The organism is Luteibacter rhizovicinus DSM 16549 (assembly GCF_001887595.1).
Classification (GTDB): domain Bacteria; phylum Pseudomonadota; class Gammaproteobacteria; order Xanthomonadales; family Rhodanobacteraceae; genus Luteibacter; species Luteibacter rhizovicinus.
Genome location: NZ_CP017480.1, coordinates 4,083,650 through 4,140,348, shown reverse-complemented (window position 1 = coordinate 4,140,348; position 56,699 = coordinate 4,083,650). Strand labels below are relative to the sequence as shown.

Here is a 56,699-nt window from a genome sequence, read left to right as displayed (position 1 = left end):
AGGCAAGCACCGACGAAGCCGGTCGCGTGCTCATCAATCATGTGTCGGCGGACCCGGGTTTCGGGGCGCGCCTCCGTGCGGCCCGCGAAGCGCGGGGCTATACCGTCGAGGCCTGCGGTCAGGCGCTTCGCCTGCCGACGCGCCTGATTCGCCAGCTCGAAGCCGGTGAGTACGGCGGCATCGACTATCAGGTGTACCTGGCAGGCTACCTGACCAAGTACGGCCGTTATGTCGGTGTCGACGAGGACGCGATCCAGGTCGAGCTCGCCCGCATGACGCCGCGCCAGCCCGATCTGGTCGTTACTGGCGGCGTGTCGCATTCGCGCTACCTGCTCGAGCGTTACGTGACTGCGGCGACCTATGTCGTGCTGACCGCCGTCATCGTGGTTCCGATGGTATGGCTGGGCGTGCGCGGCACGCTCGACCGCGACATGGCGCGTCTCGCCCCGCTGGATGCCGCCCCGGTGGCCCAGCAGGATGCGCCGGCACCGGCCTCGTCGAGTGCCCTCGTCGCCACGACGGAGAGCAAGCCGGCACCAGCACCCGAGACGCATACCGAGGACCAGCAGCCGCTGCTGGCCTCGATGGCGATGTTCCCGCCCTTGGATCACAGCGCGTCCAAGGCACCCCTGGCGTCGGCGGCAGCGCCTTCGCCGGCGGCAGAAGCGGCCAATGGCGTCGGCGCCCACGGCCTCACGCTCAGCCTGCCGTCGGCCAGCTGGGTCGAGGTCACGGCATCGGACGGCTCGCGCCTGGAATACGGCATCCTGCCGGCCGGCACGCAGAAGTCCTATCGCAGCGACAAGACGCTCGACGTCCGCATCGGCAACGCCGCGGGTGCCCAGGCCACGATCGACGGCCAGCCGGTGGAGATCGACACCTTCCGCCGTGCCAATGTGGCGCGCTTCCGCGTCGATATCCACGACGGCAAGGCGGCACCGGTCTCCTACTGACCGGTTCCCCTGGCTCTAACGTGTTCGCGCGGGCCCGCCGGCCCGCGCTTTCGGTTATCCTTACCTATTGATCCATGCCGCTCCATCGCCGATGGCCGGTGTGGGCTCGTTCCCTCCAAAGTTTGGCTGCGCGGAGCGCAGTGGGTGATTGCATGTCTTTCGACGTATACGACGATTACGAGCAGGGCGAACGAGTCCAGCAGTGGCTTCGCAAGAATGGTGTGTCCATCCTCGTGGGCATCGTGCTTGGCCTGGTGCTGATCTTCGGCTGGCAGCAGTGGAAATCGCACCGCGCCGGTCACGAGCAGGCGGCCGCTGGCGAGTATTCGGCGCTGCAGGCTGCCGTTGCCCAGAACAAGACCAACGAAATCGACGTGCGTACCGAGGGCCTGTTGAAGGATTACTCGGATACCGCATGGGCGGTCTTCGCCGCCGGTGAACGTGCCCAGCGCAACCTGCTCGCAGGCCAGCTGGACAAGGTCGGTGGTGATCTGGAATGGGCCAAGGCCCATGCCAAGGACGAAACGCTTCAATCCCTGGTCGAGCTGCGCATTGCGCAGCTGAAGTTCGCCCAGGGCAAGGCAGAAGAAGCCATCGCGACGGTCGACGCCATGAAGGGCAAGTCGTTCGCTGCGATCGCACAGGAACTCCGTGGCGATGCGCTGGTCAAGCTTGGACGCCACGACGACGCACGCAAAGCCTATCAGGCGGCGATCGCCGCGATGGGCGACAGCGCACCGCAGCGCGGTGTGGTTCAAACGAAGCTCGATGATCTGGCAGTGGCCGGGAAGCAGGGTGCATGAAACGTTTTTGGGCAATCGCGTTGACTTCGTCGCTGGTCGTACTGGCCGGCTGCCATTCGTTCAAGAAGGAAAACGTCGAACCGCCGACCCCGCTCGACAAGAAGTTCGTGCCGACCGTCAAGGTCGAGCGCCTGTGGAAGTCCAGCATCGGTGATGGTGCGGCCGAATCCGGCGTGCGCATGCGCCCGGTGGTGTCGGACGGCGTGCTGTACGCCGCCAGCACCGACGGCAAGATCGCGGCCTTCGAGGCCACGACCGGCAAGAAGCTGTGGTCCAAGAGCATCCGTCAGCACGGCTGGTTCGGCTGGGGCGACGACAAGCGCGAAGACGCCCGTTTCTCGGGTGGTCCCGGCGCGTCGGGTGACCTGGTCGCCATCGGTACGCTGGATGGCCATCTCTACGGTATCAACGCGAAGGACGGTGAGCGCCGTTGGGCGGCCGAGGTTTCCTCGGAAGTCATCACGGCACCGGTCATCGTCGGCGATGTCGTCGTGGTCCGCTGCAACGACGGTCGTGTCTACGGTATCGATGCCGCCTCCGGCGAGCGTCGCTGGGCCTACGATCAGGCCGTGGTGCCGCTCCTGAGCCTGCGTGGTAACGGTCGCCTGCTCGTCGCCAACGGTGTCGTGTTCATGGGTACCGATGCCGGCAAGCTCACCGCCATCCGCCTCGACAACGGCGAAAAGCTCTGGGAACAGACCCTCGCCACCGGCGAAGGCCGTACCGAGATCGATCGCCTGAGCGACGCCGACGGCGCGCTCGTCCTCGACGGTGCCACCTTGTACGGTGCCGCCTATCACGGTCAGCTGACCGCGATCGACGGCCCCAGCGGTCGCCCGCTGTGGAACCACGGCTTCTCGACGTTCACCTCGCTGGAGGTGCACGAGAACTCGATCTACGGCGTGGACGACGAGTCCCAGGTGTTCGCCTTCGACAAGTCGAGCGGTGCCAACATCTGGAAGCTCGCCGACCTCAAGTACCGTTGGCTCACCGGTCCTGCGGCGCAGGGCAAGTACGCGGTCGTCGGCGATCTCGACGGTCACATTCACTGGATCGACGGCAGCAACGGCAAGATCGTTGCCCGCGAGCGTCTGTCCAGCAAAGCCATTCGTTCCCAGCCCGTCGTGGTGGGTGACATCGTTTATGTCGAAGATGTCGAGGGCCATATCGGCGCCTACCGCATCCCGACGAACTGATCCACAGGAATACTGCCCCTCCCATGTTGCCCGTCGTCGCCCTGGTCGGCCGCCCCAATGTCGGTAAGTCGACCCTCTATAACGCGCTGACGCGTAGCAGGGACGCCCTCGTCGCCGATATGCCCGGCGTCACTCGTGACAGACACTACGGTGTCTGTCGTCTTGGTCCGCGGCCCTTTGTGGTCGTGGACACGGGTGGTCTGTCGGGCAGCGATGAAGGTATCGAAGGTCTCACAGCGACCCAGGTGCGCCTCGCCATCGAGGAAGCCCACCTGCTGGTCTTCGTCGTCGATGCGCGTGACGGCGTGCTGCCGCAGGACGCGACCATCCTCACCGAGCTGCGTCGCAGCGGTAAGCCGGTCATCGTCGTGGTCAACAAGACCGACGGTGTCGACGAGCCGACGGCGCTCGGCGAGTTCGCCTCCTTTGGTATCGCTGAAACGCTGCCGATGTCGGCCGCGCACAACCGCGGCGTCGACGTGCTGGTCGAGCGCGCACTCACGCATCTGCCCGACGAGCGCGACGACGATCCCGGTCTCGCCGACCAGGGTATCCGTGTCGCCATCGTGGGCCGCCCGAACGCGGGCAAGTCCACCCTGATCAATCGCCTGCTCGGTGAGGAACGCCTCATCGTGTCCGACGTGGCCGGCACGACGCGCGATCCGATTCGGGTCCCGCTCGAGCGTGACGGCAAGCGCTTCACCCTGATCGACACGGCGGGCGTCCGTCGCCGTGCCCGTGTCGAAGAGGCTGTAGAAAAGTTCAGCGTTATCAAGACGTTGCAGTCCATTGCTGCGTCACAGGTGACGGTCGTGATGATCGATGCGCGCGAGAATCTCGCCGATCAGGATCTCACCCTCATCGGTGGCGCCATGGAAGAAGGGCGCGCGCTGGTCATTGCCGTCAACAAGTGGGACGGCATGGACAAGTACGCCCGCGACCAGTGCATGGCCGCGCTCGGTCGCCGCCTGGCCTTCGTCGAGTGGGCGAAGACCGTGTTCATTTCCGCGCTGCACGGCTCCGGCCTCAGCGAGCTGATGAAGGCCGTGGTTCGCGCACACGCGGCCGCGACCAAGGTCATCACCTCCAGTGACCTGACGCGCACGCTCGAGAAAGCCTACGAGGCCTATCAGCCGCCGCTGGTTCGTGGTCACGCGCCGAAGCTGCGCTACGCGCATCCCGGTGGCAACAATCCGCCGACGATCATCATCCACGGCAGCCGTACCAAGCACATCGCGCCGGCGTATCGTCGTTACCTGGAAGGGTTCTTCCGCAAGCGGTACAAGCTGGAAGGCACGCCGATCCGCATCGATTTCCGCGACGGTGAAAATCCGTACGCTGGCAAGAAGAACGTCCTTTCGGACAGCCAGCAGCAGAAACGCCAGCGCATGATTCGTAACGCGAAACGACGCGAAAAGTAAGCGTCGCCCTCGTTGTGGAGCCTCGCATGTCTGAAGGTCTGGATCGGGAACGCTGGCTGGCTGACTTGCGCCTGCGCGTTCCTGAAGTCGCCGCCGCCGAGGCGTTCGTCCGGCAGGCAGGCGGCGCCTTGCTCATCGATGTGCGCGAGGACAACGAACGAGCCAGCGGCATGCCGGTTGGCGCGCTCGGCCTCTCCCGCGGCTTCCTCGAGCTACGTATCGAGCAGTCCGAGCCCGATCGCGACCGCCGCATCCTCCTTCTCTGCGGCAGTGGCCAGCGTTCCTTGCTGGCTGCCGAAAGCCTTCAGCGCATGGGCTACCGGGACGTTGCATCCGTCACTGGTGGCATGGCTGCCTGGAAGGTCGCCGGTCTGCCTGTTGTCGCCGGCTCGCTGGATGCCGATGCCGCCGAGCGCTATGCCCGCCAGGTCCTGCTGCCCCAGGTGGGCGAAGCCGGGCAGGGCAAACTGACCCAGGCGCGCGTGGTGGTGATCGGGGCCGGTGGGCTGGGCGCGCCGGCCTTGCTCTACCTTGCGGCCGCCGGCGTCGGTCAGCTCACCGTGATCGACGACGATCGTGTCGAGCGCTCCAATCTCCATCGCCAGGTGGTGCATGCCGATGCGCGCGTCGGCATGAGCAAGGCCGAATCCGCGCGGATGACGCTCTCCGCCCTGAATCCGCGGATCCGCGTGCACACGGTGGTCGACCGTCTCCGCGCTGACAATGTCGAGGCCTTGATCCGCGATCACGACGTGGTGATCGACGGGGCCGACAACTTCGCGACCCGCTATCTCCTGGCCGCAGCGACGCGACAGCTCGGCATCCCGATGGTCTATGCGGCGATCGAGCGATTCACCGGCCAGGCGAGCGTCTTCGATCCGCGTCGCGAGGACTCGCCGTGTTATCGCTGCCTGTTCCCCGAACCGCCGGCAGCTGCGGACGCCCCCAACTGTAGCGAAGCCGGTGTGCTCGGTGTCTTGCCTGGTCTGGTCGGGCTCGTCCAGGCGACCGAGGCGATGAAGCTCATCCTGGGTATCGGCCACCCGTTGGTGGGGCGTCTCCTGACTTACGACGCCCTCGGCATGCGCTTCCGGGAGTTGACCCTGAAGCGCGATCCGGCGTGCCCGGGCTGCGGGAGCGAGGCCCGGTTTACGGGTTACGTCGATCTCGAGCGGATGTGTGCCGCCGCGGGCTAATGGCTGGCGCCACCGCGTCGGCGGCGGACGTCCAGGTCGCTAGAGTAGGTCGTCCGGAACGAGTGAATACATCGCGGCGTCAACCGATGATCCGTTGACCACCAATCGGTTACGCAATATTCCTTCGAACTTGCCTCCGATTCGTTCAGCCGTTTTTCGGCTTGGAAGGTTGTCGTGGGCCGCGACGATCTCCAAACGCGACAGGCCGACGGTTTCGAAGGCAAATCGCGCTGCCATTAGGCCACAATGTCCTGCAATACCAGTACCTTGGGCTGACTCTCTCACCCAGTACCCGAGGTTGGCGAAGCGGTGCTCGCGGTTGAGATGGTTGATCCCCATGCCGCCGAGAATAGCGTCGGTGTTTGCGTCGACGATGAGCATCTCGAAGCCGTCGCCGAGGAGCCAGGTCTGTCGACAGAGTCCGATCCAGCTTTCGGCCGCGGCGTCGTCGTAGGTCGCCGTGCACCAGTCCTGCCAGCGGCCCACCGTCGCCACCGATTCGCGTACGGCGTCGGCCAGCGAGGGGGCGTCCCCCATGCGATGGGCACGCAGGCTGAGGACGCCGTCGGTGAGGTCGTGCGGGTAGGGAACGGTATCGAGAGTCATGCAGGGAGTATGCGCGCCCCGACTATCTACGCATGGTGCTTTGCAGCGATAATGTGTCGTTTCCGTAGGGCGAATCCTCCATGACGGCACGTATCCTCGACGGTAAGCGCATCGCCCACGAACTGCTCGAGCATATCGGGCGTTGCGTCGCCAAACGCGTTGCCGAGGGTCGTCGAAAGCCCGGTCTCGCCGTCGTGCTCGTGGGGGAAGACCCGGCATCGGCCGTCTACGTAAAGAACAAGCGCAAGGCCTGCCAGCAGGTCGGCTTCGAGTCGTTTGCCTACGACCTGCCGGCAACGACCACGCAGGAAGAGCTGATCGCGCTCATCGACCAGCTCAATGCCGACCCCGCCGTCCACGGCATCCTGGTGCAGTCGCCGTTGCCCGGCCATATCGATGAAGACGCGCTGGTCGACCGGATCGATCCGGGTAAGGACGTCGATGGCTTCCAGGCGGTGAATGTGGGTCGCCTTGCGCTGCGCCGTTTCGGCCTGCGTCCGTGCACACCCAAGGGCGTCATGACCTTGCTTGGCCACACCGATCACCCGGTGCGGGGCCGGCACGCGGTCATCGTCGGCGTGTCCAATCATGTTGGCCGGCCGCTCGCACTTGAGCTACTTATTGCCGGTTGTACAGTCACTTGCTGTCATAAGTTCACGCAGAATCTCGAAGGCTTCGTCGGCCAGGCAGACATCCTCGTGGTGGCCGCCGGCAAGCCGGGCCTGGTCAAGGGCGAGTGGGTCAAGCCGGGCGCCGTGGTGATCGACGTCGGCATCAACCGGCTCGAGGATGGCCGGCTGGTAGGCGATGTCGAGTTCGCACCCGCGGCGGAGCGGGCGTCGTGGATCACGCCGGTGCCGGGTGGCGTGGGGCCGATGACCGTCGCTACGTTGATGGAAAACACGCTCGAGGCCGCCGAGGCGATCGACGCCTGACCTCCCACATTTCCCTTATGTCACTTTGTTGCAACGCACGGTATAATGCCGCGATTTACTCGCGGGACTAATGCTCATGCGCATCCTTGCTGAGGCACTCACTTACGACGACGTGTTTCTGGTACCCGGCCACTCCACGGTCATGCCTCGCGACGTGGACACCTCGACGCGCTTCACGCGCGGTCTTCGCCTGAATATCCCCATCGTGTCCGCTGCCATGGACACCGTGACCGAGGCTCGCCTCGCCATCACCATGGCGCAGAACGGCGGCATCGGCATCATCCACAAGAACATGACCCCGCTGCTCCAGGCCGCCGAAGTGCGTCTGGTGAAGAAGTTCGAAGCCGGCGTCATCCGCAGCCCGATCACGGTCCGCCCGGATACGTCGATCGGCGATGTCATGGCGCTGACCCGCGCACACAACATCTCCGGCGTGCCGGTGGTCGACGGCGAAAAGCTCGTCGGCATCGTCACCAGCCGCGACCTGCGCTTCGAGCGCAAGCACGACGACCCGGTCCGCAACATCATGACCCGGGAAGACCGCCTCATCACGGTGAAGGAAGGCGCGTCGCACGACGAAGTGCTGGAACTGCTGCACCGCAACCGCATCGAGAAGGTCCTCGTCGTCAACGACGGTTTCCAGCTCCGCGGCCTCATCACGGTCAAGGACATCCAGAAAGCCCGCGACAACCCCAACGCCGCCAAGGACTCGCACGAGCGCCTGGTGGTCGGTGCGGCGGTCGGCGTCGGCGGCGACACCGAGCAGCGTATCGAAGCGCTGGTCGATGCCGGCGTGGACGTGATCGTGGTCGACACCGCCCATGGCCACTCGCAGGCCGTCATCGACCGTGCGGGCTGGGTCAAAAAGCATTATCCGCAGGTCCAGGTCATCGCCGGCAACATCGTTACGGGCGAGGCGGCGCGTGCGCTGCTCGACGCCGGTGTCGACGCGGTCAAGGTCGGTGTCGGTCCCGGTTCCATCTGCACCACCCGTATCGTCACCGGTATCGGCGTGCCGCAGATCACCTCGATCGACCTGGTCGCTACGGCCTTGAAGGGCGAGATCCCGCTGATCGCCGATGGCGGCATCCGCTACTCGGGCGACATCCCCAAGGCCCTCGCCGCCGGTGCGTCCTCGGTCATGCTCGGCTCGATGTTCGCTGGTACCGAAGAGGCGCCGGGTGAGGTCGAGCTGTTCCAGGGTCGCTCGTACAAGAGCTACCGTGGCATGGGTTCCATCGGTGCCATGCAGCTCGGCTCCAAGGATCGCTACTTCCAGGACGAGGCCGACGCCGACAAGCTCGTGCCGGAAGGCATCGAAGGTCGCGTGCCGTATCGCGGCCCGATTCGCAACATCATCCACCAGATGATGGGCGGCCTGCGCGCTTCCATGGGATACATGGGCGCGGCCAATATCGACGAGATCCACGAGAAGGCCCAGTTCGTGAAGGTGACCGGTGCCGGCGTGCGCGAAGCGCATCCGCACGACATCCAGATCACGAAGGAAGCACCGAACTACCGCCTGACCGACGCCTAAGGCGCTCGCTTCAGGTGACCCAGGACGCCCGCCACAAGTGGGCGTTCTGCTTTTTCAGACTTTCGAACTGCAGGCTGCCCCGATGACCGACATCCACAGCGACAAGATCCTCATCCTCGACTTCGGTTCGCAGTACACGCAGCTGATCGCCCGCCGTATCCGCGAGATCGGTGTCTACTGCGAGGTCTGGGCCTGGGACCATGCGCCCGACGAGATCCGTGGCTTCAACCCGCGTGGCGTGATCCTCTCCGGCGGCCCCGAGTCGGTCACCGAGGACGAATCCCCGCGCGCACCGCAGCTGGTCTTCGAGCTTGGCGTGCCGGTGCTGGGCATCTGCTACGGCATGCAGACCATGGCCGAGCAGCTCGGCGGCAAGGTTGAAGCCGGTCACCACCGCGAATTCGGTCCGGCCACGATTACGTTTGGCAGCTGCGCGCTGTTCGACAGCGTCGTCGAGGACGGCGAGGCGCTGGGCGTGTGGATGTCCCACGGCGACCGCGTGACCGCGATGCCCGACGGCTTCACGGCGACCGCTTCGACGTCGAGCCTGCCGCTGGCCGCCATGGCGGACGACGAGCGCCGCTTCTACGGCGTGCAGTTCCATCCGGAAGTGACTCACACCAAGCGTGGCATGGAGCTGCTGCGCCGCTTCGTCGTCGACATCGCCGGCTCCGCCACGCTGTGGGATGCCGCCCACATCATTGAAGACGCCGTCGCCCGCGTGCGCGAGCAGGTCGGCAGTGACCGTGTGCTCCTCGGCCTCAGCGGCGGCGTGGATTCGTCCGTCGTCGCCGCGCTGCTCGAGAAGGCCATCGGCGACCAGCTCACCTGCGTCTTCGTCGACACCGGCCTGCTGCGTTACCAGGAAGGCGACCAGGTCATGGCCACCATGGCCGAGCACATGGGCGTCCATGTCATCCGCGTCGACGCGCGCCAACGCTATTTCGACGAGCTCGCTGGCGTCGAGGACCCGGAAGCCAAGCGCAAGGTCATCGGCCGCCTGTTCATCGAGATCTTCGACGAAGAATCCGCCAAGCTCGAAGGCGTGAAGTGGCTGGCCCAGGGCACGATCTACCCGGACGTCATCGAGTCAGCGGGTAGCAAGACGGGCAAGGCCCACGTCATCAAGAGTCACCACAACGTCGGCGGCCTGCCGGAGCACATGAAGCTCAAGCTGGTCGAGCCGCTGCGCGAGCTGTTCAAGGACGAAGTCCGCCGCATCGGCGTCGAGCTCGGCCTGCCGCGCGACATGGTCTACCGCCACCCGTTCCCGGGTCCGGGTTTGGGCGTGCGCGTGCTCGGCGAAGTGAAGGAAGAATACGTCGACCTGCTGCAGCGCGCCGATGCGATCTTTATCGAAGAGCTGCGCAAGCATGGTCTGTACGACCGCGTCAGCCAGGCATTCGCCGTGTTCCTGCCGGTGAAGTCGGTGGGCGTGGTCGGCGACGGTCGGGCCTACGAGTGGGTGATCGCGCTGCGTGCGGTCGAGACGATCGACTTCATGACGGCGCATTGGGCGCACCTGCCGTATGACTTCCTCGATACGTGTTCAACTCGTATTATCAATGAGTTGCGTGGTATTTCTCGTGTGGTTTATGACATCTCGGGAAAGCCGCCGGCGACGATTGAGTGGGAGTGATTGAGCCCACCCGCGTGTCGATTCCGACATGACGGGACATGCAAGCCACGCCCGTCACGTCGTTCTCCAGGCCCAGCCTCGTCGGCGCCAGCGCAGCTGGATATTGTTTTTCCAATGAGCCGGCTCGCCAGGGACGGATGAGAATGATCGCAGTGACATTATTCTTTCATTTTCCCGTGGAAAGTGATTGAATAATGTCATTATGGCTAACAAGACCTCTCATCTCCTCCCTTCGAGCGAACTGCGCCTGCAGCAATTCGGTGAGCGCTTGCGTCTTGCGCGGCAGCGGCGTCATCTCACGGCAAAGCAAGTGGCCGAGCGGGCGGGGATGACCGTCGTCACACTCAGGAGCCTTGAGCGGGGAAGCCCGGGCGTTACGGTCGGTGCCTATCTGTCCGTCATGCAGGTGCTGGGTCTGGAGCAGGATCTGGATCTTGTGGCGACGACCGATGTCACAGGGAGAGCCATTCAGGATGCCTCCCTGACGCGCCGGTCATCGGGGGCGACCTTGCCCAGTCCCGGCCACGACCGATATCGCCGGGTAGAGCCGCCGGCGCCTGCGTCGGTAAACGAACCGCGTGCCTCGTACGCCGCCAAGATCGAGTCCCCCCAAGGCGAGGAATTCGTCACTTCGAAGGACCTGATCTCGCTGATCGTCCCGTTCGCCGCGCGCGAAGAGGGCTGAGCCATGGCCGATGATGTCATTGCCGTGTACACGGACTGGGACAGATCACGTGGTCCCCGACACCTCGGTCGTCTTCATTCGCATCGGACGAATGGGCGTGAGGTGTTCGAGTTCGAATTCGACGCCGCGGCGCTCGACGAGCCCCAACTGGTGAATCCGCGATTGGATCCACGGCTCGGCTTATACGCGGGCCGACAGTATCCGGCGCAGAACCAGGGATCGTTCGGACTATTCGCTGACGCCAGCCCCGACCGATGGGGAAGAATGCTCATGCGTCGTCGACTGGAACGTGAGCAGAGGGCGGGGCGTCAGGACCCGAGACGGCGTCTATATGAGTCGGACTACCTGTTGGGCGTTCACGATAGCTACCGCGTGGGTGCGCTTCGGTTCCGACTAAATGACGAAGGTCCCTTTCTTGACGATCAACACGGCATGGCTGCGCCACCGTTCGTGCAGTTGCGTGCCTTGGAAGCGGCGAGTCTTGCGCTCGAAGACGACGATCAGAACACATCCCCACGCGCGGACGAGTGGCTGCGCCTGCTGATTGCACCTGGCGGATCCCTCGGAGGTGCGCGCCCGAAGGCTAGCGTCGTCGATCCTGAGGGTGCCCTCTGGATAGCCAAGTTCCCCAGCGTCCGAGACGAACATGATGTCGGGGCGTGGGAAATGGTCGTTCATACGCTCGCTGGCGCCTGCGGCCTGACCGTGTCCGAAGCGCTGGTACGCCGGTTCAACGGGCAGCACCACACGTTCCTGGTAAAGCGTTTCGATCGAACCGTGGCAGGCTCGCGGTTGCATTTCGCTTCGGCCATGACACTCACGGGCCATGTCGATGGGGATGATGCATCGAGTGGCGTCAGCTACCTTGAACTCGCAAGAGTCTTGATGAACGAAGGATCGTCGACCGATGCCGATCTGCGCGAGCTCTGGTCGCGGATCGTGTTCAACCTGATGGTTTCGAATACCGACGATCATCTGCGGAATCATGGATTCCTTTTACATCCGGGGCGCGGGTGGGGGTTGTCGCCGGCGTATGACATGAATCCCGTCACCGGCGCCCACGGCCTGAAGTTGAACATCAGTGAGTTCGATAACGCGATGGACCTGGATCTCGTGCGATCGGTCGCTCCTTATTTCCGCGTTTCACAAGACGACGCCGATCAGATCATTCGGCGCCAGCGATCCGTTGTGGCGCAGTGGCGGGCTTTGGCGAATCGACTTGGGATTCCGAGTAGGGAGCAAGCAAGCATGGAAGAAGCGTTTCGCGCATCGACCTGACGCCGATGGTCGGGAGCACTATCGCGCCCCCGTCCCCAACCACCGCGCCAGATTCGCCACATAAAGCTCCGTCGACCGCTTCGCCTCAGGCGTCACGCGCAACGTCCCACCCGGCGCCTCACTGACAAAACTCGGCTTCCCATGATCCGGATCCCAGTTGTAATCGGCAAAGTGATGAAACGTCGATTGCGCCACGGCGGGGCCCATGCCATCAGGTTGCGGCTCGAAGGCAACCGCAATCGCAAACGGCGCACCGGTCACCTCACTCTTCCCCGTCGCGATCACGCGAGCACTGGCATCGCCAGCCGGCGCCGTCACATCGCCTTCGTGCGGATGGGAGGGCAGGTAGCGCAAGGCGCGGCCCGGGGAGTCGGGATCGGCCAGGATCGGATGCACGTCGCCTACCGGCTCGATTTTCTGGAAGTCGCCGTTGGCACCCGAGTGGAAATTCGGCCAGAGGATCGCGGTGGTGTACGGGTCATCGACAACGCGACGCGACACATCCGGATCGGGATTATGCGTATGGAAGTGATGCGCCTTGCCGATGCCCTGCAGGTCACACACCGAGCAGCCGAGATCCATGTGGTCGCGCGCGACGAGCAGGCCACCGCCGCGCTGGCGGAAGCGGTCGATCGCCGTGCGTTCCTCATCGTTGAGGCCGTCGCCAACATCCACGGCGAATAGCCAAAGCTGGTCGAAATCACTGCTGTCGAGCGTCGCCAGGACGGGATCGGACACGCCTGGCGGAGCCCCGCGATCCCGCGCCACAATGTCGTAAAGCGGCTCGCCATCGGCGGCCCGTGCCCGCCCGAGAACCTCGCGCAGCAATGAGAAGCGCGCGATGCTCCAGTCGTCGGCCGTGGGTTCGATGGTGGTCTGTAGAAGAATGCGTTGCGAAGTCATGGCAGGAAGTTTACGTGACGATGGGAGAATGATCGGCAAGGGAGAGATCAGCCGAGGCGAGCCTGCGCAAGCGTATTACCGATCCACTGCACGATGGCCTGCGTCGGCATGGCGCCCGAGGTGCGGGCGATCTCGCGACCCTTGTGGACCATGATCATGGTCGGAATACTACGGATGCCGTAACGGGCGGACATCTCCGGCATGGCCTCGGTATCGAGCTTGGCCATGCGAACGCGTGGCTCGAGTACTTTCGCCGCCGCTTCGAAGTTCGGGCTCATCGTACGGCAGGGGCCACACCATGCCGCCCAGAAGTCGATGACGACAGGTAGCTCGCTCTTCGCCGTGTGGCGTTCGAAATTCGCCGCAGTCATCTCGACGGCCTTGCCCGGAAAGAGTGCGTTATGACACGTGCCGCATTTCGGGTCTTGTCCCAACCTGTCCCGCGGCACGCGGTTGAGCGCGGCGTCGACGGGGCAGGCGACGATGACCGAGTCGGTATGGCTATCCGTCGGGGAGGGTGCAGGTTGTTCGGACACGCGGTGTTCCTCGTTCGAGTGTTGCGATCCAGAAGGCAAAGGCAGCGAGGCTGACGGCGGCGCCCAGCAGGCAGACGCCCGTCCATCTGGCGGTCGCGTAGACCGTGGTTGTCGCCATCGCGCCCAGGCCGCTGCCGGTTGCATAAAACAGCATGTATACACCGACCATACGACTGTGGGCGTCGGGCCGTCTTGTGAAGATCATGCTCTGGTTAGTGACATGAATGGCCTGCGCGCCGAGATCGAGCAGCACGATGCCGAGCAGGAGGGCCGCGATCGAGGTGCCCATCAGGGCCAGCGGCCCCCATGCGGCGAGTAGCAGGACAAGTGCGACCGCCGTCGTGCGTTGACCGAGCCCCTGGTCCGCCCACCGGCCCGCGCGGGCGGCGGCGAGTGCGCCGAGGGCGCCCACCAACCCGAACGCGCCGATCGCGGTATGGGAGTAACCGAAGGGCGGACCGCTCAGTGGCAGGACCAGGGCGCTCCAGAAGACGTTGAGCGCGGCGAACATGAGCATGGCGAGGGTGCCGCGAACCCGGAGCACGCGTTCGCTGCGCAGCAGGTCGAACATCGAGCCAAGCAAGCGCAGGTAGTTCATCGGTTGGGCAGCGGCGGGCAGACGAGGCAACGCTCTCCAGAGCATGGTGGCGAGAACCAACATGGCCATCGCCGAACTGGCATAGACCGCGCGCCAGCCCGCGAGGTCACTGATGCCGCCGGCAAGAACACGGGCCAGCAACAGGCCGACGAAGACACCCGACTGCGCGGCGCCGACGACACGACCGCGCTCCTCCGGGCCGGCGGCGCTGGCCGCGTACGCGATCAGTCCCTGGGTCATGGCCGTACCCAGCAGGCCGGCGCCAAGCATCCCGACGAGTAGCGCCATCGGCGCCGTGGAGAGGCTGATGCCGGTCAGGACGACGGCTAGCAGGACGGACTGGGCCAGCATCAATCGGCGACGGTTCCACAGATCGCCCAACGGTACGAGTAATAGCAAGGCCAGCGCGGAACCCAGCTGTGTGGCCAGCACGACGGCGCCGATCGCGGCGCGGGGGATCGCGAAGTCGTTCGCCAGCGCATCCAGCAGCGGTTGCGCGTAATAGACGTTGGCGACGCTCAGTCCACTCGCGCAGGCAAATAGCGCAACGAGGCCGCGGGGCAGGGCAGCAGGCATGGCTCTTCCTTCACACTGGTTGCAAATCAAAACTAGTTGAAGGGTAGGCAGTGTGGTTGCAAAATGCAACTTAAGTAATAAAGAGCCGAAGGATCTTCCATGACCACGAACCTTATCGATAACGATCGGACCTGCCCCGTAGGGCGGGCGCTCGATGTCATCGGCGATCGCTGGTCCTTGCTGATCGTCCGCGAGGCGTTCGATGGTGTCAGTCGTTTCGGGGACTTCCAGCGCGAGCTGGGCGTGGCTCGCAACATCCTGACCGATCGTCTGCGCAAACTGGTCGATGCCGGCATCCTGCTCAGTCAGCCCGCGGCCGATGGCAGCGCGTACCAGGCCTACGTGCTCACGCCGAGCGGGGAAAACCTGTTCCCCATCGTCGTGGCACTGCGCCAGTGGGGTGAAAAGCATCTCTTCACGCGCGGCGAGAAATACTCCCGCCTCATCGACATCGGCACGGGCAGGCCGGTGCCGCTCATGACGCCGCGTACCAGCGAAGGACGCCCGCTATCGGCCAGCGAAACGCGGGTGAAAAAGGTGGTGTGAGCCAACGTGCTCAATCCCGCCGGAACCAATCCTCCGAGGCCGGCACCCGCTCGGCGAGAAAATCCACGAACGCCCGTATGCGCGTGGCCAGATGCTCATGACCGACAAACACGGCATGCGTCACCTGGCGCTCGCCGGCATTGAAGTCCTCGAGGATGGGCACCAGCCGACCGGCGGCGATGTCCCTGTCCACGTGATACGACGATAGCCGGCCGATCCCCAGGCCGTCGACAGCCATGCGCCGCAGCGTCTCGCCGTTGTTGGCCTGGAAGTTACCGCTGACCGGCACGGATCGGCTCTTCCCGGTGGCGGGATCGAGGAAGGGCCAGGCATTGAACGAGCGGGCCAGATTGAAGACCAGGCAATTGTGCGCGGCCAGGTCGTCGGGGCTGGCCGGCGTGCCACGTCGTTCCAGATAGGCCGGAGAGGCAAACACGACGTGCCCCGCCTCGCTGATCTTGCGCGCCTTCAGGCCGGAGTCGGGCAGCACGCCGACACGGATCGCGACGTCGGCGCGGTCTTCCACCAGGTCGACGATGCTGTCGTTGAGCGACAGGTCAAGCTCGACCAGTGGGTAGGCGGCGAGGAATTCGGGAATGAGGGGGACGATCTTCCACACGCCGAACGACACCGAGGCGTTTACCCGCAGCTTTCCGGACGGCGGCGCGGCACCGCCGTGCGCGACGAGGCGCTCGGTCTCGTCAATGTCAGCCAAGACGCGTAACGCCCGTGCGTAATAGGTTTCGCCCTCGGAGGTGAGTTGCAAGGTGCGTGTGGTGCGCACGATCAGGCGTGTACCGAGGCGGCTTTCCAGCCGGGCCACCAGTTTGCTGATCGCCGAGGGCGAGAGGCCGAAACTCCGCGCGGCGCCGGCAAAGCTGCCCGCCTGCACGACGCGCATGAAGGCTTCCATCTCGCCCGCCCGGTTATCCATGCCGCCACCTATTCGTGAATTGAAAGCATGAGTGTCGATAGCCGTACCCGTCTTGCCGCCGGCACTCCCGGGTTTCATATTACTCGTCATAAGCCGAGGTGAGGCCAGCTAGTGGCCTCCTGTGCGGATTTGCCCCGAGTCACATTCGTGATGACACGGAACGAATCGGCCGCCACGGCTCCCCCCCCTTCATCTGGAGACATCGATCATGACCATCCGCGACAAGCTTCTGGCCGGCCCGCTGGGCTTCGGTACCGCCCCGCTGGGCAACATGTTCCGCGACATCCCCGAGGACGAGGCCGCCGCGACGGTCGAGGCCGCCTGGGCGCAAGGCACGCGCTTCTTCGACACCGCCCCGTTCTATGGCGCCGGCCTCGCCGAGATCCGCCTGGGCAAGATCCTGGCGAACCACCCGCGCGACGAGTACACCTTGAGCACCAAGGTCGGCCGCATCGTCCTCGACGAAGTGGAAACCGGCGCCCGGGAGTTCGGCGAGAAGGGAGGCGTGTTCGCCCACGGCCGTCCGAACAAGGTCATCAACGATTACTCGGAAAAAGGCACGTACCAGTCGATCGAAGACAGCCTGAAGCGCATGAATGTCGGGCACATCGACTTTGTCTGGGTGCACGACATCGCACAGGATTTCTACGGCGACGAGTGGCTGGCCATGTTCGAGACGGCTCGTACCGGCGCGTTCCGTGCGCTCGATCGCATGCGCGACGAAGGCGTCATCAAGGGCTGGGGCCTGGGTGTGAACAAGACCGAGCCGGTGGAAATCCTGCTGGGCCTCAGCAACGCCCGTCCGGATGCGACGCTTCTGGCGGGACGCTACACGCTGCTCGATCACGCCCACGCCCTCCAGCGCCTGATGCCGGCCGCGGCTGAGCGGGGCGTCGATATCGTCGTCGGCGGTCCGTACAGCTCGGGCATCCTCGCCGGTGGCGCTAACTTCGAATACCAGGCGGCGTCGCCGGAGATCATCGCGCGCGTCGACCGGATCAAGGCCCTGGCCGCCAAGCACGAGGTCCCGGTGAAGGCGGCTGCCGTGCAGTTCGCCCTGGCGCATCCGGCTGTCGCGGCAGTGATCCCCGGCGCAAGCAAGCCCTCGCGTATCGCCGAAGACCACGCCGCGCTGAAGGCTGTCATTCCCGTCGACTTCTGGCGCGAGATGCGTCAGCAGGGTCTCGTATCGCCGGATGCGCCGCTGCCCGGCAACGCCTGAGCGACCTTTTCTTCAAGCAACCGACACCCCACCACAGGTATCAAGCTTCATTCCCCACGTGGTACCCGAGGAGACACCTTCATGGCGCAACCCGCGCTGTTCAAACCGATCCGCGTACGCAACCTCGACCTGAGCAACCGGATCGTGATCGCGCCGATGTGCCAGTACTCGGCCGAGCATGGCCGGATGAACGACTGGCACCTGATGCATCTGGGCCAGCTCGCCAACTCGGGCGCGTCCCTGGTCACCATCGAAGCCACGGGTGTGCTGCCTGAAGGGCGCATCACCTGGGCCGATGTCGGCCTGTACGACGACGAGACGGAAGCGGCGATGCGGCGGACGCTGGAAGGCGTGCGCAAGTGGTCGAACGTGCCCATCGCCATCCAGCTCAACCACGCAGGGCGCAAAGCATCCACCGACACGCCCTGGGTCGGTGGTGCGCAGCTGGCGCCGGACGACGTTCACGGCTGGCAGACCGAGGCGCCGTCCGCCATCGCCTTCCTCGACGACTACGTGCCGCCGACCGCGCTGGATCGCGAAGGCCTTACCCGAATCCGCGACGCCTTCGCCGCCGCCGCGGTGCGTGCCGCGCGGCTGGATATCGATGTCGTCCAGTTGCACGGGGCGCATGGCTACCTGCTGCATCAGTTCCTCTCGCCGATCTCGAACCAGCGTACCGACGAGTACGGCGGTTCGCTGGAAAACCGCATGCGCTTCCCGCTCGAGGTGTTCGACGCCGTTCGTGCCGCGTTCCCGACCGATCGTCCCGTCACGATGCGCGTGTCGGCGACCGACTGGGTCGAGGGTGGTTGGGATCTGGAACAGACGATCGTCTTCGCCCGCGCTCTCGAAGATCACGGTTGCGACGCCATCCATGTCTCCACGGGCGGCCTCGATGCCGCGCAGAAGATCCCGGTCGGCCCCAGCTACCAGGTGCCTTTCGCCCGCGCGGTCAAGGCGGCGGTGAAGATGCCCGTGGTCGCGGTGGGCCTGATCACCGAGGCCGAGCAGGCCGAGGCGATCGTCGCCACCGGCGATGCCGACATGATCGCCCTGGCGCGGACGGTGCTCTACGACCCGCACTGGCCGTGGCATGCGGCGGCGCAGCTGGGTGGGCAGATCCAGCATCCCCCGAAGCAGTACCTGCGGTCGCAGCCCTCGCGTCACCGCCACCTGTTCGCCACGCCCGAGCACATGCGGGCCGAGGCGGGCTGGACCCAGGACGGCGACGGACATTTTTCCTGACGAGATTGCCACCGCTCGCTGCGACAAGATGCGCCAAGCGCGCCAGTGTACCGATCGGTACACTGGCGACTCCTAACCCGCAGGAGTGCCTCCGATGGCCGCGCCCGTTCCTCCGTTCACCCATGAATCCGCCGTGCAGAAAGTCCGTCTGGCCGAAGATGGCTGGAACAGTCGCGACCCGGCCAAGGTCGCCCTCGCGTACACGGTCGACACCCAGTGGCGGAATCGTGCCGAGTTCGCAAGCGGCCGTGACGAGGTCATCGCCTTCCTGACCCGCAAGTGGAAGAAGGAACAGGAATACCGGCTGATCAAGGAGCTCTGGGCCTTCACCGGCGACCGTATCGCCGTGCGCTTCGCCTACGAGTGGCATGACGACAGCGGCAACTGGTTCCGTTCCTACGGCAACGAGAACTGGGAGTTCGATGCCAAGGGCGAAATGCACCATCGCTACGCCTGTATCAACGATCTGCCCATCGCCGAAAGCGAGCGCAAGTTCCATTGGCCGCAGGGACGTCGTCCGGACGATCACCCCGGTCTGTCCGACCTGGGCCTCTGATGGCGCGTGCCGTATTCGAGCGCGCCGACGTCATCCCGTTGGTTGCCGAGGCCTTCCGTGAACTCGGGTACGACGGCGCAAGCATGAGCCGGATCACCGAGCGCACCGGGCTGGGCAAGGGCAGCCTCTATCACTTCTTTCCGGGTGGGAAGGAAGAGATGGCGGCGGCTGTCCTGGCCGACGTGGACGACTGGTTCGAGCAGCATGTCTTCGTGGCGTTGCGCGAGGGCGAGCCGGAGGCGGCCCTCGCCGCCATGTGGCGGGATGTGGACGCCTACTTCCAGTCGGGTGGCCGCGTGTGTCTGGTCGGTGCGTTTGCGCTGGACGAGACTCGCGACCGATTCGCCGCGGCGATCTCCGGCTACTTCGTCCGCTGGATCGACGCGCTGGCTTCGGCCCTGGTCCGGCTGGGGCGTGAGGAGGGGGAAGCTCGCGAGCAGGCCGAGGACACGGTGCTGGGTATTCAGGGCGCCCTCCTGCTATCCCGTGCGACACAGGATGCGGCAACGTTTCGGGCGGCGCTGCAACGGATGGCGCGTCGCCTCGGAACCACGCATCATGCCCAGCTGTGAACGCATCCGGGAACGATCGATGAGCAAGGACATCAAGCGCTGCGCATGGGCTGGCAGCGATCCGCTATACACCGACTACCACGACACGGAGTGGGGCGTGCCGCTGCACGATTCACGGATGCTGTGGGAGCAATTGATGCTGGAAGGCTTCCAGGCGGGGCTAGCCTGGATCACCGTCCTGCGTAAACGCGAAACCTTCCGCAAGGCCTTCAAGGGATTCGAACCGGCCAGGGTCGCGCGTTTCACCGAGAAGGACATCCTGCGCCTCCTCGACGATCCGGGCATCATCCGCTCGCGCGCGAAGATCGAGGCCACGATCAACGGCGCACGCGTCTATGAAGAGATGAAAGCACGCGGCGAAAGCTTCGATGCCTATTGCTGGTCGTTCACCGACGGCAAGGTGCTGCGCGGCGACGGACGTACCGTGCACGCGCAGACACCTTTGTCGGTAACGATCTCGAAAGACCTCAAGAAGCGCGGTTTCAAGTTTGTCGGTCCGACCATCACTTACGCCTGGATGCAGGCCGTAGGCATCGTCGACGACCACGCCATCGGCTGCTTCCGGCGCTGACTCCTTCGGGCGCTGACTACAGCTTGACCTTGACGCCCAGGTTGAAGAACCGGCCGATAGCGCCGTCCTGGGCGTAGGTCGGGTTGTAGTTGTTGCCGGCGTAGTTGGCCACGTCCAGCGGCGCCTTGCGATCGAACGCGTTCATGATCGACGCGGTCACGGCGATCTTCGGCGTGAACTGGAAGCTGCTGGTGAGGTTGAACTCGGTGAACGAGCCGACGCGGCAGCTGGAATAGCCGTCTGGAATGCAATCGCTACCATACACGTCCGGCGCCGTGTTGGTCATCCCGCTGGTGTGATAGAACGTGCCGGTCACGGTGAGGTTGTTCCAGATCATCGTATTCGACCACGACTCGCGATAACGCGGCGTACCGGCGCCCGACGACAGGTTATACGGCCCGTGCGTGCCCGCGAACGATTCCACCGTGCCATCGGGAAGGGTCAGCTTCCAGGTGAAGATGTCCGTACCGCTGAAGTCGGATATGTACTGGATACCGTTGTCGAAGGTGAAGTGCGCCTGCAGATCGACATCGAGGCCGTTGGTCTTCAGCGAATTGGCATTGATATAGCTGCCAATCACTTCGATCGGGCGAGCCAAGGCGGTGGGATTGAGCGGATCGGGTTTGTCGGCGATGACCTGGGTGCCCGCGGGCAGGGGTTGGCCTGCGTAATAAGCGTCCAGGATCGAACCGGCGTCGGTCGACGTGATCACATCGGTTTTCTTGATGTGATAGTAGTCGAAGGATGCATTCAACCAGGTCGTCGGCTGCAGCACGATGCCCAGCGTGTAACTCTTCGCCCGCTCCGGCTTGATGTTCTTGTTGGCATCGGTGAACTGGGCCAGCTGGTACGCCTGTACATAGCCGTTATTGCCATGCTCCGCCGCGAAGGATGCGGGCGGGTTGTAGGTGACAAAGCCTTCATTGGAGCTGGAGCCATTCTCGGAGAAGCTCGGCGCACGCACGCCCTTCGAGAAGGTGCCGCGCACAGCCAGCCAATCGAATGCCTTCCATTTCAGGCCCAGCTTGGGCGCGAACTCGGTACCGATATCCGAATAGTGATCGACGCGGCCGGACAGGTCCGCCTCGAGCGAATCCAGCAACGGTGCATCGAATTCGAGATAGGCGCCCTCGACGTCGCGGCTGCCCTTGGTCTGCGCATTGCCCAGACCCTGGAACTCGTTGTCGGGATTCAGTGTCGGGTCGTTCTGTGCTTCGTGGCGTAGCTGTATGCCGGCCGCCATGCCGAGCGCACCACCGGGAAGGTCGAACAGCGTGCGATTGGCCGCCAGGTCGATGGCATCGAGATCCGAGGTCGAGGTCTTGTTGTAGCCCGGCGCGAGGGCATTACGTACGGCGGCGCTATTGGAGGAGGGGTTGAGGAAGTTGTAGCTGCCGGTATTGACCGCGTTGATCAGGCCCGCGTACGTCAGGTAACCGTAGAGCTGGGTATCGAGGCTGGTGTGATTGAGCACCAGTGCCGCGTCGTAGTTCCACTCACCCCAGGTACCGGCGACATCGCCGACGATGCGAAGGTTGTGGTTGTCGTACGTGCCACCGCGGGGAATGTCACCGAACGCATAGTTGATCAGCGCAGCCTGGCCGCTGGCTGCGTAAGGGTTATTCGGGTTGAGGCTGCCGTTGCTCAGATAGGCAGGCAGCGCGATGTTATTGGTGTTGTTCGGCGTCGATCCCTGGATCTGCGCCGGCGTGGTGACCGTATCGGTCTTCGTCTCCATGTAGCTGAGCGACACGTACGCCTTGGTCGTATCGTTGATCTTCACGGTGAAGCGGCCGTAGACGCCGCCTTCCTTCATTTTGGCCTGGATCTGGTCGTACTGCGCCACGGTGTTTTGCTGGCAGTAGGTGCCCGAGCTGTCGTTGGTGAGCTTGCCTTTGGGACCGCAACCGCCGGTCAGCAGGCTGGCGGTCGCACCGGTGTTCGGCACGCCGGTGGTGACATCGCCGGGCGTGCCCAGGGTGCCCGGCGTTACCGAACCATAGATCGAACCGGAGCCGTTCGCCGGCTGGCCGGTCTGCAGATTGGCGCCACCGATGCCGCTCAGATCCGCCGTGTTGTACGGGAAGCCACGGTCGCCCGCGCTGATGGCGTTGTCTTCCTGGTACTGGGCACTGAAGTAGGCGTTGTAACCGTCCTTGTTCAGATCGCCACCGCCCGCAAGGAAGGTCGCCTTGCGAGTGAAGCCGCCACCGTGCGCCGAGTTGCCCACGTCCGCGGTGGCCTCCATGCCTTGATAGCCAGGCTTGAGGATCACGTTCACGACACCGGCGATTGCGTCGGCACCGTACAGCGACGAGGCGCCGTCCTTCAGCACTTCGATACGGTCGACCGCGGCGAGCGGGATCGTATTCAGATCGACGAAGGAACGCTGACCATCATCGGCTACCGCGTAGTTGGCGGCACGGTGCCCGTCGATCAGCACGAGGGTGGAATTGACCGTCAGGCCGCGCAGGGCGACACCGGACGAGCCCGCGGCAAAACCGTTGGTGAAGCTGTTCGGAATCGAGCCGCTGTTATCGGCCGATATCGAACGGACCACATCGGAAATCGTGGTGTAACCGCTACGAGCGATGTCCTTGGCGGAGATGGTCGTCACCGGCGAAGCGGTTTCGGTATCGATACGCGGAATTGCCGAGCCAGTCACCGTGATGGTCTGCAGCGTGCTGGGCGCGGCAGGGGTCTCCTGCGGAGCGGCGTCATTGCTGGTCGACTGCGCCCACGCGGTACTGGCGACAGGAGTGAGGAGAAACGCGGCCAGAGCGCACGCGAGTTTATTACGTTTCATGATGACGACCCTTGAGCTTATTTAAGGCAAAGTGAGCTCGCCCGACACGGTGGTCAGGTGGCTAAACGGCGCTAGAAATAACGAGGTCGTTAGTAGGGGAAGGCCTCGTCTGCTATCGAGTCTTTCATCATCATCGGGTGTATACAAGCAATTAACACACGCGCTGGGAATTACGGTAGAGACCGTTTTTCCAGGGGAAATCGTAGGTGTGTGCGAAGCATGTCGTCGGGGGCATGTCGTCTTTTCAAGACGTTACGGAACGCGTTCGCAATAGCGTGAATTTAATCCGCCTCAAGATCCCACGTTGGTTTCGTTTTCATTTCGTCTAAATGAATCGCAGGCAACGGGACGTTGAACCCAGGGGAATCCCGGGTTCAATTGTCATGTGCGCGGCGCTGATTCAGTACGAGCCGGGCGGGGCCTTCTCACCCAGCCATCCCTCGTCGGGACGCTTATGCGCTTTCACGCCATGCCAGAAGGTCAGGGCGCGCAAGGCCCATTGCCGACCGATCGCGAAGGCGAGGCCGAGCGGTGCCTTGATGGCATCGCTTAGCGGCGACACGCCGGGGTAGGTCGGCGTGACGTGCAGGTATTTGCGACAGACGCGATTGAACTGATGCACACGTGCAAGATGCACGGTGTGTCGGGTGTAGAAGGTGACGCCGACGGAGACCGACACACCATTGCCCGGTGCGGCCCAGTCCGTGGTGGTGTGGGTCATGTGCGGCGAGGTGGTCGGAAAGTACACACCGTGGCCGGGGCCGCTGTCGAACTCATGGCTCGATGCGCGCGAGGAATCCTTGAGCCTGACGTCGCGTAGCGTATGGCTGACGATGAAGTCTTCGACATGGGCGGCTGTCACCGCCTCACGATCGGAAGGTTCCCAGACGCTCAATACTTTCCGGCCATGCAGTTGGAGCCAGAAATTGTTTTCGCGATCGATGTGGAATGGCGTCACCGAGGGTGGCGCCGAGATGAAGATGAAACCCGTGACGTTGAAAGATGCCCGGCTGCTCGCGCTCGATCGTCGAGCGGACCCCGTCGATGATGGATTCCAGCAGGGCGCGATAGCGGGGTATCGCTTCGACGTTGTAGAGCGCGATCCACGAGCCGGTCTCTTCGATCCGCGCGAACACCTCGTCGATGTCTCTCCCGTCGGGATGTCGTGCGTCATGGCGGAAGGCCGAGGCCTGGGTCATGCCCGGCTTGACGAAGCGGCACTGCTCCCGCGGCATCAGCTCCTTCGCCAGCCGCGCAAGCTCCGGCAGCTGGAACAGCGGATGCTTGTCGAAGTCATGCCGCAGCCGGTTGATCCGGTGCGTCGAAAATCCCTGTGGATCGAGAGGCTGCACGCCCATGATGATCGCTCCCCTGTTGGCCAGAGCCGCCGTGTCAGGCATGGGAAAAGCGTCGTACTAACCGATGCGCGTCGCCACATCACCAACGGTCTAAACGTTAGGTATTGCGTATTTTTACCGGGCGGTCGTCGTGCGGCCCGGAAACGGAAAGAGGCCCTTGCGGGCCTCTTCGTCGCTTCCGGAAACGCTCAGGCCGCCCTGGCGAGACGCGACGCCGTCACCGGCTTATTACGAAAGGCCACTCCCATTCGGTTGAACGCACTCATCAGCGCGATCGCGGTGGAGAGGTCGGCGAGCTCCTTGTCGCTGAACTCGGCGGCAGCCGCCTCGTAGTCCGCGTCCGGCACGCCGGTGTCGGCGACCAGGGCGAGCGATTCGGCCCAGGCCAGGGCGACCTGTTCCCGCTGGCTGAAGACATCGCCGGATTCGCGCCAGGCCGAGGTCAGGATCAGCTTTTCAAACGGGACGCCGTGCTTGTGCATGTCCTGCGAGTGCATGTCGATGCAGTACGCGCAGCCATTGATCTGCGAGACGCGGAGGAAGACGAGGTCGATCAGGTGCTTGTCCAGGCCGCTCTGCGAGAGGTAGCCGTAGACGGCGACAAAGCCCTTCATGGCGTCGGGAGCGATCTTCATGTAATCGATGCGGTTGCTCATGGTGTGTACTCCGGCAGAGGAAAAGGATGACTCGGTAGGGGACTAGCTTGCGATCGGAACGGGTCATCGAAAAGAGCCAAGACTCGCTTTTTGGGATGTACCATCCCAGCCATGGACGGTTCTTTCGGCATATCCATCGATCGGGCGGGGCGGCTCTCGCTGTCCGACCAGATAGCGGACGGCATCCGTGCCGCCATCCGCGAAGGGCGCCTTGCGCCGGGTGCGCGCCTGCCATCGTGGAACGACCTCGCCACCCAGTTGGGCGTGGCCCGTGGCACGGTGCGCAATGCGTACGAGCGGTTGGCCGATAGCCAGTTCATCGTGGCTGCCGGGGCGGCGGGGACACGCGTCGCGAAACGCCCTCCCGGCACGCGGCCGGAGCCGGACGTGCCGCGGCCGCGCCGGGCCTTCGGCGCGTTTGCGTCCGGACCCTCGCTACCGGCCCCGTTCCAGGTCGGCGTGCCGGCAGCGGACCTGTTTCCCGCCGCGCTGTGGTCACGCATGCTCGCCCAGGCTGCGCGCGATGCCGCCATGATCCCGGCGGGCTATCCCGATCCTCGAGGCGAACCGCGACTGCGCGCCGAGATCGCCGGTTACCTCGCGGTGGCGCGTGGCTTCGCCTGCCAGCCGTCCCAGGTGTTCGTCACCAACGGCTTCGCTGGCGCCCTCAGCATCGCCGTGCGGGCGCTCAAGCTGCACGGCGAACAGGCATGGGTCGAGGATCCGGGCTATCCCTTCGCACGCACGGCGCTGGCCTGGGCGGGGCTCACGTGCGTGCCGGTACCGGTCGATGGCGAAGGGCTGAACGTGGCCGCGGGTATCGCTCGTGGGCCGGACGCGCGGGTCGCCCTGGTCACCCCTGGCCAGCAGGCGCCGCTAGGCGTCACGCTTTCGCTGGATCGGCGGCATGCCTTGCTCGACTGGGCCCATGCGGGGGATCGCTGGATCATCGAGGACGACTACCTCGGCGAACTCCAGCTGGCCCGGCGCGCCGCACCCGCGCTGGCCTCCATGGACGCGCGGAGGGTCGTGCATATCGGTACCTTCAGCAAGACGATCTCTCCCGCCTTGCGGGTGGGGTACCTGGTCGTGCCGCTCGATCTGATCGATCAGGTCGCCGAGGTCGTGGGCACCCTCGATCCCGCGCCGTCGCCGTCGGTGCAACTGGCACTGGAGGCGTACATGCGCGGCGGCCATTACCTGCGTCATCTGCGTCGCATGAAGCGTGCCTATGCCGAGCGCCGCGACGCCCTGATGACGGCGTTGACGCGTCTGGGCGTCGACCATGAGCCCGCCGGGCTCGCGGTTCATCTCCGCCTGCCCGAGGGTGCGGACGACGTGAGCGTGGCACGGGAGGCACTGGCCGAATACCTGTCGCCAATCCCCGTATCGCCCTGGTATGCCGGTGCGGCCAAACCGCGGAGTGGATTGCTCCTGGGTGTGACCAATGTGCCGCCGGATCACGCGACGTTTTTCGCCGAGCGACTGTGGCGCATCGTGCAGCGCCAGGTCACATGAGATAATCGTCCTTTCACCGGAACCCTCGCTTGTCCATCACCCTCGATACCCTCCCTGAGCCGACCGCTCCCTTCAGCGACGCCGACCACGCGTGGATGACGCGCGCCCTCGCGCTGGCTGAGCATGCGCGTGATGTCGAGGGCGAAGTCCCGGTGGGGGCCGTGCTGGTCATGGATGGCGTCATGGTCGGTGAGGGCTGGAATCGCAACATCACGCTCAACGACCCCACGGCGCACGCGGAGATCCAGGCCTTGCGGGCCGCCGGGCAGGCTGTGTCCAACTATCGCTTTCCGGGCTCGACCCTGTACGTGACGCTGGAACCTTGCGCCATGTGTGCAATGGCCATGGTGCATGCGCGTGTCGGCAGGGTCGTGTACGGCGCCACCGATCCGAAGACGGGTGCGGCAGGCAGCGTCTTCGACACGCTGGTGTCCGAGCGGCACAATCATCGGGTTGCCGTGCAGGGTGGCCTGGAAGCCGAAGCGGCCAGCGCGATGCTGCGCCAGTTCTTCCGCGCGCGCCGCTAGGCGTAGGGCGCCAGCGCCTCGGCGCAGGATTGCTCGATTTTCAGCGTTATCAACGCATCGGCGCGCGTCACACCGAGATTGATCGACGCGATGGGAAGCCCGCGCCGTGAGGCTTCGAGCACGAAGCGATACCCCGAGTAGACCATCAGCGACGAGCCGACGACGAGCATGGCGTCGGCGCGGCCCAGATGAGCCCATGCGGTATCGACGCGCGCGCGTGGCACGTTCTCGCCGAAGTACACCACATCGGGCTTGAGGATGCCGCCGCAGACCGTGCATTCGGGGACCTCGAAGCGGGAGAAATCCACGCCGTCGAGATCGGCATCGCCATCGGGCGCGATCCTGGCGTGGAGTGACAGCCAGTCCGGGTTCGCCGCTTCGAGCCGCGCCTGCGTGGTGTCGCGGCGGGTGATGTCCCCGCACTGCATGCAGCGCACGCGATCGAGGCGCCCGTGCAGGTCGACGACGTTGAGGCTGCCCGCGGCCTCATGCAAGCCATCCACGTTCTGGGTGAGCAACAGCTCGATGCGGCCTGCGTGCTCCATCGCGGCCAGGGCGCGGTGGGCCACGTTCGGTTGCACGCTGCCGAAGTGTCGCCAGCCGATCATGCCGCGCGCCCAGTAGCGCGCCCGCGCTGGTGGACCGCTCATGAACATCTGCAGGGTCATCGGCGGGCTGCGTTTCCACGCGCCCTGGACATCCCGGTAATCGGGGATGCCCGAGTCCGTGCTGATGCCGGCGCCGGTGACGACGAACAGACGCGGATGCATCTGCAGGAATGCGCGTAGCGAATCGTCGTCGTCGAGGGCGGGCAGGGTGTTCACGGCCCGGAAACTATAGCCGATCGCCGTCGCGGTGTTCGCGAAGCAGGGCCAGCACGGCGCCGGTGTCGTCGCCGAACTCGCGGATGGCGCGGTCGGTGAGGTGATGACGGCCAGCGGCGAGGTCGCGCTCCAGCATCAGCCCGGCGTGTGCGAGTCCCGTGGCTTCCGCCATGCCGAGTACGCCCGAAACACGGTGTAGCCAGGCCTGGAGATCATCGATACCGGCTTTCGCGAGCAGGTCGTCGAGTGCGACAAGATCGCGGCCGAGTGCCTGATCGAGGGCGGTGATCACTTCGGCCAGGGCGGCCTGACCACCGAGCGTCGATCTCAGCGCATCGATATCCACGCGAGGCAGGCGTCGCCGCATGGCAAAGGTCAGCTCGACGATGACGCGCGTGCCGACATCGGGGGCCGACTCGACCTGGAGGCGACCGCCTAGCCGTTCGATGGTGGCGGCAGGGATGAGGAATTTCGTATCGTCAGCGGTCGTGCGATCCCCGTCGTCGGCGACGGTAAGGTGCACCGTCTGGCTCGTCCGGGTTTCGCCGACGAGGTCGACCTGCAGTGCCGCGTAGCCGCCGGCGGCGACCTCGATCGCACGTTCGAGAAGGCAGCCGAGAACCCCTTCCAGTTCATCCATGGCGCCGGTCAGGTCGGGCGCCAGGGCCGGGTCCACGTCCAGTTCCAGCGCCGTTCCGCGGGCGCGGGCCAGCGGGGCGTAACGACGTCCGAGTTCGGTGAGCAGCGCGGGCAGGTCGTGCAGCGGGCGGCGTCGACGGACGCGTGAGGCAAGGCGACCGAACCATCGCGACAGGGACACGAGTGCGTCTCGCACGCTTGGCGTCGACGGCTGCGATGTGCTCAACTTCGCGCCCCGTCGGCGGCGTTCCGGAAGGACGTGTCGCGGTATGGACCGCACATCGGGAAAGGATCACTCATGGTGTACCGCGTTATCCTGGCCGACGATCACCCCGTCGTGCTCAAAGGCCTCAGCCTGGCGTTGGCGAAAGACGGCCTGGCGACCATCGTCGGTGAAGCCCAGTCGCCCGACGAGTTGCTCGCGCTGCTCGATGAGACACCGTGCGATGCGTTGATTACCGACTTCAGCATGCCTGCACCAGGCCGCGACGGGCTGGCCTTGCTTGCCGAGGTGCGCACGCGCTTTCCGGAGATGCCGGTCATGGTCATCACCACCCTGGCGAACCCGGCGCTGTACCGCGAGATCCTCGCGACGGGCGTGCGCGGCCTGATCGGTAAGTCGGGCGACGCCCGGGAGATTCCGGAGGCGCTGATGGAGATCGTGTCGAACCATGTCTACCTCGGATCATCGGTGCGGGCGTTACTCGGTGCGCCGCAGGGCGCTTCGATAGGGAAGTCGGGAACCCTTGCAGACCTGTCGCCACGCGAGTTGACGATCCTTCGCCTGTTCGCCGGTGGCAACAGTGTGACGGACATCGCCCGGAAAACCGGGCGAGGCCTTTCGACCATCAGCCAGCAGAAGACCAACGCGATGCGCAAGCTCGGGCTCGAGACCGACGCGGAAATCTTCGAGTACATCGACCGCTTGCGGCTGTAGAACGTGCAGGCGAGGGACCGCCATCACGGTAGCGGTGGGGCTGAGCGGGGGCCATGGAAGAATTCTGAAAATCTGCACGCCCGTTTGACAACGCGGGCGGCCCGCGGGGCCTACAATGCCGGGTCGAGGTGCGGCGCGCGCACCACCCAAGGAGATAGCATCGGTGAGTGCCAAGATCAGTCCGCTCGCGGGCAAGCCTGCGACAGAAATCCAGCCGGTCGACATCGCTGCGCTCCTGGCCGCTTACCGTGATCTGCGGCCCGATCCCTCGATTCCCGAGCAGCGCGTGGTGTTCGGCACCTCGGGCCATCGCGGTTCGTCCTTCGATCGCTCGTTCAACGAGTGGCACGTCTGGGCCGTGGTCCAGGCGATTTGCGAATACCGTGCCCAGGCCGGCATCGACGGCCCCTTGTTCGTCGGCATCGATACGCATGCGCTGTCCGGGCCCGCTTTCGAGAGTACGCTCGAAGTGCTTGCCGCCAACGGCGTCGAGACCCAGGTGTCGAAGGGGGGCGAGTTCACGCCGACGCCCGCCGTGTCGCATGCCATCCTGGCCTTCAATCAGGGCCGTGAGCGCGGCAAGGCCGACGGCATCGTGATCACGCCGTCGCACAATCCGCCGGAAAGCGGCGGCATCAAGTACAACCCGCCCCACGGCGGTCCCGCCGACACCGATGCGACTTCCTGGATCGCTGCACGCGCGAATGCACTGATCGAGGGCGACCTGCGCGAGGTGAAGCGCCTGACGCTCGCGCAGGCGCAAGGTGCCGCCACCACGCGGGAATACGATTTCCTGCAGCGCTACGTGGACGACCTCGGTGATGTGCTCGACCTCGACCTGATCCGGGGCAGCGATGTTCGCATGGGCGTCGATCCGCTGGGCGGCGCGGGCGTGCATTACTGGGCCGCCATCGGCGAGCGCTACAAGCTCAACCTGACCGTGGTCAGCGATGTGGTCGACCCGACGTTCTCCTTCATGTCGCTGGACTGGGACGGTCGGGTACGCATGGATCCGTCCTCGTCGTATGCCATGCAGCGCCTGATCGGGCTCAAGGACAAGTTCGACGTCGCCTTCGCCTGCGATACCGACCATGACCGTCATGGCGTCGTCGCACCCAGCGTGGGGCTGATGCCGGCGAACCATTACCTCGCCACGGCGGCCTGGTATCTGTTCCAGAATCGTCCCGGCTGGCGCGATGACGCCGCTGTCGGCAAGACCGCGGTCAGCACGGGTCTGCTCGATCGTATCGCCAGGCATCTCGGTCGCCCGTTGCTCGAAGTGCCCGTGGGCTTCAAGTATTTCGTCGCTGGCCTTTACGACGGCAGCCTCGGCTTTGGCTGCGAGGAGAGCGCGGGCGCTTCGTTCCTGACCCGTAACGCTGCTGCCTGGTCGACCGACAAGGACGGCATCGCCGCCGCCTTGCTGGCAGGCGAGATGACCGCGAAACTCGGCCGCGACCCGGGCGAGGTCTATCGCGAAATCACCGACAAACTGGGCGACCCGGCCAACGCGCGCATCGATGCGCCGGCCACGCACGCGCAGAAGGGCCGCCTGGCCAAACTGGCACCGTCGCAGGTGACCTCGAAGACACTGGCGGGCGATCCCATCGTCAGCGTCGTGAACCAGGCCAACGGGCAGGCCATCGGCGGCATCAAGGTGATGTCCGAGCAGGCCTGGTTCGCGGCCCGGCCGTCGGGTACCGAGGACATCTACAAGGTCTACGGTGAGAGCTTCCGCGGCAAGGACCATCTGGCGAAGGTGCTGGAAGAAGCTCAGGCGATGGTCGATGGGGCGCTGGGCGATTAGCACCTGTGGGAGCCGATTCATCGGCGAAAAGCCAACGGAGCGGAGACGCTGCAAGGCTCATCGCCGATGAATCGGCTCCCACACAACGAGCCCCCGGCATCAGCCCCCAAGCCTCACTCCCCTAAAGAAACTCGCCGCCGAGCCGTAACGGGTGTTCCCCATTCCCAATCCGGTCGTCCTCGTGAACCTCTTTCGCTCTACCCAGGCAAGGTATACCGCCTTTGTCCTGGCGTATTTTCTTGCGCTTGTTGTCCTGACGTTTGTCGTGATCCGCTTGTACGTGACGCCGGATCTGCGTCGTAGCGAGGCGGAGCTCGTTGGTCGCAACGTGGACGAGATCGGTCTGGCGATCACCAACAAGTTGCATCAGGTGGAAGCCCAGCAGCGCAGCATCACGCAGACCGTGGCACTGATGGATAGTGCTTCGATCGACCGGTTGCAGCCGGGCCTCGTCGATCAGTACGGCGATCAGGACGTGTTCGGTGGTGGCATCTGGCCGCTTCCGTTCAAGCGTGAGCCGGCGAAGGAGCGCGACAGCACCTTCTTCGCGCGCGATGCGACCAGCGGCCAGCTCGTCGTCAACACGCACTGGAACCAGCCTGATGCCCTGAAGTACTGGGAACAGAGCTGGTACAAGAACGGTCTTACCGCCCCGCGCGGTCATTGCCTCTGGGCCGATGCGTACAAGGACGCCGCGAGCGCCCAGCCGCGGACGAACTGTGCCATGGCGATCTACAAGGGCGACGAGATTTTCGGCGTGTCTACCGTGGACGTCACGCTGGGCTTCTTCAACCGCCTCGTCGCCGACATGGAAAGCAAGGTGCATGGGCAGATCATGATCGTCGAGCCGAACGGCACGATCGTCAGCAACAGCACGTACATCAAGGACGACATCGTCCTGAAGAAGCTGGCCGATCTCGCGGCGACGTCGCCGATGATCGCGCAGGTAAAGGAGGCCATGCCGGCGCTCGGCAAGTCCGCCCAGGTCGAGCGCGATTACGTCGACGGCGAATCGCAGAGCCTGTTCCTGCGGCCGATCACCGGCACGCCCTGGGTACTCGCGACGAGCCTGCCCACGCGTCTGCTTACGCAGGACAGCAACCGCATCATGGGCAAGCTCGCCGCCGTGCAGTTGCCGCTCGCGCTGTTGTTGCTGGTGGCGCTGGTCGTCGGTATCCGCATCCTGATGAAGCAGCTGGCCACGCTGAAGCAGAACATCGACGAGCTCAATTCCGGTGAAGCCGACCTGGCCCGTCGTCTGCCGGTGGGTAGCGGCAGCGAGTACAACGCTGTGGTCGACAGCTTCAACGGATTCATCGTGCGTCTGCAGGACATGATGCGCCGCGTGCAAGCGAGCTCGACGGCGATCTCGTCGGCGGCCACCCAGATCGCCAGCGGCAACATGGATCTCTCCCAGCGCACCGAGGAGCAGGCCAGCTCGCTGGAAGAAACCGCGGCTTCGATGGAAGAGCTCACTGCCACCGTGCGCCAGAACGCCGAGAACGCCAAGCAGGCCAATACGCTGGCGCGCGACGCTGCCGCCGCGGCGCATCGTGGCAGCGATGTGGTGGCCCAGGTCGTCACGACCATGGGCGCGATCAGCGATTCCTCGGCGAAGATCGCCGACATCGTCGGCGTCATCGACGGCATCGCGTTCCAGACCAACCTGCTGGCCCTGAACGCGGCCGTGGAAGCGGCGCGCGCGGGTGAGCAGGGCCGTGGTTTCGCTGTGGTCGCCGGCGAAGTACGCAGCCTGGCGCAGAGCTCCGCATCGGCGGCTCGCGATATCAAGGCGCTGATTTCCGGTTCGGCCGACGACGTGTCCCTCGGCGCCGAGCTGGTCAAGCGTACCGGCGCGAGCATGAGCGAGCTCACGGGCAACGTCGCCCGCGTGGCCACGTTCATGGAAGAAATCATGGCCGCCAGCCAGGAGCAGAGCCTGGGTATCGACCAGGTCAGCCGTACGGTGACCCAGCTCGATGACATGACCCAGCAGAATGCCGCCCTGGTCGAAGAAGCTGCCGCGGCAGCCAAGGCGATGGAGGAGCAGACGCATAGGCTGGAAGAGGTAGTCGGCGGTTTTCGGCTCTGAAGAGCGGGGTGCGCCTGCTAACATCACAGGCGTCCCCAACAGGTTCCTCCTCCATGGCCGTTCACGACACCGCGTCGATCCGCGTCCTTGTCGGCTCGCGTAACCCCATCAAGATCGGTGCCGTGCGTAACGCGCTGGCGCCGCTGTTCCCTGGCAGGTTGGTGGAATGCGAGGGCATGCATGCGCCATCCGGCGTACCCGACCAACCGATGACCGCCGCGGAAACACGCGAAGGTGCGATCAACCGGATGAACTTCTGCCGGCAGCATGGGGATGCAGATTTCTACGTCGCGCTGGAAGGCGGCGTGGACGTGACCGAGGATGGTCCAGGAACGTTCGGTTACGTAGCCATAGCCAGCCAGGGTTATGTATCGGTCGGCTGCAGCGCCTGGCTGCCGCTGCCTCCGGCAGTGTACGAATCCCTGCTCGATGGCGAGGAGCTCGGTCACGTCATGGACCGGCTGTTCGGCACGGTCAACATCAAGCAGCAGGGTGGGGCGATCGGCCTGGTCACCAATGGTCACGCTACGCGAGAGGGCGCCTATGCGCAGGCCATGGTGCTGGCGATGGCGCCCTTCCTGCACCCGGAGCTTTATGGGCTGCAGGATTCGATGGACTGAGGCGGAGAGCATCGCCGACAAGTCGGCTCCCACACAAAAGCAGCCGGTTTGCTCAGAGCAGCCAGTTTGCTAGAGCAGCCGGTTTGCTCAGAGCAGCCGGTTTCCTCAGGCCACTGTGGGAGCCGACTTTGTCGGCGATGCTTTTATCGCTTGGCGCAGTCGCTTAGCGCATGCCACCCGAAGCCAGGATCAGCTCGCCCGTCACCCAACCGGCATCATCCGACGCGAGGAAGGTCACGATCGGCGCGATGTCGCCCACCTGGCCGATGCGGCCGAGCGGGGTCTGGCCAGCGGCCCAGGTCTCGAAGTCCGAGCCAACGAAGCCGGCGGTCTGCGTACCCTCGGTCTGCACCATGCCCGGGTTCACCGAGTTGACGCGGATGCCGCGCGGGCCGAGCTCGCGGGCGAGTACACCGGTAATGGCGTCGACGGCACCCTTGGTGCCCGTGTAGACCGCGCTCTCGGCAGGGGTGATGCGGGTCACGGCCGAACCGATGTTGATGATGCTGCCGCCCTTGCCCAGATGCTTGGAGGCAGCCTGGGTCACCTGGATCAGGCCGAGCACGTTGATGTTGAACGTGCGATGGAACAGCTCTTCGGTGGTCGTGTCGATCGAAGCGAACTCATAGACGCCCGAGTTGTTCACAAGGATGTCCAGACGGCCAAAGTGTTCGATGGCGGCGTTGACGATGCCCTCGGCATCCTTCTGCTTGGACACGTCGCCACCCACGGCAACGGCCTTGCCACCGGCGGCCTGGATCTCGGCGACGACCTTGTCGGCACCGGCCTTGCTCGAGGCGTAGTTCACCACGACGGCCGCGCCCTCGGCGGCGAGCGACTTGGCGATGGCGGCGCCGATGCCCTTGGACGCGCCCGTGACGACCGCGACTTTCTCTTTCAGCTTGCTCATGGTTTGGTGTTCCTGGTGGTTGGATGGAATGCGTCACCCATCCATGGGGACGCCCCTTCGCCACCTGTCATACGCGGCCGGTCATAACACTTATGCCTCCCGCGCAAGATTCATTTAGATCGAGGCACTTGAAAGGACGCCAGCGCACCGCATTCATTCACCCGTCCCGTGACGGCGAGTGCGCCGCCCCAACTCCAGCCTCCCCGGAAAACCTTCGTCATGACCGCTTCAACCCCGCTCGAACCCGTCGAATCCTTCGATTACGTGATCTTCGGCGCCACCGGCGACCTGACCATGCGCAAGCTGCTGCCGGCGCTGTATCGCCGTTTCGCCGAGGGCCAGATCACCGCTGACTCGCGGATCGTCGGCACGGCGCGTTCGCCGCTGGACGACGAGACCTACCGTGAGCGCGCCCGCAAGGCACTGGGCGAGCATGTCCGCGCCGACGAACTGATCGACGCGACGGTAAACCGGTTCCTCCGCCTGGTTCACTATGTGAGCCTCAACGGCGCCGAATCCACCGGTAACTGGGACGGCCTGAAGACCCTGCTCGAATCCAACGCCAGCGCCGATCGCGTCCGTGTGTTCTATCTGGCAACCGCACCGGATCTGTACGGCGAGATCGCACGCAACGTCTCCGAGCAGGGCCTGCGCAGCGACACCTCGCGCATCGTGCTGGAGAAGCCGATCGGCACCGACCTGGATACGGCGCGCAAGGTCAACGAGAACGTCGGCCGTTACTTCCCCGAGAACAGCATCTTCCGCATCGACCATTACCTCGGTAAGGAAGCGGTGCAGAACATCATCGCGTTGCGTTTCGCCAACCCGATGCTCGAGCGCATGTGGGACCGTGAGTCGATCGACTACGTGCAGATCACCGCGGCGGAAACGGTCGGCCTCGAAGGTCGTGGTGGCTACTACGACGGCTCCGGTGCCCTGCGCGACATGATCCAGAACCACTTGCTGCAGGTGCTGACCGTGGTCGCCATGGAGCGTCCGGAGTCGCTCGACGCCGATGCCTTGCGCGACGAGAAGGTGCGCGTGCTGACCTCACTCAAGCCGCTGGATCGTAACAACCTGCGCGCCAACGTCGCCCGCGGCCAGTACGTGCAGGGCACGGCTGGCGGCAAGGCTGTTCCGGCGTATCGCGAGGAACTGCCGGGCGAGACCGAGAGCAACACGGAGACCTTCGTGGCGCTCAAGGCCGAGATCGACAACGATCGCTGGCAGGGCGTGCCGTTCTACCTGCGCTCGGGCAAGCGCATGCCGGAGAAGGTGACCGAGGTGGTGGTCCAGTTCCGTGCCGGCGAGCCGGGCCTGTTCGGTGAGGCGCGTCCGGGCAGCCGGCTGGTAATTCGCGTGCAGCCGAATGAAAGCGTGACGCTGCCGCTGTTCGTCAAGCACCCGGGCAACAGCTTCGGCCTGGACGAAGTCGACGCGCTGTCCAAGCTCGGTCAGCCGGAACGCATCCGTTACCGAGATTCGTACGAAGGCCTGATGCTGGACGCGGTCAAGGGCAGTCCGGCGCTGTTCGTGCGCAAGGACGAGACCGAAGCCGCGTGGAAGTGGGTCACCCCGATCCTCGAGGGCTGGAGCCAGGACGAGACGGGCCCGGACAGCTACGAGGCCGGCACCTGGGGTCCGGAGTCGGCGCGCGAACTGCTGCAGCAGGCGGGGCACGTCTGGGTGGAAGATATCGCTGCCTGAGGATGTCGCAGCCTGAGAAGGCGCCGCGAACTGCTATCGCCGATGAATCGGCTCCCACACGGAGCGGCGCTTTCTGTGGGAGCCGATTCATCGGCGATGCTCTTAGATCACCACGGCATCCACGCTCGGATCCCCCGCCTCCATCACCTGCATCAACCGATCGAGGCCCTGCTTCAGGCGCATGCGATCCTTCACGCCGCCCAGTGAAATACGGATGGCCTGCTCCTGCGGCGGGCCGGGAGAGAAGGCGTCCGATGGCGTGACCGCGAGGCCTTCCAGGCGCGCGGTCATCGTCAGCGATCGCGCTGTCCAGCGGCCCGGCAAGGGCAGCCACAGATGAATGCCTTCGGTCGGCGTAGCCTCCGTAGGCATGGCCGTGCCTGCGGGACGAAGGATCCGCATTGCCATCGTCTGCCGTTCCGCGGCTTCCGCCCGCACGCCGGCAAGGAGCCGTGCGGCCGTACCGTCGTGGATCCATTGCGTCGCCAGTGAAGTCATCACCGGCATCGACATCAGCGTGACGGCGCGCAGGCGGCTGAGGAAGGCGGAACGTGCGGGGGCATCCGGCGTCACGACGTACGCCGTACGCAGGCCCGGCGTCAGCGCCTTGGACAGGGTCGCGATGTAATACGTCCGTTCCGGTGCAAGGCGCGCCAGCGGCGGTGCGGCGGCTTCACACAGCGGCCAGTAGGGGTCGTCCTCGATGATGCGCAGATCGTGCTTTCGCGCCATGGCGACGATCTGTTCGCGGCGCGCCAACGGCATGCTCGTCGCGGTCGGGTTGCGCAGGGTCGGGTTGAGATAGACGGCGCGAGCGCGATGCGCGATGGCTGCGTTCGCCAGGGCATCGGGGAGCATGCCCTCGGCATCGCTGTCGACGGTGACCAGGCGCCGGCCGAGATGCGCCGCGGCGCTGATCATGCCCGGGTACAACACCGGTTCGACCAGTACCGTGTCGCCCGCATCGCTCAGGGCGAGGATCAGCGCGGCGAGGGCCGCCTGCGCGCCGGGACAGGTCACCACCCGCGCGTCATCGAGCCGTCCGAGCATCGGGGTGAGCCACGTCACACCCGCAGAGCGATCCGCTTGACTGCCACCGCCAGGGTGGTAACTCATCAGGAGGTGCGAGTCGGTATGGGTCAGTACCTGGTCGACGCCGCGCTTGAGCAGGGCGGTGAAGTCGATGCCCTGGGGTGGGGGCGGGATGTTCATGCCCAGGTCGACGACCTGCGCGGTGTCGAAACGGGGCGCCGATACGAAGCTCCCCATCGCGCCCTTCGCGTGCAGGAGCTTGCGCTCGCGCGCTTCGGCGTAGGCCCGGGTTACCGTGGTCAGATCCATGCCAAGCGCGGTGGCGAGCTGGCGTTGAGGCGGCAAACGGTCCCCGGGACGCAGGCGTCCATCGGTGATCGCCCGTTCCATGAAGCGCACCACCTGCAGGTAGCGCGGCCCTTCCTCGTCGAGGACACCCGCCCAATCCAGCCCGTGTAGAGAGCTTGTCCGTGTCACATCGCCACCGATGCATGGATGTTGTCGACGCATAGTATGCGCCGCATCCCTGTCGGGATGCCTACATGCCACAGCCATCGATGATGCACGAGTCGCTGCGCGCTACCGGTTACGTTCGCCGGCGGCCACGGCCTCGAGCAGGGAAATCACCTGCTCGCCGTCACCGGCGAGTGCCACTTCGACCGCCGTGCGCCCGCCCAGCTCCTTGATGGGGGTGAGCAGGAGCCAGTCCCAGACCGCCTGGCGGTCGGGCTCGATGCCGTAGGCCAGGTCCGCTATCCGTCGCATGATCCGTTTGCCCATCGCTCAGAACACGTGGCTGAGGGAAACGAAGAAGCTGCGGGTATGGTCGGCACTGACCATGGGGCTGTCGGTCACCGCGTCCGGCAGGATCGTGTAGCGCATGCCGCCGGAGGCGACCCACGACGGCGACAGGCGATAGATCGCCATGAGGTTGACGTAAGGCGCCGTTCCGCTGTCGGCGTGATAAGCGGACAGGCCGCTGCGCAGGGCCTCGCGACCGCTCACCCCGTAGTAATAGTCGTTGAGCGCGCTGTTGCTGCGCGCGACGCCCACTGTCGGAATGAAGGTGACCGCGCCTTTGCGCAGCGGATAGCTGTACCCGGCATCGAGCAGGGTACCGCCGCCGTGGCCGGTGAATTCCTTCTGCGCGCTGGTCGAGATGACGCCCCAGTCAGCGGTGTGCCGCCATGCCACGCCGGCCATGCCAGAGATGTTGCGGTTGGACAACTGGCGAAGGCGAGCATCGTCGGTGTCCTGGTGGCGGAAACGGTTGGCGAAGGGCGAAACCAGGATCGAGAGCTCGTCGGTGCGCGTCGAGAGCAGCTTGTAACCCGCCGAAGTGCCACGGAAGTAGAAGGATTTGCCTTCGTAGCTGACGACGGGCAGGGGCAGGGCCTTGTTGTCGTAGTTGCGGTAGGGACTGGGTGCCCAGGCGGCACCGACTCCGAGGCTCCAGCCCGGCGCGCGCTCGTCTGCGGATTGGGCGGAAACGGCGCCAGACAGGCCGAATCCGGCGATCAGGGCAAGCAGGGAGGCGGAGCGCGAACGGATTACCGACATGCGGGGACACTCGTGGGGACGATAGGCCGCGGATGGTGGGGAGCGGACATTGCCCCAACATTGCGTGGCCGGATAGGCGTTTAGCGCGTGTTAGGATCGCGCCCCTTCGGGAGGGCACATGCGCATACTGCTGGTGGAAGACGAGCCGGAGATGGCCGCTGCGCTGCAGGCCGGCCTGCATCGGCACGGCATGCTGGTGGATATCGCGCCGGATATCGCGCACGCCACCGAGGCCCTGCAATGCAAGGTGCACGATCTGCTCCTGCTCGACCGGCAACTGCCGGACGGTGATGGCGCGACCCTGTTGATCAAGGCACGGGCGACGCATGCCGACCTGCCGGTGATCATGCTCACGGCGCGGGGTTCGCTCGCCGATCGCATCGATGGCCTCGATCTGGGCGCGGACGACTATCTGGTCAAACCCTTCGCGATCGAAGAGCTGCTCGCACGCATCCGGGCGATTTCGCGTCGCCCCGCGAAGATCGCCTTGCCACTCGCGACGGTGGGCAATCTCTGCTTCGACTTCACTGCGCGCGAAGCCCTGGTGGATGGCCAGCCCCTGCGCTTGCAGCGCCGCCAGTTGTTGTTGCTCGAGACGCTGGCGTACCGCCACGGGCGAACGGTGCAGCGAGAGGTCCTGCAGGAAGCGGTGTACGGTTTCGACGATGCGATCCAGTCCAATGCGCTGGATGCCCACGTGTCCAAGCTGCGCCGTGCCCTCGTCGAAGCGAGCGCGAGCGTGGAGATCCATGTGATCCGCGGTGTCGGTTACCTGCTCCGGGAGGTTCGCGATGGGCAGGCACGCTAAGTCGCTCACTGTCCAGCTGGGCGTCCGGCTCAGCGTGCTGCAGATCGTGATCCTGGTCGCGACGATCGCGGCGTTGACCTGGAGCATTCTCGACACGCGGGCAGCCTATATCGATGAAGACCTGGCGCGCGGCATCGCACGTGCCGTGACCGTCGACGAGGGGACCATGCGATTGCGCGCCGGAGACTGTCTGAGCAAAGAGCTCGACGCTGCGCCGCGGCTGTGGTTCGTGATCACCGACGAGCAAGGTCATCGGCTCAGTCATGGCGCCGTCCCGGATGCGTATCGCTCGCTGGTGGCGTCGCTCGCCACGCTGCAGTCTTCCGAGGTGCATACGACGAGCGCGCCCTATGAACTGGCCATGCGCGTGGTCGTCGAGAACACCGCCTACGGTCGCCTCCACGTCATCGTCGGTGGTGCACCGCTGGTCGGCCTCGGACGCGTCTTCGTCAAGATTTCGGTCTACCTCGGCACGCGGATCGGCTTGCCGCTGGTCCTGGTCACCCTGATCGCCGTGCCGTGGCTCATTCATCGTTCGATGGCCGGCGTCGGCAAGGTGGCCGACCAGGCGCAGCGAATCAACATCGACGAGCGCGGCGCCCAGCTTGAAGATGGGGCGGTGCCGCGTGAGCTGCAGCCGCTGGTACGTGCCTTCAACCTTGCGCTGGAGCGGCTTGGCGAAGGCTACGACGCGCGCGACCGCTTCCTGACCGATGCCGCGCACGAGTTACGCGCGCCCATCGCGATCCTCGAAGCCCGACTCGATACGTTGCCGCCGGGCGACGCCCGCAGCCGCCTGCTGACCGACCTGGCCCGTCTGGCCAACATCGCCGAGCAGTTGCTCGACCTCCAACGGCTGGGCAAACAGGTCACCGAGTTCGAACCGCTGGACCTGGTGACCCTTGTCCGTGAGGTCAGTGCGGACGTGGCGCCGCTGGTGCTGGACGCGGGCTACGAACTGGCCATGGACGCGCCCGATCACGCTGTTGTGGTGATGGGAGACCGTCTTTCCCTGTCTCGTGCGATCACCAACCTGATCCAGAACGCCATCGCCCATGCCGGCGGCAAGGGCCTGATCCATGTCGTGGTGACGGAGGCTGGTGTGTTCGAGATCAGCGATGAAGGCCCGGGCATTCCCGAAGCCGAGCGGGCCCGGGTATTCACGCCGTTCTATCGTCTGCGACCAAGCAGCGTGGGCGCGGGGCTCGGGCTGCACCTGGTCCAGGAGATCGTCGCGCGGCACGGCGGCGAGATCGGCGTCCTCGACGCCCCCGGCGGCGGTGCCCGCTTCTCGGTCAGGTTACCGCGAGCACCCGATCGCCGATGAATCGGCTCCCACAAGGTCAGGGCAGCTCTGTGTAGGAGCCGATTCATCGGCGATCCCGCGGCAGCGGGCCAGGGCAAGCCCTTCCTATTGTTTCCGGTGTGTTCGACCGCATTATGGAACGAGCGGTGGAGCGGGCCCGCACCTGGCCTGCAGCCCCCGATCTTCGTCCCTCAGGAGGTCCCCATGTCCGACTACCGCAAGACGCCCGAAGCCATTGCCAAGTTGACGCCCGAACAGTTCCGGGTGACCCAGCAGAGCGGCACCGAGCGTCCGTTCCACAATGCATTCAACGACAACAAGGAGCCGGGTATCTACGTCGATATCGTTTCGGGTGAGCCCCTGTTCTCGTCGTTCGACAAGTTCGACAGCGGCTGTGGCTGGCCCAGCTTCACGCGCCCGCTCGAGGCCGATCATGTCGAGGAGAAGCTCGACATCACCCACGGCATGAACCGCACCGAAGTGCGTTCGGCCAACGGTGACAGCCATCTGGGTCATGTCTTCCCTGACGGTCCGCGCGACCAGGGCGGCCTGCGCTACTGCATCAACTCGGCGTCGCTGCGTTTCATCCCCGTGGCCGATCTCGAGAAGGAAGGCTACGGCCAGTACATCCACATGTTCGACAGCGAAACCGGAGGTGTCCTATGAGTTCGCGCGCCATTCTCGCCGGCGGTTGCTTCTGGGGCATGCAGGACCTGATCCGCAAGCAGCCGGGCGTCATTGCCACGCGCGTGGGCTATTCGGGCGGTGACGTGCCCAATGCGACCTACCGCAATCACGGCAGCCACGCCGAGGCGATCGAGATCGAGTTCGATCCGGCCCGGATCAGCTACCGGAAGATCCTGGAGTTCTTCTTCCAGATCCACGATCCGACTACGCTGAATCGGCAAGGAAACGACCGGGGCGAAAGCTATCGTTCGGCCATCTTCTACCTCGACGACGAGCAGAAAGCCGTCGCCGAAGACACCATCGCGGACGTCAACGCGTCGGGTCTGTGGCCGGGTAAGGCGGTGACCGAACTGGCGCCGGCAGGCCCGTTCTGGGAGGCCGAGCCGGAGCACCAGGACTACCTGGAGAAGTATCCGAACGGTTACACCTGCCATTTCATCCGTCCGGATTGGGTCCTCCCCCGGCGCGCTGCCTGATCCCGCCTGGCGTGCCGGCTCTGGTATAAGGGCCGGCACGCAAGACAGGCTGGGGGGCCTCGACATGAAGACAGGGAAGAGGGGCTATGCGGCGATCCTGTGGATCGCCTTGCTGGTGGCCATCGGTTTACTCAGGGCGACGAACCGGTATCTCGTCGATATCGCCAATCACGTGCCATCGTTGTTTACGCCGAAGCTGATCGACGAACTCACCGGTTCGTTGAGCTTCGGCGTTTTTCTGCCTGTGCTGTTCGTCGTGCTACGCCGTATCGCCCGCATGACTTCGGCACCGGCACGCGTTCTCTCGCATCTCGGGCTGTTCCTCTCGCTGTCCCTGGCGCAGACCAGCCTGATGCTGGGTTTGCGATTGCTGGTATTTCCCCTGGCGGGTTTCGCGCGCTTTGCCGCGATGCCGACCGGATGGCGTTACCTGATGGAGATGCCGACCCAGCTGTTCTTCTACGCGGTGATCGCGCTTGGCCTGTGGCTGGTCGATCGCTACCGCGAGGGGCAGGCCAGGGAACTGCGTGCCGCGCAACTGGAATCGGCGCTGTCGGACGCCCGCCTGGAAGCCTTGCGCCTGCAGCTGAATCCACACTTTCTGTTCAACACGCTCAATGCCGTCTCGGAACTCATGTACGAGCGGCCGCAGGTGGCCGATGAGATGCTCTCGCGCATCGGCGAGTTGCTGCGTGCGACTCTCTCGGCGACTGCGCAGGAGCATCGGCTGGCCGACGAATGGCAGCTGCTTTCGCTGTACCTGGATATCCAGCGCGCGCGTTTCGGTAGCGGGCTGGATGCGCAAGTCGAGGGCGATGCGGCACTCGACGATCTCCACGTACCCTTCCTGATCCTGCAACCGCTGGTCGAAAACGCCATCGAGCATGGTGGCGGTGGCGATGGCCGGCGTGTGGCCGTCGACGCCAGGCGCGAAGCGGGCAGGCTGACCCTGCGCATTCGCGACTTCGGTGGCGGTACGTCGCGTCCGGGCCATGGCATTGGCTTCGCCAATGTGGATGCCCGCCTGCGTCATCTCTACGGCGACGATGCCGGCGTGAGCCGCGATGCGGCGGTCGGCGGTGGCTCCGTGGTTACCGTATGGCTGCCCGCGCGGCGCTGGGCGGCGGCATGAGCCTGCGTACGGTGGTCGTCGATGACGAAGCGCCCGCACGGGCCAAGTTACGTCGTTACCTCGCGACGGCAGAGGGTCTGGAGTGGGTGGGTGAGGCGAGCGATGGCATCGCGGCCATCGACCTGATCCGGCGATGTCGCCCGGACGTGGTCTTCCTCGACATCAGCATGCCCGGCATGGACGGCTTCGCCGTGTTGCAGGCACTGGGCGAACCCTTGCCGGCGGAGATCGTCTTCGTGACGGCGCATGACACCCACGCCGTGCGGGCGTTCGACGTGCATGCGTTCGACTATCTGCTGAAGCCCGTGGGACCCCAGCGTTTCGACCGTCTCGTCGCGCGGCTGCGCAAGCTGCTGGTGCCTTCGGCGAGCCTGGGCGTTCGCATGGACGGCCTGCTGGATGCCTTGCCGCCACCGGCGCATTACGTGGAACGCCTGCTGCTTCCGACCGGCGATAGTGCGGAGCTGGTGCATGTCGATCGCATCGACCGCATCGAGTCGGACCGCAATTACATCGATGTCTACGTGGAAGGCACGCCGCGCCGCTTGCGTGGCACGCTGGATGCCATGCAGGCCCGTCTGTCGCCTGCGCACTTCGTCCGGATCAATCGATCGACGGTCGTCCGGCTGGATGCGATTCGCGAGTTGAAGCCCTGGCCCGAAGGGGAGCAGCGCCTGCTGTTGCGCGATGGCGCCCGGGTCACCTGGACTCGTCGCTACCTCGACCAGCTGCCACCCGGCCTGGCGCTCGAGATCTGACTCGTCCCCGGATCGCGGGTTTTCGTCCCCGTGTGTGGCCCGTATCGCCCCGGCGACGTGCAGACTGCGTAAAACCAGAGGGGATGGCCATGGGTAAGCGAACATTGATCGTCGGAGGCATCGTTGCCGTCGCCCTGGCCAGCGCGTGGGCCGTGTTCCGTCCGGACCAGGCCCTTCGTGTCGCAGCAGGCGTGGCTGCGCACCATGTCTGCTCGATGACCTTCATAGGCCATCAGGATCCGGGTCGCACCTACGACGAACTGGTCGTGCCGATGATCGGCGGTGTGGCCGGTCGCCTGCTCACCGTGCATGTCTCGCCGCAGACACAGAGCGTCGAGGTGTCGAGCCCGCTGCGTTCACTGGCCCGCGCGTCCTTCACTCGCGGCTACGGTTGCCGTCTCGACCTGCCGGGCAACGTGCCCCTGTCGGCAGAGCCCTCCACGGTGACCCCAGCGACACCCTTCGACGATGACTTCGCGCCGGACGAGGCGGTCACCGCGCGCAAACCGGCGATGGTGGCGGCGCTCGATCGCGTCTTCGCCGAGCGCGCCGGTGAGCCGGCAAAACATGTGAAGGCGGTGGTCGTGGTCAAGGATGGTCTGGTCGTTGCCGAGCGCTACGCCGATGGTTTCGACACGCACACCCCCTTGCTTAGTTTCTCCGTGGCGAAGTCCTTCACCAATGCGCTGCTCGGTATGCTCGTCAGCGAAGGCAAGCTGCGCGTCGAGCAGCCGCTGGATGCCCCCGAGTGGCGTGCGCCCGGCGATCCGCGCGCGACGATCACCGTCGAGGATCTCATGCGCATGCGTAGCGGGCTGGCCGCCGAAGAAGCCGAATCGGCCTTCAGTCCTGTCGCTCAAATGGAGTTCCTGCACGCGGACATGGCCGGTTTCGCCGCCGCGCAACCTGCGAAAGAGGCACCCGGCAAGACCTTCGAATACACCTCGGCTGACACCGTGCTGCTCGACCGGAAGATCGGCGAACTGATCGGCGGCGGTGCCTCGGGCGTGCGCGACTACGCCCGAAACCGGCTGTTCCGCCGACTGGGGATGCACGATGTCACCATGGAGTTCGACGGGAAGGGCACGTTCATCGGCTCGACCTACGTCTACGCCAGCGCGCGCGACTATGCGAAGTTCGGCCTGCTGTATCTGAACGATGGCGTCGCTCCGACCGGCGAGCGACTGCTTCCGCAGGGATGGGTGGGCTGGTCGCGCGCATCCACACTCGGCGCGCCTTACGGCGCCGGCTTCTGGACCAACGACGGACCCAGCCAGACCGCCCGGTGGCGGGTCGAAGGCGGCTTTCCCAAGGACGGCTTCTTTGCCAGCGGAACGATGGGCCAGCGTATCTACATCGTGCCGTCGGCCCATCTGGTGGTCACGCGTTTTGGTTATTCGGCGCCGCCGGACTATGGCATCCAGGACGATGTCGCCCTGATCAAGGCGGCTATCGAGAGCTACCGATAGCGAGCAGGTCGGGCATCCGGTCGATGACAGCGAGCGCGCCGATCGCGTGGAGATCGAGCGACTTGCGATAGCCGTAGCTGACCATCACGAAGGGCAGTCCGGCATCGCGCGCGGCAAGCATGTCGCTCTCCGAATCGCCGACCATGAGCGTCTCACTCGCTGCGACGCCCGCCTCCTTGGCCAGGTGCAGCAGGGGTACGCCGCTGGGCTTGCGCTCGGGCAAGGTGTTGCCGCCGACGATGCCGTCGATGTACGGAAGCATCCCACGCGCCTCGAGCAGGGGGCGGACGAATTCCTCGTTCTTGTTCGTGCACACGGCGAGCTTCACGCCCTGCGCGTGCAGCGCGGCAAGCGTATCGACCACGCCGTCGTAAGCGATGGCATCCAGCGCGGTTTCGGCGTAGTGGACGAGGAAACCCGGCATTACTTCGTCGATGTCGACCTCGCTACCAGCGTGGCGGAAGGCGTAGGTGATGAGCTTACGCGAGCCTTCGCCGATCCATTCGATGATCTGCCCGACATCGTAGGTGGGCAGTTTCCAGTCGCTCAGCGTGCGGTTGACCGATTCGGCAATGTCGGCCGCGCTATCCACCAGCGTGCCGTCGAGGTCGAAGATGACCAGGGAAAAGGGGAAGGCCAAGGGGGTCGCTCCACGCGTAAACCCGACATTCTACGCCTTGGCCGGACCGACGCCGTGGCGGAGCAGGGCGAGGGCGTGTCGGACGATCTGCTCCGGGCCGATGTGATTGCGCAGCGGATCGTCGCGCCATTTGCGCGATGCGGTCATCGGCAGCACCGTCAGGCTGAGCACCGAACCGATGATCAGCGCCGGATCCAGGTCCTTGCCGAGCAGACCCTCGTCCTGCCAGCGCCGCATCGTGTCCAGGACCGTGACCTGGCGGCTTTCGCTGAAGCGCCGGTGGATGTGCTGCTTGAACAGATCGTCCTCGCGGAGCATCTCGCCGAAGAACACCGGACCAATCCACGGGCTTTCCGCCGCCAGTTCGACGAAGCGTTCGGCAAGCGTGGTGAACGCGGCGACGGGGTCGTTGGCGTTCTCCAGGAAGATCCCTTCGATATGCCGGCGCATCGGCGCGATGCGCTCGTCGAAGAGCACGTCGAACAGTTCGTCTCGGGTCTTGAAGTAGTAATGCACGGCCGCGGGCGTCATGCCGGCGGCGCGGGCGATCGCGGCCAGGGTGGTCTCGGCGTAGCCCTGGCGCGCGAATAGCTCCAGGGCGATGCCGACGAGACGCTGCCGTTGATCGGGGCCATCGGGCTGTGCGGGCGGGCGGCCTGGGCGGCGGCCTCGGCGGAGGGTTGGTTCGACCACGTTTTTCTACCTTGGACTCTGTGGCGCATGGATACCACGACAGGGGCGGATTTGACGCCGATCCCGAGGTGGACATATATTAACTCACCACTTAATTAATTGTCAGGTCACTCCTCGTGAGCACTGAAACGCTTGAGCAACCGGCCCAAACGCCCGATGCCGTGCTCCCGACGGCAGCGCCCCCGCCGTCCCAGCCGGCGCCGCCCTCGTTGCGGCTGCTGTTCCCCGCGCTGATGCTGGTGATGCTCCTGGCCGCCCTCGACCAGACCATCGTCTCCACCGCGCTGCCGACCATCGTCGGCGACCTTGGCGGCCTCAACCAGCTGTCCTGGGTGGTTACCTCGTACTTGCTGACATCCACCGTGGTGGTGCCGCTGTACGGCAAGTTCGGCGATCTGTTCGGTCGCAAGATCGTCCTGCAAACGGCGATCGTCATCTTCCTGGTCGGCTCCGTGCTTTGCGGGCTCGCGCAGGACATGACCCAGCTGATCCTCATGCGCGCGCTGCAGGGCCTGGGCGGCGGCGGTCTGCTGGTGATTACCATGGCGGCGATCGGCGACGTGATTCCTCCGGCGGACCGGGGCAAGTTCCAGGGACTGTTCGGCGGGGTGTACGGGTTGGCGACCGTGATCGGTCCGCTGATCGGCGGCTTCATGGTCGACCACTTATCCTGGCGCTGGATCTTCTACGTGAACCTGCCGCTGGGCATCCTGTCGCTGGTAGTGATCGCCGCGGTGTTCCATCCGCACGTGCGCCACGTGAAGCACAAGATCGATTACTGGGGCGCCGGCTGGCTCGCCTTGTCGCTCAGCTGCCTGATCCTGTTCACAACCGAGGGTGGCACGTTGCTGCCGTGGAACGCGGCCGAGCTGTGGTTCATCCTCGCGTTCGCCGTGGTCGGCGTCGCCGGTTTCATCTACGAGGAAACCATCGCCGAGGAACCGATCATCCCGCTCGGACTCTTTCGCCATCGCACCTTCCTGCTCAGCTGCCTGATCGGCTTTTTCGTCGGCGCGGCGTTGTTCGGTTCGACCACCTTCCTGCCGCTGTACCTGCAGGTGGTGAAGGGCGTTTCGCCGACCGGCGCGGGCCTGCAATTGTTGCCCCTGATGGGCGGCGTACTGGTCAGCTCGATCGTCAGTGGTCGCGTGATCAGCAGGATCGGGCGCTATCGCATGTTCCCGATCGTCGGCACATGCATCGCGACGATCGCGCTTCTCCTGCTGGGTACGCTCGAGGACGAAAGCCCGATCGCGCTGATCTATGCTTACGCGGGTCTGCTCGGCCTTGGCCTTGGTATGGTGCTGCAGGTGCTGATCCTGGCCACACAGAACAGCGTCGACATGAAGATCATGGGCGTCGCGACATCGGGTGTCACCATGTTCCGCTCCATTGGCGGTTCGATCGGCGTCTCCGTGTTCGGCACGATCTTCACCCATGGCCTGCAGTCGCGTACGGCCGATTTCATGACGCCGGGCGCGGGCTCGCCGCGTTCGTTCGGGCCCGATGCCGTCGCCAAGCTGCCGCCGGACATCCACGCCCGCTACCTGCACGCCTTCGGCGCGTCGCTGCACACGGTTTACCACGTCGCCGCGGGCGTCATCGCCATCGCGTTCGTGCTGGCCTGGTGGATGAAGGACGTGCCGCTGAAGCGGGGGCTCAAGCCTGTTGCAGCAGCTTCGCGTCCCGCCGCGGGGGAAGACCGAACATCCGCGAATATTCACGACTGAACTGCGAGGCGCTTTCATAGCCCACGGCGAAGGCGGCCGCTTCGGCGCTGACGGCTTCGCCGACCATCAGTCGCCGGGCTTCGAGCAGACGCATCTGCTTCTGGTATTGCAGTGGCGTCATCGACGTGAGCTGGCGAAACTGGCGATGGAAGGCCGACGCGCTCATCTGCGCACTGGCCGCCAGATCGTCGATGCGCATAGGCTCCGTAAAGCGATCGCGTAGCCGATGGATGGCGGCGATAACGCGATGCGCGTGCGTGTTCGCCAAGACCATGCGGGCCACTTCGACCCGGTGTGGGCCGCTGAGCAACCAGTAGGCGATTTCGCGCATGATCGACGGGTACAGCAGCGCAATGGCCTGGGGCGTATCCATCAGGCGCACCAGGCGCAAGGTGCAGTCGGCGAGTGGGCCGTCGAAATCGGTGACGAAGACACCCGAACGCGGACCGTCGCCGCCGGGTGCCGGCGTGCCCAGCGTGTCGGCCACGTCGCGCATGATCGCCAGATCGAATTCGATGATGATGCCGAGGAAGGGTTCGGTCGGACTGGCTTGCGCGACGCGCCCGAGCGCGGGCGTTTCCACGCTGACGATCAAGGCCTGGCCAGCGCGGTAGTCCATGTGCTGGTCACCGAACACGGCCCACTTCGCGCCTTGCACCACGATGCATAGGGCGGGCTTGAAAATCAGGTGGGCCGGCGGCCTTTCGTGATCCGAGCGCAGCAGCACCATGCCCGGCACGCTCGTCAGGGTCGGTCCATAGGTTTCCTGCTTATCCGTGTGGCGGAGCAGGGCCTGGATCAGTTCGGAAGTCATGAGCCTCATGCTAGTCCCGCTGGCAGGATCAGGCAAGAATGCAGCGAGTTCACGCATTCAGTCCGAGGCGTTGGAGGCCTATCTTCCGTGCAGGCCCCCACACTCCCGAGGACACATCGTGACCAACGAAAACGCTAACAAGATCGCCATCGTCACCGGCGGCAGCCGCGGCATCGGTCGCAGCACCGTGCTTCATCTGGCCGCCAGCGGCGTCGATAGCATCTTCACCTATCGCGAGAATCAGGCAGAAGCGAACAAGGTGGTCGCCGCCGTCGAGGCGCAGGGTCGGCGCGCCATCCCGCTGCCCCTGGACACCGGTGTCGCCGCCTCGTTCGACGCTTTCGTCGCACGTGCGAAGACGGCGATCACGGAACTCGGCGCGGAGCGGTTCGACTACCTGGTGAACAACGCCGGCCAGTCGTTGCACAAGGCTTTCGATCAGACCACCGAGGATGAGCTGGATGGCATCTACAACGTCCACTTCAAGGGCGTGTACCTGCTCACGCAAAAGCTGCTGCCGCTCATCAACGATGGTGGACGCATCATCAACATCTCGTCCGGTCTTGCGCGCGTCTCGATGCCTGGCAGCTCCGCTTACGGCGCGATGAAGGGCGCCGTGGAAGTCCTGACGCGTTACATGGCGGCCGAGCTCGGTCCGCGCGGCATCGCCGTGAATACTGTCGCACCGGGCGCCGTCGCCACGGACTTCAGCGGTGGCATGGTGCGCGATACCCCTGAAATCGCCCAGCGTGTCGCCAGCATGACCGCGCTGGGCCGGGTGGGCCTGCCCGACGACCTCGGTGCGATGATCGCGTCCCTGCTGTCGGACGCCAACCGCTGGATCAGCGGTCAGCGCATCGAGGTATCTGGCGGCATGTTGGTTTAGTAGGCCAGGGCGGGCTTGTGCCCGCCGAAGCCGAACAGCAGCCCCAGCGCCACGACAACGGCAACACCGCCGACGACCAGCGCGGGCACCACGCCGGCACTGTCCACCACGCGGCCACCGACGAAGGATCCAGCCGCGATGGCGAGCTGGTAGGTCATGACGAACAGCGCCGAACTGGCTTCCGGATGGTCGCCGGCGTAACGGGACACCCATACGCTCAATGCAACCGGCAGGGCGCCATAAGCCATGCCCCAGAGCAGGATGTCCGCGCTCGCGGCGATGTGCGACATGCCCAGCAGCGGCAGTGCAAAGATCGTCGCGCCGAGCAGCAGCATCGTGCCGGCCAGCGATCCGCGCAGGTCTTTCGCAATCGCCTTCGGGGCGACGAAATTACCGATGAAGCCCACCACGCCGAAGCCAAGCAAGACGGCGGTGATGCCGTGCTCGTCGAAGCCCGCGCGCTCGATCAGGAAGGGCGCGATATACGTATACGCCGTGAAGTGGGCGGCGATCACCACTGCCATCATGATCAGGCTGAGGCGTGAGCTGGGTCGACGCAGCAACGTACCGAAGTCCGTCGTCTTCACCACCGTATCCGAAGGCAGGCGGGGCAGCAGGAAGAACTGCGCGATGAGGGCGACGAGGACAAGTGCGCCCGTGGCGAGGAAGGCGTAACGCCACGACGCCACGCTGCCGATCAGGGTGCCCAGCGGCACGCCGATGATCGTGGCGAAGGTGATGCCGGCGAACATCGTCGCGGTGGCCAGGGCGGCCTGCTCGGGCCGCACGAGGCGGCCGGCAGCAGCCAGGGCCACGGCCCAGAAGCCACCCAGCGCGATGCCGAGCAGTGCACGCGCGATCAGCATGGTGGCGAAGCCCGTCGCCGACGCGGCGACGATGTTGGCGGCCATGAGCAGGACCGAAAGGAGCAGCAGCACCCGGCGGCGATCGACGCGACCGGCCAGGAGCGTGGTCAGTGGTGCCGCGATCGCAGCGACCAGACCCGTCGTCGTGACCATCAGGCCGCCGATACCGGTCTTGAGGTGAAGCTCGCGCGTGATCTGCGGCAGCAGCCCGATCGGCAGGAACTCGGTGGTGACAAAGGCGAACGCCGCCAGGGTCACGGCGGCGACCGCCAGCCAGCCTCCTTTGGCAGGGGGAGCGGTGTTCGGCAGGGATTGCGTACTCATGGGCTTGGCCATCGCGAGAAGGGATGGCACCTATATGCCGTCGCCTTTTGCGGACCACAGGCCGGGCAATGTCCAGACACTTCGTCCTGCAAGGATAAAGCGGACATGAAGGAATCTTAATCGACGCGGTGAAAAACGACGGCCGGATTTCATGCACACATAACATGACGACCGTTAGCTTTCTCGGCAGGTATTCGCTGGTGAGAGCATGATCGACACAAAGGTTCGCGAGCGCGTGGAAGCGCTTATGGCACGCGGAGGTCGCCGGATTCTCGGCATCGCCGGAGCCCCCGGAGCAGGAAAGTCCACTCTGGCGGCGCAGTTGGCCGCCCACCTCGGCAGGGCCGCCGTCATCGTTCCGATGGACGGCTTCCACCTGGCCAACGCCGAGCTGAAGCGGCTGGAGCGTGCCGACCGCAAGGGCGCGCACGACACCTTCGACGGCTTCGGCTACGTCGCCATGCTGCGACGGCTCCGAAGTCCACGTCCTGGCGAAACCGTCTATGCTCCCGCCTTTCATCGAGAGATCGAGGAAGCCGTGGCGGGCGAGATTCCGGTCGCATCCGACGTGCGGCTCGTGATCACCGAGGGCAATTACCTTCTTTTCGACGAAGGCCCCTGGTCCGAGGTCCACGGCCTCCTCGACCAGGCCTGGTACGTCGACGTGGACGGCGCGCAACGCAAGGCCCAGTTACTGGAGCGCCACATGCGCTTCGGACGCAGCCGGGAAGACGCGCTCGACTGGATTGAAAACACCGACGAGCCGAATGCCCGGCTGATCGCCGCGACCGCTGGTCGCGCCGACTTCCGCGCCCGCATCGAGCTGGAGACGAAACATGCGCAGTCTGAGTGACACGATGGATAGCCCCGCAGCGGCCACGCCGCATCTGGGGCTGGTGGTAGGCATCGCCGTGGTAGCCGCGCTTGGCGGCCTGTTGTTCGGTTACGACACCGGCATCATCGGCGTCGCGCTCCTTGGACTGGGTCGGCAATTCGCGCTCGACGACACCGCCAAGCAGCTGGTCACCGGCGCGATCATCTTCGGCGCGCTGTTCGGCTGCCTCGGCACCGGGCCACTCTCCGATCGCTTTGGCCGCAAGCGCATGGTCGTCTTCGTCGGCGTGCTTTTCGCGCTGGGCTCGATCGCCTCGGCGATGTCGCCGAATGTAGAGCTGCTGATCGCCTCGCGCTTCCTGCTTGGTCTCTCCGCGGGCAGTTCCACCCAGATCATCCCGGTGTACATCGCCGAGGTGGCACCGCCGCAGCACCGCGGCAAGATGGTGGTGCTGTTCCAGTTCATGGTGGTGTTCGGCATCACCATCGCGTACTTCACCGGTTTCGTCCTCGGCGAGCACTGGCGCTGGATGTTCGGCCTCGGCGTCGTGCCCGCGATCATCCTGCTCCTGGGCATGCTGGTACTACCGGAAAGCCCGCGCTGGCTGGTCGTGAAAGAACGCCAGAAGGAAGCCATCGCCGTGCTCGAGCGCGTCCGTGGCACGCATGCCGCGGCTGCATCTGAAGTCGCCGAGATCCAGACGGTGACGCAGAACCAGGAGGTCGGCACGTGGAAGGACCTCTTCAAACCGTGGATCCGCCCGGCCGTGATCGTCGGTGCGAGCATCTCGATGTTCTCGCAGATCACCGGCAACAACGCGCTGATTTACTACGCACCGACCATCCTGACCAAGGCCGGGTTTTCCGACAAGGTCGCCGTGCTGGCCACGGGCGGCAGCACCATCCTTGTCGTCATCATGACCGTCTTTGGCAGCTTCCTGGTCGACCGCATCGGTCGCCGCAATTACCTGCTCTGGATGATTCCCGGTTCGATCGTCGCGCTCGCCGTGATGGGCTACCTGTTCGAAGGCGCGGGCCCGACGACGGACGTCAGTCGCTGGGCGGTGGTCGCCTGCCTGGCCGCCTACCTGATGCTCAACTGCGGTGGCTTCGGCGTCTGCATCTGGCTGATCAACTCCGAGGTGTATCCGTTGTTCGTGCGCGGGAAGGGCGCCAGCCTGGGCGCTTTCAGCCACTGGTTCTTCGACCTGATCGTCACCCTGACGACGCTGTCGCTGGTGACCTGGCTCGGTGCGGCACATACGTTCTGGCTGTATGCGGTGATTTCGTTGTTCGCGTTGGTGTTCATTTACTACCTCGTGCCGGAGACCAACGGCAAGAGCCTGGAGCGCATCGAGCACGAGTTGCGCGAGAACCGCTTTTATCCGTATCAGCAACGTCGGGCTGAGGCTCGCGGGATGTCGTAGGAGCCGCTTCAGCGGCGAACCCTCAGCGCATCGAACAAGCGAGTGAGGCCGGGTGGTGAGGCGAGCGGTCAACCGCCCGCCCGATCCGACACAAGGCCTCACTCGCGATAGCCGTGCCCTGAGGGGTGCGCCGGCGCAGCCGGCTCCTACAAAAGACCAGCCGACAGGCACATAATCGTGCCATGAGTATGTCGCCAGACAATCCGCTCGGCAGTTACCTCAAGGACCGTCGCGCCAAGCTCGATCCTGCTGCTTTCGGTATTCCCACCACGCGGCGGCGCACGCCTGGCCTGCGACGTGAAGAAGTGGCGTTGCGGGCGAACGTGAGTGCCACCTGGTACACATGGCTGGAGCAGGGGCGGGGTGGCGCGCCGTCCAACGAAGTGCTCAATCGCCTCGCCACTGCGCTCGCGCTGACGGCGGTCGAGCGTGAGCATCTGTTCCTGCTGGCACAGAACCGTCCGCCCGAAGTGGTCTACCAGTCGTCCGACGCCATCACGCCGCAGCTGCAGCGCGTACTGGATTCGCTCGAGTTCAGTCCGGCCATCGTGAAAACCGCGCAATGGGACATCGTCGGCTGGAACGCGGCGGCCGCGGCCGTGCTTACCGACTACGGTACGCTGCCGCCGGAACGACGCAACGTGCTGAAGCTGCTGTTTGCCAGCGATCGTGTGCGGAGCAAGACACGGCACTGGGAAGCGCACGCGCGTTTCGCCGTCGCCGCCTTTCGCGCCGATACCGCACGACTGGGTGCGACCGACAGGGTCAAGGGTTTCGTGGACGAACTCATGGCGCTCAGTCCCGAGTTCGAAACCATCTGGAACGATTACGACCTGCAGAGTTACGGCGAAGGCAGCAAGCAGTTCGCGCATCCGCTGGTGGGCGAACTCACGCTGGAGTATTCGTCGTTCGCCGTCGATGGTCGGCCCGAGCTGGGTCTGATCATCTACACGCCGGCGACGTCGGCCGACAGGGAGCGTGTCGGCATGTTGATCGAGGCGAGGCGGCCGGCCTCGCCGTAATCCGATGCGACCTTATCGGCGGACGGCGAGCACGCCGTCCAGCGCCAGCTCCGTCTTGAAGCCTGCTTTCTCCAGCCGTTTGGCCACCTCGCGCGGCACGTCCCGGCCGCTGGTCAGCTTGTTCGGGCTGCCGGTGTAGTGGAACAAGCGGCCGCCGCGGCGGAGGGTACGGGCCAGTTCGTTGTAGAACACCTGCGAGTAGAGCTCGCCGGCGATGCCGAAGCGCGGCGGGTCGTGCAGCAAGGCGTCGACGGAGGCGTCTGGAATCGCCGTGATCGCCTGCGACACGTCACCGTGCGTCAGGCTAAGGCGGCCCTCGCTGGATGCGGCGTCCGGGTCCGGCGACCACGGGTTCAGCGTGCGCAGCCAGAGCACGTCTTCGTTCTTTTCGAACGAAAGGATCCGCGCCACGCCACCCTCGAGACAGCAGGCGGCGAAGTAACCCAGGCCACCACAGGTGTCGAGCACGACCTTGCCGCGAGGCTCGACTAGGGCGACTTTTCGGCGCGCGTCTTCGAAGGGCGACTCCTTCGACGTAGGTAACATCTTGATGCCGTCGATCTCGAAGGTCGGCGCGCCCCAGGGTGTCGGCACCAGCTTGATCAGCGAGCCCGAGAATTGCGACACCGACGAAAAATCCTCGCCATCCCAGAAGTAGATGGTGCGGTCCTTGAGCTTGCCCGGATAGGGGTAAGCCTGGCCCTGCCACTGCCAGGTATCGGTCCGCAACGTCACCGGCGCCTCGGCGCGGCCCAGGTCCATCGACGCCGTCCACTCGGCGACCCCGCTATCGCGCGCGCCAAGCAGCGCCTGGGCGAGCGGCAGGGTCAAAAGCGGGCCGGCATAGTGCGACAAGGTGGCTCCTCACACCGCTTTGAGCGGCGGAATCGGTGGGGGCGCACATTCTAGGGCGATTGGCCGGTTGTGCGTACAACTACGGATGGAACCTGCTTGCCGCACGGCGCTTAATGACGATGGATGTCGAGGTGAGGATAGACGAGCATGCGCGCCGCGTGGCTCCCGATGGTGGCTCTGCTCGTGCCAGCGGCGACGGCGATCGCCGCGCCCCCCGGTGCAGTCAGTGCCGCGGGCGCCGTGATTGCCGTACACGCCAGCGTACCGGGCACGTCGATCCTCGATATCCCCCGGACCACCCCGCGCGTCGCGCCGATCGCCGACGAACTCATTCCACCGGTTCCCTATACGGCCCGGACCGTCGCCTTCGTGAAGACCTTCGTCGTCACGGCGACGTACGACGATAGACCGTACCGGGTCATGGTGGTCATGGTGGACTCAGAGGGGCTGGTCTATTCGACGTCGCAACAA

At 65.0% G+C, this 56,699-nt stretch carries 55 protein-coding genes and 1 pseudogene (2 of these 56 running past the window's edge); 36 read left to right on the top strand and 20 right to left on the bottom strand.

Going from position 1 to position 56,699, the window contains the following annotated elements; genetic code table 11:
- The 5 genes from BJI69_RS18880 to moeB form a co-directional block, all read left to right on the top strand.
- Positions 1 to 953, top strand: partial view of a helix-turn-helix domain-containing protein gene (locus BJI69_RS18880; protein ID WP_078023339.1) — the 3' portion only. 16 nt of this gene lie to the left of the window's left edge; only the last 953 of its 969 coding nucleotides appear in the window; its start codon lies beyond the left edge, outside the window; it ends in the stop codon at positions 951 to 953.
- A 152-nt stretch (positions 954 to 1,105) separates the two neighbouring features.
- A complete protein-coding gene (locus BJI69_RS18875) occupies positions 1,106 to 1,756 on the top strand; it encodes a YfgM family protein (RefSeq protein WP_046969054.1) in 651 nt (216 codons plus the stop codon).
- Positions 1,753 to 2,952, top strand: coding sequence for an outer membrane protein assembly factor BamB (gene bamB, locus BJI69_RS18870; RefSeq protein ID WP_046969055.1), 1,200 nt, complete (start codon positions 1,753 to 1,755; stop codon positions 2,950 to 2,952). The genes BJI69_RS18875 and bamB overlap by 4 nt, the downstream gene beginning before the upstream one ends.
- Before the next feature lie 23 nt (positions 2,953 to 2,975).
- Positions 2,976 to 4,373 carry a ribosome biogenesis GTPase Der gene (gene der, locus BJI69_RS18865; protein ID WP_046969056.1) on the top strand — a complete coding sequence of 466 codons (1,398 nt, stop codon included), beginning with the start codon at positions 2,976 to 2,978 and terminating at the stop codon, positions 4,371 to 4,373.
- Positions 4,374 to 4,399: 26 nt separating this feature from the next.
- Positions 4,400 to 5,569, top strand: a complete 1,170-nt coding sequence (gene moeB, locus BJI69_RS18860; RefSeq protein WP_046969057.1) for a molybdopterin-synthase adenylyltransferase MoeB — start codon at positions 4,400 to 4,402, stop codon at positions 5,567 to 5,569.
- Positions 5,570 to 5,608: 39 nt separating this feature from the next.
- On the opposite strand, the gene BJI69_RS18855 is transcribed toward moeB, so the two are convergent.
- Positions 5,609 to 6,175, bottom strand: coding sequence for a GNAT family N-acetyltransferase (locus tag BJI69_RS18855; protein WP_046969058.1), 567 nt, complete (start codon positions 6,173 to 6,175; stop codon positions 5,609 to 5,611).
- 80 nt (positions 6,176 to 6,255) lie between these two features.
- Between BJI69_RS18855 and folD the strand changes: the two genes are divergently transcribed.
- The 5 genes from folD to BJI69_RS18830 all read left to right on the top strand — a co-directional run bounded on the left by folD (position 6,256) and on the right by BJI69_RS18830 (position 12,249).
- Positions 6,256 to 7,110, top strand: coding sequence for a bifunctional methylenetetrahydrofolate dehydrogenase/methenyltetrahydrofolate cyclohydrolase FolD (gene folD / locus BJI69_RS18850; RefSeq protein WP_046969059.1), 855 nt, complete (start codon positions 6,256 to 6,258; stop codon positions 7,108 to 7,110).
- 76 nt (positions 7,111 to 7,186) lie between these two features.
- Complete coding sequence (gene guaB, locus BJI69_RS18845; RefSeq protein WP_046969088.1) at positions 7,187 to 8,647, top strand: IMP dehydrogenase; 1,461 nt, start codon at positions 7,187 to 7,189, stop codon at positions 8,645 to 8,647.
- Positions 8,648 to 8,729: 82 nt separating this feature from the next.
- The gene (guaA, locus tag BJI69_RS18840; protein WP_046969089.1) at positions 8,730 to 10,286 is read left to right on the top strand and encodes a glutamine-hydrolyzing GMP synthase; all 1,557 of its coding nucleotides are present in this window, start codon (positions 8,730 to 8,732) and stop codon (positions 10,284 to 10,286) included.
- 187 nt (positions 10,287 to 10,473) lie between these two features.
- Entirely contained in the window at positions 10,474 to 10,971 is a 498-nt protein-coding gene (locus tag BJI69_RS18835; protein ID WP_219811406.1) for a helix-turn-helix domain-containing protein, read from the top strand.
- A gap of 102 nt (positions 10,972 to 11,073) precedes the next feature.
- The gene (locus BJI69_RS18830; RefSeq protein ID WP_219811405.1) at positions 11,074 to 12,249 is read left to right on the top strand and encodes a type II toxin-antitoxin system HipA family toxin; all 1,176 of its coding nucleotides are present in this window, start codon (positions 11,074 to 11,076) and stop codon (positions 12,247 to 12,249) included.
- An 18-nt stretch (positions 12,250 to 12,267) separates the two neighbouring features.
- Here the strand turns inward: BJI69_RS18830 and BJI69_RS18825 are convergent, their stop codons facing one another.
- The 3 genes from BJI69_RS18825 to BJI69_RS18815 are packed head-to-tail and all read right to left on the bottom strand — an operon-like array spanning position 12,268 to position 14,862.
- Complete coding sequence (locus BJI69_RS18825) at positions 12,268 to 13,152, bottom strand: hypothetical protein (RefSeq protein WP_046969062.1); 885 nt, start codon at positions 13,150 to 13,152, stop codon at positions 12,268 to 12,270.
- A gap of 47 nt (positions 13,153 to 13,199) precedes the next feature.
- Complete coding sequence (gene trxC / locus BJI69_RS18820; RefSeq protein WP_046969063.1) at positions 13,200 to 13,688, bottom strand: thioredoxin TrxC; 489 nt, start codon at positions 13,686 to 13,688, stop codon at positions 13,200 to 13,202.
- A complete protein-coding gene (locus tag BJI69_RS18815; RefSeq protein ID WP_046969064.1) occupies positions 13,654 to 14,862 on the bottom strand; it encodes an MFS transporter in 1,209 nt (402 codons plus the stop codon). The genes trxC and BJI69_RS18815 overlap by 35 nt, the downstream gene beginning before the upstream one ends.
- A 99-nt stretch (positions 14,863 to 14,961) precedes the next feature.
- Here BJI69_RS18815 and BJI69_RS18810 point away from each other — a divergent pair, with 99 nt between their 5' ends.
- The gene (locus tag BJI69_RS18810) at positions 14,962 to 15,408 is read left to right on the top strand and encodes a winged helix-turn-helix transcriptional regulator (protein WP_046969065.1); all 447 of its coding nucleotides are present in this window, start codon (positions 14,962 to 14,964) and stop codon (positions 15,406 to 15,408) included.
- A 10-nt stretch (positions 15,409 to 15,418) separates the two neighbouring features.
- Here the strand turns inward: BJI69_RS18810 and BJI69_RS18805 are convergent, their stop codons facing one another.
- Positions 15,419 to 16,309, bottom strand: coding sequence for a LysR family transcriptional regulator (locus BJI69_RS18805; RefSeq protein WP_244890695.1), 891 nt, complete (start codon positions 16,307 to 16,309; stop codon positions 15,419 to 15,421).
- 241 nt (positions 16,310 to 16,550) lie between these two features.
- On the opposite strand from BJI69_RS18805, the gene BJI69_RS18800 reads away from it, so the two are divergent.
- From BJI69_RS18800 to BJI69_RS18780, 5 genes and pseudogenes are all read left to right on the top strand, one after another.
- Positions 16,551 to 17,564 carry an aldo/keto reductase gene (locus tag BJI69_RS18800; RefSeq protein ID WP_046969067.1) on the top strand — a complete coding sequence of 338 codons (1,014 nt, stop codon included), beginning with the start codon at positions 16,551 to 16,553 and terminating at the stop codon, positions 17,562 to 17,564.
- 81 nt (positions 17,565 to 17,645) lie between these two features.
- A pseudogene (locus tag BJI69_RS18795) lies at positions 17,646 to 18,749 on the top strand (NADH:flavin oxidoreductase/NADH oxidase); the annotation flags it as partial.
- Positions 18,750 to 18,903: 154 nt separating this feature from the next.
- Entirely contained in the window at positions 18,904 to 19,365 is a 462-nt protein-coding gene (locus tag BJI69_RS18790; RefSeq protein ID WP_046969069.1) for a nuclear transport factor 2 family protein, read from the top strand.
- A complete protein-coding gene (locus BJI69_RS18785) occupies positions 19,365 to 19,937 on the top strand; it encodes a TetR/AcrR family transcriptional regulator (RefSeq protein WP_046969070.1) in 573 nt (190 codons plus the stop codon). Before BJI69_RS18790 ends, BJI69_RS18785 begins: the two co-directional genes overlap by 1 nt.
- A gap of 19 nt (positions 19,938 to 19,956) precedes the next feature.
- A complete protein-coding gene (locus BJI69_RS18780) occupies positions 19,957 to 20,508 on the top strand; it encodes a DNA-3-methyladenine glycosylase I (protein ID WP_046969071.1) in 552 nt (183 codons plus the stop codon).
- 16 nt (positions 20,509 to 20,524) lie between these two features.
- On the opposite strand, the gene BJI69_RS18775 is transcribed toward BJI69_RS18780, so the two are convergent.
- From BJI69_RS18775 to BJI69_RS18760, 4 genes are all read right to left on the bottom strand, one after another.
- The gene (locus tag BJI69_RS18775) at positions 20,525 to 23,314 is read right to left on the bottom strand and encodes a TonB-dependent receptor domain-containing protein (protein ID WP_046969072.1); all 2,790 of its coding nucleotides are present in this window, start codon (positions 23,312 to 23,314) and stop codon (positions 20,525 to 20,527) included.
- A gap of 400 nt (positions 23,315 to 23,714) precedes the next feature.
- A complete protein-coding gene (locus BJI69_RS18770) occupies positions 23,715 to 24,209 on the bottom strand; it encodes a hypothetical protein (protein WP_052767326.1) in 495 nt (164 codons plus the stop codon).
- Complete coding sequence (locus BJI69_RS18765) at positions 24,181 to 24,714, bottom strand: hypothetical protein (protein ID WP_053057354.1); 534 nt, start codon at positions 24,712 to 24,714, stop codon at positions 24,181 to 24,183. The genes BJI69_RS18770 and BJI69_RS18765 overlap by 29 nt, the downstream gene beginning before the upstream one ends.
- Positions 24,715 to 24,860: 146 nt before the next feature.
- Positions 24,861 to 25,328 (bottom strand): carboxymuconolactone decarboxylase family protein, encoded by a 468-nt coding sequence (locus tag BJI69_RS18760; protein WP_046969073.1) that lies wholly within the window; start codon positions 25,326 to 25,328, stop codon positions 24,861 to 24,863.
- A gap of 111 nt (positions 25,329 to 25,439) precedes the next feature.
- Here BJI69_RS18760 and pdxR point away from each other — a divergent pair, with 111 nt between their 5' ends.
- On the top strand, positions 25,440 to 26,846 hold the full coding sequence (gene pdxR, locus BJI69_RS18755) for a MocR-like pyridoxine biosynthesis transcription factor PdxR (RefSeq protein ID WP_046969074.1): 1,407 nt from the start codon (positions 25,440 to 25,442) through the stop codon (positions 26,844 to 26,846).
- Positions 26,847 to 26,875: 29 nt separating this feature from the next.
- Positions 26,876 to 27,373: a tRNA adenosine(34) deaminase TadA gene (gene tadA / locus BJI69_RS18750; RefSeq protein ID WP_425476892.1), complete on the top strand. Its 498-nt coding sequence runs from the start codon at positions 26,876 to 26,878 to the stop codon at positions 27,371 to 27,373.
- On the opposite strand, the gene BJI69_RS18745 is transcribed toward tadA, so the two are convergent.
- Entirely contained in the window at positions 27,370 to 28,197 is an 828-nt protein-coding gene (locus BJI69_RS18745; protein WP_052767328.1) for an NAD-dependent protein deacetylase, read from the bottom strand. The genes tadA and BJI69_RS18745 overlap by 4 nt on opposite strands.
- 10 nt (positions 28,198 to 28,207) lie before the next feature.
- A complete protein-coding gene (locus BJI69_RS18740; protein WP_125903116.1) occupies positions 28,208 to 29,032 on the bottom strand; it encodes a sensor histidine kinase in 825 nt (274 codons plus the stop codon).
- 102 nt (positions 29,033 to 29,134) lie between these two features.
- Here BJI69_RS18740 and BJI69_RS18735 point away from each other — a divergent pair, with 102 nt between their 5' ends.
- From BJI69_RS18735 to yjjX, 4 genes are all read left to right on the top strand, one after another.
- On the top strand, positions 29,135 to 29,773 hold the full coding sequence (locus BJI69_RS18735) for a response regulator (protein ID WP_046969076.1): 639 nt from the start codon (positions 29,135 to 29,137) through the stop codon (positions 29,771 to 29,773).
- A 163-nt stretch (positions 29,774 to 29,936) separates the two neighbouring features.
- Positions 29,937 to 31,580, top strand: coding sequence for a phosphoglucomutase (alpha-D-glucose-1,6-bisphosphate-dependent) (gene pgm / locus BJI69_RS18730; protein WP_075019292.1), 1,644 nt, complete (start codon positions 29,937 to 29,939; stop codon positions 31,578 to 31,580).
- Positions 31,581 to 31,731: 151 nt separating this feature from the next.
- A complete protein-coding gene (locus BJI69_RS23205; protein WP_425477386.1) occupies positions 31,732 to 33,672 on the top strand; it encodes a methyl-accepting chemotaxis protein in 1,941 nt (646 codons plus the stop codon).
- A gap of 53 nt (positions 33,673 to 33,725) precedes the next feature.
- Complete coding sequence (gene yjjX / locus BJI69_RS18720) at positions 33,726 to 34,292, top strand: inosine/xanthosine triphosphatase (RefSeq protein ID WP_046969078.1); 567 nt, start codon at positions 33,726 to 33,728, stop codon at positions 34,290 to 34,292.
- A gap of 163 nt (positions 34,293 to 34,455) precedes the next feature.
- Here the strand turns inward: yjjX and BJI69_RS18715 are convergent, their stop codons facing one another.
- Complete coding sequence (locus BJI69_RS18715; RefSeq protein WP_046969079.1) at positions 34,456 to 35,202, bottom strand: glucose 1-dehydrogenase; 747 nt, start codon at positions 35,200 to 35,202, stop codon at positions 34,456 to 34,458.
- A 219-nt stretch (positions 35,203 to 35,421) separates the two neighbouring features.
- Here BJI69_RS18715 and zwf point away from each other — a divergent pair, with 219 nt between their 5' ends.
- Positions 35,422 to 36,909: a glucose-6-phosphate dehydrogenase gene (gene zwf, locus BJI69_RS18710; RefSeq protein WP_046969080.1), complete on the top strand. Its 1,488-nt coding sequence runs from the start codon at positions 35,422 to 35,424 to the stop codon at positions 36,907 to 36,909.
- Between the two features lie 102 nt (positions 36,910 to 37,011).
- Here zwf and BJI69_RS18705 read toward each other — a convergent pair whose 3' ends face one another.
- The 3 genes from BJI69_RS18705 to BJI69_RS18695 all read right to left on the bottom strand — a co-directional run bounded on the left by BJI69_RS18705 (position 37,012) and on the right by BJI69_RS18695 (position 39,501).
- The gene (locus BJI69_RS18705) at positions 37,012 to 38,418 is read right to left on the bottom strand and encodes an aminotransferase-like domain-containing protein (RefSeq protein ID WP_244465331.1); all 1,407 of its coding nucleotides are present in this window, start codon (positions 38,416 to 38,418) and stop codon (positions 37,012 to 37,014) included.
- A 102-nt stretch (positions 38,419 to 38,520) separates the two neighbouring features.
- A complete protein-coding gene (locus tag BJI69_RS18700) occupies positions 38,521 to 38,706 on the bottom strand; it encodes an antitoxin Xre/MbcA/ParS toxin-binding domain-containing protein (RefSeq protein WP_125903115.1) in 186 nt (61 codons plus the stop codon).
- Between the two features lie 18 nt (positions 38,707 to 38,724).
- Positions 38,725 to 39,501 (bottom strand): MipA/OmpV family protein, encoded by a 777-nt coding sequence (locus BJI69_RS18695; RefSeq protein WP_078023334.1) that lies wholly within the window; start codon positions 39,499 to 39,501, stop codon positions 38,725 to 38,727.
- Positions 39,502 to 39,619: 118 nt separating this feature from the next.
- Between BJI69_RS18695 and BJI69_RS18690 the strand changes: the two genes are divergently transcribed.
- The 7 genes from BJI69_RS18690 to BJI69_RS18660 all read left to right on the top strand — a co-directional run bounded on the left by BJI69_RS18690 (position 39,620) and on the right by BJI69_RS18660 (position 46,137).
- Complete coding sequence (locus BJI69_RS18690; protein ID WP_046969082.1) at positions 39,620 to 40,309, top strand: response regulator; 690 nt, start codon at positions 39,620 to 39,622, stop codon at positions 40,307 to 40,309.
- Positions 40,293 to 41,636: a sensor histidine kinase gene (locus BJI69_RS18685; protein WP_046969083.1), complete on the top strand. Its 1,344-nt coding sequence runs from the start codon at positions 40,293 to 40,295 to the stop codon at positions 41,634 to 41,636. Before BJI69_RS18690 ends, BJI69_RS18685 begins: the two co-directional genes overlap by 17 nt.
- A 183-nt stretch (positions 41,637 to 41,819) precedes the next feature.
- Positions 41,820 to 42,281 (top strand): peptide-methionine (R)-S-oxide reductase MsrB, encoded by a 462-nt coding sequence (gene msrB / locus BJI69_RS18680; protein WP_046967618.1) that lies wholly within the window; start codon positions 41,820 to 41,822, stop codon positions 42,279 to 42,281.
- Positions 42,278 to 42,778, top strand: coding sequence for a peptide-methionine (S)-S-oxide reductase MsrA (gene msrA, locus BJI69_RS18675; RefSeq protein ID WP_046967619.1), 501 nt, complete (start codon positions 42,278 to 42,280; stop codon positions 42,776 to 42,778). The genes msrB and msrA overlap by 4 nt, the downstream gene beginning before the upstream one ends.
- Positions 42,779 to 42,842: 64 nt before the next feature.
- Positions 42,843 to 43,910 (top strand): sensor histidine kinase, encoded by a 1,068-nt coding sequence (locus BJI69_RS18670; protein WP_052767168.1) that lies wholly within the window; start codon positions 42,843 to 42,845, stop codon positions 43,908 to 43,910.
- The gene (locus BJI69_RS18665) at positions 43,877 to 44,668 is read left to right on the top strand and encodes a LytR/AlgR family response regulator transcription factor (RefSeq protein WP_052767169.1); all 792 of its coding nucleotides are present in this window, start codon (positions 43,877 to 43,879) and stop codon (positions 44,666 to 44,668) included. The genes BJI69_RS18670 and BJI69_RS18665 overlap by 34 nt, the downstream gene beginning before the upstream one ends.
- Before the next feature lie 89 nt (positions 44,669 to 44,757).
- Positions 44,758 to 46,137, top strand: a complete 1,380-nt coding sequence (locus tag BJI69_RS18660) for a serine hydrolase domain-containing protein (RefSeq protein WP_052767170.1) — start codon at positions 44,758 to 44,760, stop codon at positions 46,135 to 46,137.
- On the opposite strand, the gene gph is transcribed toward BJI69_RS18660, so the two are convergent.
- A complete protein-coding gene (gene gph / locus BJI69_RS18655; RefSeq protein WP_046967620.1) occupies positions 46,118 to 46,777 on the bottom strand; it encodes a phosphoglycolate phosphatase in 660 nt (219 codons plus the stop codon). The genes BJI69_RS18660 and gph overlap by 20 nt on opposite strands.
- A 30-nt stretch (positions 46,778 to 46,807) precedes the next feature.
- On the bottom strand, positions 46,808 to 47,470 hold the full coding sequence (locus BJI69_RS18650; protein WP_046967621.1) for a TetR/AcrR family transcriptional regulator: 663 nt from the start codon (positions 47,468 to 47,470) through the stop codon (positions 46,808 to 46,810).
- A 116-nt stretch (positions 47,471 to 47,586) separates the two neighbouring features.
- On the opposite strand from BJI69_RS18650, the gene BJI69_RS18645 reads away from it, so the two are divergent.
- A complete protein-coding gene (locus tag BJI69_RS18645) occupies positions 47,587 to 49,200 on the top strand; it encodes an MDR family MFS transporter (RefSeq protein ID WP_211258493.1) in 1,614 nt (537 codons plus the stop codon).
- Here the strand turns inward: BJI69_RS18645 and BJI69_RS18640 are convergent.
- Complete coding sequence (locus BJI69_RS18640) at positions 49,130 to 50,014, bottom strand: AraC family transcriptional regulator (protein WP_046967622.1); 885 nt, start codon at positions 50,012 to 50,014, stop codon at positions 49,130 to 49,132. The genes BJI69_RS18645 and BJI69_RS18640 overlap by 71 nt on opposite strands.
- 118 nt (positions 50,015 to 50,132) lie before the next feature.
- On the opposite strand from BJI69_RS18640, the gene BJI69_RS18635 reads away from it, so the two are divergent.
- Positions 50,133 to 50,900, top strand: coding sequence for an SDR family NAD(P)-dependent oxidoreductase (locus BJI69_RS18635; RefSeq protein ID WP_046967623.1), 768 nt, complete (start codon positions 50,133 to 50,135; stop codon positions 50,898 to 50,900).
- On the opposite strand, the gene BJI69_RS18630 is transcribed toward BJI69_RS18635, so the two are convergent.
- Complete coding sequence (locus tag BJI69_RS18630) at positions 50,897 to 52,090, bottom strand: MFS transporter (protein ID WP_046967788.1); 1,194 nt, start codon at positions 52,088 to 52,090, stop codon at positions 50,897 to 50,899. The genes BJI69_RS18635 and BJI69_RS18630 overlap by 4 nt on opposite strands.
- A 235-nt stretch (positions 52,091 to 52,325) precedes the next feature.
- Between BJI69_RS18630 and BJI69_RS18625 the strand changes: the two genes are divergently transcribed.
- From BJI69_RS18625 to BJI69_RS18615, 3 genes are all read left to right on the top strand, one after another.
- A complete protein-coding gene (locus BJI69_RS18625; RefSeq protein ID WP_244890694.1) occupies positions 52,326 to 52,943 on the top strand; it encodes a nucleoside/nucleotide kinase family protein in 618 nt (205 codons plus the stop codon).
- Positions 52,927 to 54,351: a sugar porter family MFS transporter gene (locus BJI69_RS18620; protein ID WP_046967625.1), complete on the top strand. Its 1,425-nt coding sequence runs from the start codon at positions 52,927 to 52,929 to the stop codon at positions 54,349 to 54,351. The genes BJI69_RS18625 and BJI69_RS18620 overlap by 17 nt, the downstream gene beginning before the upstream one ends.
- A 182-nt stretch (positions 54,352 to 54,533) precedes the next feature.
- Positions 54,534 to 55,373, top strand: a complete 840-nt coding sequence (locus tag BJI69_RS18615; protein ID WP_046967626.1) for a helix-turn-helix transcriptional regulator — start codon at positions 54,534 to 54,536, stop codon at positions 55,371 to 55,373.
- Positions 55,374 to 55,385: 12 nt separating this feature from the next.
- Here the strand turns inward: BJI69_RS18615 and BJI69_RS18610 are convergent, their stop codons facing one another.
- Positions 55,386 to 56,228, bottom strand: coding sequence for a class I SAM-dependent methyltransferase (locus BJI69_RS18610; protein WP_046967627.1), 843 nt, complete (start codon positions 56,226 to 56,228; stop codon positions 55,386 to 55,388).
- Positions 56,229 to 56,375: 147 nt separating this feature from the next.
- On the opposite strand from BJI69_RS18610, the gene BJI69_RS18605 reads away from it, so the two are divergent.
- A protein-coding gene (locus tag BJI69_RS18605) for a hypothetical protein (RefSeq protein ID WP_046967628.1) crosses the window boundary here: on the top strand, positions 56,376 to 56,699 show its 5' portion. It continues 234 nt past the right edge of the window; the window shows 324 of its 558 coding nt (coding positions 1-324); its start codon is at positions 56,376 to 56,378; its stop codon lies off the right edge, out of view.

Coding starts and splice junctions, on each gene's coding strand:
- BJI69_RS18790 (WP_046969069.1), top strand. CDS start 18,904: ATGGCCGCGCCCGTTCCTCCGTTCACCCATGAATCCGCCGTGCAGAAA.
- BJI69_RS18665 (WP_052767169.1), top strand. CDS start 43,877: ATGGCTGCCCGCGCGGCGCTGGGCGGCGGCATGAGCCTGCGTACGGTG.
- BJI69_RS18640 (WP_046967622.1), bottom strand. CDS start 50,014: ATGACTTCCGAACTGATCCAGGCCCTGCTCCGCCACACGGATAAGCAG.
- BJI69_RS18855 (WP_046969058.1), bottom strand. CDS start 6,175: ATGACTCTCGATACCGTTCCCTACCCGCACGACCTCACCGACGGCGTC.
- BJI69_RS18685 (WP_046969083.1), top strand. CDS start 40,293: ATGGGCAGGCACGCTAAGTCGCTCACTGTCCAGCTGGGCGTCCGGCTC.
- msrA (WP_046967619.1), top strand. CDS start 42,278: ATGAGTTCGCGCGCCATTCTCGCCGGCGGTTGCTTCTGGGGCATGCAG.
- BJI69_RS18735 (WP_046969076.1), top strand. CDS start 29,135: ATGGTGTACCGCGTTATCCTGGCCGACGATCACCCCGTCGTGCTCAAA.
- BJI69_RS18615 (WP_046967626.1), top strand. CDS start 54,534: ATGAGTATGTCGCCAGACAATCCGCTCGGCAGTTACCTCAAGGACCGT.
- BJI69_RS18815 (WP_046969064.1), bottom strand. CDS start 14,862: ATGCCTGCTGCCCTGCCCCGCGGCCTCGTTGCGCTATTTGCCTGCGCG.
- BJI69_RS18805 (WP_244890695.1), bottom strand. CDS start 16,309: ATGCGCGTCGTGCAGGCGGGCAGCTTTGCCGGCGCCGCGCGGAGTTTC.
- zwf (WP_046969080.1), top strand. CDS start 35,422: ATGACCGCTTCAACCCCGCTCGAACCCGTCGAATCCTTCGATTACGTG.
- folD (WP_046969059.1), top strand. CDS start 6,256: ATGACGGCACGTATCCTCGACGGTAAGCGCATCGCCCACGAACTGCTC.
- BJI69_RS18620 (WP_046967625.1), top strand. CDS start 52,927: ATGCGCAGTCTGAGTGACACGATGGATAGCCCCGCAGCGGCCACGCCG.
- yjjX (WP_046969078.1), top strand. CDS start 33,726: ATGGCCGTTCACGACACCGCGTCGATCCGCGTCCTTGTCGGCTCGCGT.
- BJI69_RS18780 (WP_046969071.1), top strand. CDS start 19,957: ATGAGCAAGGACATCAAGCGCTGCGCATGGGCTGGCAGCGATCCGCTA.
- BJI69_RS18660 (WP_052767170.1), top strand. CDS start 44,758: ATGGGTAAGCGAACATTGATCGTCGGAGGCATCGTTGCCGTCGCCCTG.
- BJI69_RS18695 (WP_078023334.1), bottom strand. CDS start 39,501: ATGTCGGTAATCCGTTCGCGCTCCGCCTCCCTGCTTGCCCTGATCGCC.
- BJI69_RS18765 (WP_053057354.1), bottom strand. CDS start 24,714: ATGCCTGACACGGCGGCTCTGGCCAACAGGGGAGCGATCATCATGGGC.
- BJI69_RS18690 (WP_046969082.1), top strand. CDS start 39,620: ATGCGCATACTGCTGGTGGAAGACGAGCCGGAGATGGCCGCTGCGCTG.
- msrB (WP_046967618.1), top strand. CDS start 41,820: ATGTCCGACTACCGCAAGACGCCCGAAGCCATTGCCAAGTTGACGCCC.
- BJI69_RS18800 (WP_046969067.1), top strand. CDS start 16,551: ATGACCATCCGCGACAAGCTTCTGGCCGGCCCGCTGGGCTTCGGTACC.
- bamB (WP_046969055.1), top strand. CDS start 1,753: ATGAAACGTTTTTGGGCAATCGCGTTGACTTCGTCGCTGGTCGTACTG.
- BJI69_RS18775 (WP_046969072.1), bottom strand. CDS start 23,314: ATGAAACGTAATAAACTCGCGTGCGCTCTGGCCGCGTTTCTCCTCACT.
- guaB (WP_046969088.1), top strand. CDS start 7,187: ATGCGCATCCTTGCTGAGGCACTCACTTACGACGACGTGTTTCTGGTA.
- BJI69_RS18700 (WP_125903115.1), bottom strand. CDS start 38,706: ATGCGACGGATAGCGGACCTGGCCTACGGCATCGAGCCCGACCGCCAG.
- BJI69_RS18760 (WP_046969073.1), bottom strand. CDS start 25,328: ATGAGCAACCGCATCGATTACATGAAGATCGCTCCCGACGCCATGAAG.
- moeB (WP_046969057.1), top strand. CDS start 4,400: ATGTCTGAAGGTCTGGATCGGGAACGCTGGCTGGCTGACTTGCGCCTG.
- BJI69_RS18875 (WP_046969054.1), top strand. CDS start 1,106: ATGTCTTTCGACGTATACGACGATTACGAGCAGGGCGAACGAGTCCAG.
- guaA (WP_046969089.1), top strand. CDS start 8,730: ATGACCGACATCCACAGCGACAAGATCCTCATCCTCGACTTCGGTTCG.
- BJI69_RS18810 (WP_046969065.1), top strand. CDS start 14,962: ATGACCACGAACCTTATCGATAACGATCGGACCTGCCCCGTAGGGCGG.
- BJI69_RS18715 (WP_046969079.1), bottom strand. CDS start 35,202: ATGAGCAAGCTGAAAGAGAAAGTCGCGGTCGTCACGGGCGCGTCCAAG.
- BJI69_RS18785 (WP_046969070.1), top strand. CDS start 19,365: ATGGCGCGTGCCGTATTCGAGCGCGCCGACGTCATCCCGTTGGTTGCC.
- BJI69_RS18670 (WP_052767168.1), top strand. CDS start 42,843: ATGAAGACAGGGAAGAGGGGCTATGCGGCGATCCTGTGGATCGCCTTG.
- der (WP_046969056.1), top strand. CDS start 2,976: ATGTTGCCCGTCGTCGCCCTGGTCGGCCGCCCCAATGTCGGTAAGTCG.
- BJI69_RS18630 (WP_046967788.1), bottom strand. CDS start 52,090: ATGAGTACGCAATCCCTGCCGAACACCGCTCCCCCTGCCAAAGGAGGC.
- pdxR (WP_046969074.1), top strand. CDS start 25,440: ATGGACGGTTCTTTCGGCATATCCATCGATCGGGCGGGGCGGCTCTCG.
- BJI69_RS18825 (WP_046969062.1), bottom strand. CDS start 13,152: ATGACTTCGCAACGCATTCTTCTACAGACCACCATCGAACCCACGGCC.